Source organism: Mesorhizobium sp. M0491 (assembly GCF_040321265.1).
GTDB lineage: Bacteria > Pseudomonadota > Alphaproteobacteria > Rhizobiales > Rhizobiaceae > Mesorhizobium.
The window spans coordinates 1-56,719 of the sequence record NZ_JAMYRE010000006.1 but is presented as its reverse complement, the minus strand read 5'-3'; the positions used below and the strand labels follow the sequence as shown (position 1 = coordinate 56,719).

The following is a 56,719-nucleotide window of genomic DNA, read 5'->3' as shown; positions in this document are numbered from 1 at the left end:
TGCCGGCGGTGATCGACTTGGCATAGTAACTCACCCGCATGCCATCCTCATCGGCAGCCACCTTGACCGGGTCGTCATAGAAAGCGTTGATCTTGTCAGCCGCCATGCCTGGTGTTTCGAGCCATCGTGGAATGTGAACCGAATGGAGTTGATCGACATCGGTCATCACGCGCCCGATGCCGACGCCCGGCGTCGGACACGTCGTGCAGAAGGCATCGCCGATGAAGATGACCCCGTCGCGGCGATGGCCTTGCGTGGTGCTCAGGCTGATCTGCCTGACCTCGACAGGACTTGCGACTTCGAAGTTGCCACATCGCGCTGCTATTTCGGGCATCAGCTCGCAGAGCATCTTTTGCGGCTCCTGGCGAAAGGCCCGCGTCCACGCTTCGGCCACATTGCGATAGAGGAACATGTTCGCCCGCATCTTGTCGCCGAGGGGAAAGATGCTGATGTAGGCGATACGGTCGGCAGCCCGCCTGCTGTAGCAGGTGACGGACTGATGACCGAAATCGCGCGGCGAGATGGCGAGGTCGAATCCCATCGACAGTGAATGCGCCTTCGATTGCTCAATACGCTCGACCCCGACGGCGCGCCGCACCGCCTCGCCGTGGCCGGTTGCCACCACCAGCAGGCGGGCATCGATGACGGCGCCGTCGGCCAGCACAAGCCGCTGCCGGTCCGGTCCAGTCGAGACTTCGGTTACCTTGCCGACCGTCAGCGGCACTTGCGCAGGCAAGGCATCGCGCAGGCCATTGATCAGCGCGCCGTAGGAGAATGTGAATTCAGCCTTCTTCTCATGCGCGAAAAACTGGCCGAGGCGAAAGACATGCGTGTCGGTCGTCGAGGTGACGAGACGCTTGAGTGTTGCATCGAGGCCGAGCTTTTCGAACAGCAGCATCTGATCCATGCCGATCTTCTCGGCCCGGAACTCCTCGTGGTGGACGCGGTGCGGGTCGATCAGCGCCACCTTGCGCCCGGCTTTTCCCAACAGCATGGCTAAGGTGGTCCCAGCCATTCCGGCACCGACGATCGCCACATCGACTTCGGCCGGGCAGGCCTCTGAGATACTCATTCTGCTGCCCTTTCTGGTGGCAACTGCACGTTCACAATCTCCGGTAGAAAATATCTTCCGGACCTGAATCAACCGCAAGCAACCGGAGCGCGTGCCTGGTAGTAACCAATGTTTAGGTTAATCGCGGGCCCGCTGCTTCCAGCGCGGTGCGATCGCCGAGCCATCGATGAACTCAAAGCCGCCAGCCTCGTTGAGCGTGTGAAGTTTACGCCCACTCCATAGCGCACCTGGATGCAAGATGGTTTCAACGACCTGCTCCATGCCGATCAAATCAAGGTGAGAAATGCGTGCGATGCCAAGCGCCGCGCCATAGCTCCTGCGGCAGTCCTGAACCGGGCGCAGCAGGTCGTTGCCGCGCCTGACCATGCGGCCGGCCGGCCGCGCCGAGGCGATGTCGATCAGCACGGGATTTTTGGGGTGCGGCGTCCAGGGGCCGCGAAAATCCGGCGCCGACCACAGATGCAGCGTGTCGGAGAAGGCGCCGCCGCCGTCGCGGACGGTGGCGAACAGCCACCAGGCGCCGCCATGCTCGACAAGCGTGGCGTCGCTGGCGACGACACCGGACAGAAGCGTCGCCTCCTTGACCCATCCGCCGGGAAAGGCGGTGGCCCGGTAGAGATCGACCGTGCCGTTGGCGCAGCTTTCCGGCACCATCCAGACCTCGCCGTCGCGCTCGAAGACGAAGGGGTAGGAGAGATGGTAGGGCAGATCCAGCACCGGTTCAGGTCGTCCGAGCGGGCCTGCCGGGCCGAAGGGCACGGCGGAGATGATGGCCTTGCCGAGCCGGTGAATATAGTCCTCGACGAACAGGGTCAGCTGGCCCTGGTAGAGGATGGGAAACGGATCGGCGTAGAAGCGGCTGCCATCGTCCGGCAGCTCTTGCCATCCCGACGCCGGATGCGCACGCAGGTCGAAAAGATCGCGGCCCCCGGTTTGCCGCCAGCCGACCTTCCAATGCGGCGCGTTGTAGCAAAGGTGATAGATCTTCTGGACGATCCGCCGCGCCAGCGTCTTGCCGGCTCTGACCCCAAGCTTGCCGGCCGAGGGCATTGGCGGCGGGCTGCCTGCCTGCGCCGGCTCTGGCAGATCGGGCACCGACTTTGCCGCGCCTGACATGGCAGCGACGATCAGGCTTGCTGTGCGCGCGAGCATATCCTGGAAGGACGCCAGCGCGATGCCGCCATATTCTGTGCCCAGACGCCCGGCGGCGATCGCAACGCCGTTCTCATCGATGCGGGCAAGCGGCGTGCGGCCGGCGAGGATCAGGGCCAGCAAGGCCGCTTCCCCGCTGGCGCCGTCATAGGTGACGCGCCAGACCCGTGTGCTTTCCAGCCTGACATCGCCGCAGAGGTCGATCACAAGGTCGGGCGAAGCAGGGGACCGCCGATAGGGCGCGAGCGCCGAAAGCGGCACACGCTTGGCTAGTCCATCATGGGCCAGTCCATCATGGGCCAGTCCGTGTATCGCCGTTTCGAGTTGAAACAGGGCCGCGGCGCTGCGCGGAATGCCGCCGCCCGCCGGTCTGACATCGACGGACAGTTCGACGTCGCCGAGCGCGGCAAGGCGCTCCAGCAGCGTGAGATGAAAGGCGCGGACGCAGTCGCCGTCCAGGCGTAGACTTATCTGCATGGTGGAGGTCCGAAAAGGCGGTGCCCGGCCTTGCCGGCCAGGCCGGTCCGGTCAAATTGTAACCCCATCTGCATCCGTCTCCGCTCGCTGCGTAGCCAACACCTCGATATGTATATTTTTAAGCAAACCGCGTGCCAAAATTCACGTCACCTCTCAACATAATTAACAATGTTTTAACAGTTGGAGGAATAGCTAGGTTATCGCCGCAAACTGATCTTGCCGGCATATGGAGTATTGTCGGAGGCAGCCATGCAATCATCCCTGCCCATGGTTCCTCAGCAACACTCTCCGGATGCGGCACGCGCGGGATCATACGCAGCTTCGACTGTCGAACTGGGCGACCTGAAGCGCATCCTGGTGCGCCGCCGGTTCTGGATCTTCGGTACCGTTGCACTGCTGACGCTGGTCGCCCTGCTCTACGGCCTTTTCACACCTGCGCTCTACAGCTCGGCGGCGGAAATCCTGATCGATCCGCAGGATCTGCAGGTGGTCACCAACGACGTCAATCCCAGCCGTATCTCACCCGATGGCGGCATCACGCAGGTCGAGAGCCAGGTCAGCGTGGTCCAGTCGACAGGCGTGCTGATGCGGGCGATCGCGGCGACAAACCTGACGCAGGATCCGGAATTCAACGGGCAGGGCTTGCTGTCGCGCCTGCTCGGTTCGGCATCGGCCGAAGGCGACAGGTCGGTGCAGACACTCGACGCGCTGCGCCGGCGCCTGGCGGTGAAGCGGGCCGACAAGGTCCTGGTCCTCGACGTCATCGTCACCGCCAAGAGCGCCGACAAGGCCGCCCTCCTGGCCAACGCCATCGCGCAGGCCTACCTGGTCGACCAGGCGAGCGCGCGCGCGAAAATGGCCAGGGACGCCTCCGAGTCGATCACCGCCCGGCTGGACGAGCAGCGCAAACGCGTCCAGCAGGCCGAGAATGCCGTCGAGGCCTACAAGTCCGCCAACAACATGGTGATGGCGGCAGGCAACCTGGTCAGCGACCAGGAACTGACCGAGATCAATACGCAGCTTGCGGCGGCGCAGAGCCGCACCGCGGCGCTGAAGGCGCAGGTCGACCAGATGCGCCGCCAGAGCGGCACGGCGGACGCGACCTCGGAAGCAATGCGCTCGGCGGTGATCTCGAGCCTGCGGGCGCAAGAGGCGACGCTGGTCGACCAGGTCTCGCAGCTCGGCACGGAGTTGGGGCCGCGTCATCCCTCGCTGATCGCAGCCCAGCAGCAGCTGCGCGACACGCGCCAGCTGATCGCGCGCGAACTCGGCCGCATCGCCACCGCCACCGAGACCGACTACGAACGGGCGCTGGCCAACCAGCAGGCGCTGGAAGCCAAGGTGGCGGGCATGAAGAGCAAATCGCTCGACACCGACCAGGCCTCGGTGCGGCTGCGCGAATTGCAGCGCGATCTCGAGGCGCTGCGTTCCGTCTACTCGAACTATCTCCAGCGTGCCCAGGAGACGCGCGAGCAGATCAATGTCGACAGCACCAATGCGCGCATCATCTCCAACGCCATGCCCGCCTTGAAGAAGAGCTGGCCGCCTTTGCCGTTGCTGTTGCTGGGCGCGATATTCGGCGGCCTCGGGCTCGGCACCGGTCTGGCGTTGATCGCCGAATATTCCTCGCCGACGGTGCTTTCCAGCGCCCAGATGCAGTCGGCCATCGACGCGCCGGTGCTGGGCGTGGTGCCGGCAAAGTCGGGCACTGGCCGGCGCTGGTGGCCTTTCGGCGGGGCGCGCGCCGTCGCCTCCAGCCAGAAGACCGACGCCGTCGTCGGCCTTGCACTGAGGCGCATGTTCAGTTCGGGCCAGCGTCCGGCGGACTGGCCGCTGGTGCCTTCCATCCTGGTGACATCGTCGCCGGGCGAGGGCGCGCAGCGCAGCCGGGTGGCGCGGCTGCTGGCCGATGCCGCGGCATCCAGGGGCAGCCGTGTGCTGTTCATCGATGCCAATGCCGGCGGCGACCAGAAGGATCCGCAGCCGGGAGTCCTCGATGTGCTGCGCGGCGAGTACGCCTTCGAGGCCGTCAGCCATTACGCAGCCGGCAGCAACGTTGCCGTGCTGGGCAGGGGCCGCTCAAAGGCGGTCTTCCAGGAAGCGCATGGCATCTATTTTGCGCAGCAGATGCTGGCGCGGGCCAGCCGGAGCTTCGAACTCGTCGTCATCGACGGCGGCGCGCTGGCCGACAATCTCAATGCCTCGCCGCTGGTCGCCATGGCCGACGAGATCGTGCTCGTCGCCACGCTGAACGCCACCCCGATGCGCGACGTCACGACGACCGCGCAGGCGGTTTCCGTCATGGGGCGGTTGCCAACGGCCGCCTTGCTGGTCGACGAGGCCGCCTGATATGGCTGCCAGTTGGAGCGCAAGCGCTTCGAACCATGGTGTTGCCGCACCCCGCGCCGGCACGTCGCTCGATGCGCTGACGCGCTTCGGACTGATCGCGGCGGTAGCGGTGCTGTTCAGCATCTCGGGCGGCATGCTGTGGCTGGTCGGCTACAATTATGATGGCCTGTTCGGCAACCCGGCGACCAAGATCCACCCGTCCACCTATCTCATCGTCCTCCTGTTTGCCTGGCGTTCCTGCGCATCAGGCAATCCGGTGGGCCATATCGTCCATCTCGCCGACAGGCGGCCGGCCAGCGCGCTGATGGCCGCCATATCGATCGTGCTTCTGTTCGTCGTCATCGCAAGGCAGCGGCCCGGCATGGCCGGCATGATCGATACGTTCGTGGCCGCGGCACTTCTGGTCCTGATGCTCAGCGAGGACGACGAACGGACCTTCGCCGGGCTGCAGACCGTCGTTCACGTGGTCATGACGGCGAATGCGCTGCTTGCCCTTTTCGAGTTCGCCACCAAGACGCTTATCTTCCCCTATCGCCTGGACGGCGTGGCGTTTACCACCGATCTGCGCTCGAGCGCGCTGCAGGGGCATCCGCTTGCCAATGCCATGGTGACGTCGATCTATGTGCTTGCGCTGCTCTCCGGTGCCAGATCCCTGTCGATGCCTGTGCGGATAGGGTTGATCGGCCTGCAATGCGCGGCACTCGTCGCCTTCGGCGGCCGCACGGCGATGGTGACGACGGTGGTGCTCGGCGGCTGCTACCTGCTTTTTCAGGGCACCACCAAATTGCGCCAGGGCCGCGTCAATCTCTTGGGTGCGGCACTCGGCTTCATGCTTGCCGCACTGCTGCCGGTCGTCATCATAGTGGCGGCATATCTGGGCTTTTTCGACGCGCTGCTGGAGCGCTTCGTGTCGGACAGCGGAAGCGCCAATGCCCGCGTCGAGATGTTCGAGCTTTTCAAGCACCTGGAATTGCGCGATCTGATCGTGGGGCCGGATGTCGAGCTGATCGACAGCCTGCGCCGCATCAACGGTCTCGAACAGGGCATCGAGAACCCGATCATCCGCACGGTCCTCTATCAGGGCGCCTTCTTCACCCTTTTGCTGACGTTCGGCTTCGTGCTGTTCCTGTTCGAGGTGGCGCGCCGCTGCCATGCCGGCATCTGGCTGCCGATGCTGGGCTGGGTCATCCTGATCAACACTTCGGAAAGCGTCGCGTCGAAGACGACGCTGCTGACCAAGTTCGTGGTGCTGGCATTGGTGCTTTACCGGCCGGCGCGGGCAGCTTTCAAACCGGTCAGTCCACCGGCATGGTCAGACCAAGCGCCGCGATGATATCAGGGTCCACCGCCCGGGTGGTATCGTCCATCATGCCCATGCCGTCGAAGAGATCCCACAGTGCCCAGGCGAAGCCGAGTTCCTCGGCGCTCCGCCTGACATCGGCGATGTAGCGCCCGCGATCCGGGTTGGGCGCGGCGACATAGCGGGCGTCGGTGCGCAGCGCGCCGAACTCGCCCATGATGATGCGTTCCGGCGCAAGGCCGTGGCCGTCGGCCCAGTCGCGAACCTGGCGAAGATATTTGTCGACAAACCAGCGGTCGGGCCGGGCGTCGAAATAGACTTTCAGCACACGCTCGGTCTCGGCATAGGCTGCCTGCTTGGCGTCTTCAGGGGTTTCGGTGTCCTGCGCCATGCGCGCCCTGACCGATGCCAGCGTCTGCTCCAGCGAGCCGGCGGATGCCGGCCACGGCACATTGTTGAGCGACCGGTAGACGGGCTCGCGCATCCAGGGTGCCCCCTGATGGCTGAACAGATAGGGCTCATAGAAGTGGAAGGTGAACAGGATCGGCTCGAACGGGGACAGCGGTGCCGGATCGAGCGCGTTCAGTCCGCTCACCATCGAGCCGCAGCCGCCGGTGACGACCAGCGGCAGGGTCGCGGCCAAGGCTCTTGCCGCCGTCAGAAGTGAAAGCTGGATCTGCGACCAGACGTTCGACGCGCAGGCCTGCGCCGGCTCGTTGACCGGCTCGAGCGCCACCCTGCCGGGCTGGAACCGCGCCAGCCTGCCGGCAAGCTCGCCGACCAGCCCGCGGTAGAGATCGAAGGCGGGCGCCGCGGTGCTGGAGACCATGCGGTCGGGGTTCCAATAATGGGTGGCGGCATTGGCCTGGATGTTGACGATGATGCCGAGACCGGCGTGGAGGGTGGCCGTGACAGCCGCGTCCAGCATGTCCAGCAACCGGCCGCGCGTGGTGGCGTCGGCGGCCAGGAAAGGGCCGGGATCAACAGGCAGACGGATGAAATCGAGCCCGGTCCTGCGCAGCCGACGCAGGTCGTCCGGGGTCGGCACCGGCCGTTGCGACTGGAAGGGCGGCCAGTCATAGTCGGTGCGCGGAGCGGGAAATTCGCGCGTCAGCGAGAACCAGGGCCAGGCGTTGACGCCGCGCCGAAATCGCGGCCCGGCGGCTGCGCGAGCGATTGGTGCGATCGGGAGCGAGCCGAGAGCCGCCGCGGTGGACAGCGCCGTCCGCAGCACCCGCCGGCGCGACCAGCCTGTCATACGGTTCCTGGCGATGCGTGATCCATCGCGGTGGTCTTGGCGGCGGTCATGCCGAGCAAATGATAGGCCTCATTTTCATAGGCAAGCAGGACATCGTCCCAGCGAAAGGCTTCGCGGGCGCGCGCCCTGGCGGCAACGCCGCAGGCCTTGACCAGGGCATCATCGTCCAGCGCCTGCTGCATCCGCTTGGCGCAACTGTCCTTGTCGGTGAAGTAGATCGCCGCAGCCCCGGCGGTCCATCTGTTGTAGGGATTGTCGTGGGCGATCACCATGTTGCCGGCCGCCAGCGCCTCGACCAGCGAGGGGTTGGTGCCGCCGACCGTGTGGCCATGCAGATAGGCGCGGGCGTGGTATCTGAGCGCCTTGACCGTCGCCTGGTCGTAGATGGCGCCCGGCAGGACCACCGAGCCATTCGCCGCCTTGCGGATGGCGGCATGATAGGGGATGTCGTCGGACAGCGTTCCCAGCACCACCAGCTTCATGTCGCGCTTGGCGGAGCAAAAAGCTTCGACGATCGGCAGGATGTTGTTGTCGGGTTCGATGCGGGCGATCGAGACCAGATAGCGCCCGGGCTCGAGGCCGAGCGCCCGGACCGGCGCCTCGGGCGCTGATGTCACCGGATCGGCGCCATAGGCGATGGTGGCGATGGCGCTGCGCGGCCGGCGTGTCGCCAGGTGATCTGCGATGGCGGGATGATCGGCGACCAGCCGATGCGAGGCCCATGCGCCGATCCATTCGTTGAGCCAGAACCAGGTTCGCGCCGCCATTCCCCATTTTGGGCGGCGCCACTCGATGCCGTCCATGTTGGTGAAGATCTTGCGTCGTTTCAGCCTGAGCCAGGTCAGGAAGACCGCGCCATTGTAGCCGAGCACCAGGCAAACACCCGGTTGCCGGGCGGCGTTGCGGGCGCATTGCCAGTCGAATTCCAGCGTCGCGCGCGGTCCCTTGGAGGCGACCTGGATGTGAATGAGCTCGATGCCGCGCCAGGTTTCGCTGCGCACCCTCTGGTCGATCCGCTCGACCTCATCTTGGCAATAGACGCCAACTTTCCAACCGCGCCCGACAAGAAACAGCGCCAGTTTTTCGGCAAAGGTTTCAAAGCCGCCATGGGCCGCGGGTATGCCGCGGGTCCCCAGGATCAGAATGGCGGGCGTTTCTGGTTTCATGGCCGGCGGCACTTTCACATGTCTCATATATTAGATATTGCTTAATTTATAATGAGCAGATGGCAACTTCCGTGCCACCTCCCGATTTCAGTATCTTGCGAGGGATCATCGCGCGGGGTTGTAAAAAAACGGTGTTGAAGCCGATGGTTGTTTCATTCTCGGTCAACCCTTCTGTGCGTAGCTGTATCGAAACGAAGCAATGCCTGGGGCGTACGGCCGGCAGTCGGGCGTATCGAACCGATAGTCGGACATATCAACCGATAGTCGGACGTATCGAACCAGGCATGATTCTTGCGGACGGGCTTCTGCCACAATCGCCCAGCGCGATGGTTGTAGCACCTGGCGGGATATAAAGATGCGGATTGCCTGCGTTCATCAGGGTTATGAACTCTATGGTTCTGACCGCAGCTTCGCGGAGAGCGTTGCCGCGTTGCGCGCCGCGTTTCCGTCGGCCGACATCGAAGTGGTTTTGCCGCGTAGCGGGCCGATCGTGCGGATTCTGGAAGCGCATGCCAGCCGGATCGTCTTCGAACCGCTCTGGGTGCTGAGGCGCCAGGCCATTGCGCGCCTTGCTACCGTCGAGATGGCGCGATTGCCGGTTGCCGTGTTCAGGGCGTGGCGGCGCCTCAAGGATTGCGACCTCGTCTATGTCAACACCTCGATCGTGGCCGACTACGCGCTGGCCGCACGCCTTCTTCCCCATAAGGCCGTCCTGCACATCCACGAAATCCCCGAAGGCGCCATGCGCAGGGTACTTGTCGGCCTGATGCGCTGGAGCCACGCGGATCTGATCTTCAATTCACACGCGACACGCGCCGCGTTTGGTGATCCCAAGGCGGCGCGTGCGTATGTCGTCTACAACGGTGTTGCCGGGCCGGCGGCGGTCGAACCGATGACATATGACGGCAAGCGTCCATTGCGGGTGCTGCTGCTTGGCCGTATCAACCGGATCAAGGGGCAGGAAATCCTGCTGGAGGCGATCGCCTCGATGCCGGCGGAACTCCAGGCGAGGATCGAGGTGCGGCTGGTCGGCGGCGCCTTCGAAAGCACTGAGCGCGAGCATGCGCTTGCCGAACTGGTCGAAACCATGGGGCTTACCGGGCGCGTCAGAGTCCTGCCTTTCATTCCCGACCCCTCTGAGCATTATCGATGGGCCGATATCGTCACCGTGCCGTCGCGGCGTCCGGAATCGCTGGGCCGCGTCGCCATCGAGGCGATGGCTCATGGCCGGCCGCCGCTTGTGTCGGCGATCGGCGGGCTGGTGGAAGTGGTCAGCGACGGGGAGACCGGCTGGCATGTCCCGCCCGGCGACGCAGCAGCTCTTGGCGCGAAATTGCAGGAGATCATCCTCGCCCCTGAGGCCTGGCGCGGGTTTGTCGCTGCCGGGCGCGCGCGCTACGAGGCAATCTTCAGCGAGCCGGTCGCGGCCGCGGCGATCACCGCGATCGCCGCCGACAAGCTGAAGACGACCATCGCGCGGCCGGGCAGGGTGCCTGCCGCCCGCGAAGCGGAGACGCGGCCGTGAAGCTAGCGTTTCCGAGCCATCTGGTTCGACGCCTCGTGCTGATGATCGGCGGCGAGGCGATGCAGAGCGGCTTTCATTTTGCCCTCAACATCATGCTGTTGCACATGCTGTCGGCGCAGGGCTACGGCCTCTTCGCCATCGGCATGGTGATGGGCGGTGTCGGCCTGTCCTATATCAGGTCGCTCACCGCCGTTCCCGCCAGCATCTGGATGAGCAAGAGCACCAACAGCGCCGGCGTCGATACCTATGACGTGGCGTTCGGAACGGCGGCGCTGATCGTGGCGTTGCTGATGGCCGTCGGCACGGCAGTCCTGATGCATGTTCTTGGCGATCCAAGCGGAATTGCCGCCGGCTGCTTCGTCGGTGCCTGGTCGTTGCGCAGCCATATGCGCACGGCTTTCTTCGCACGGCGCCAGCAGGTTGTCGTCTCCGTCAGCGATGGCGCTTTTACAGTCGCCGGCTGTGTCCTGACCGGGCTGTCGATCTGGTTGGTCCAAGACCCGCTGCAGACCGTGTTCTATGCACTAGCCGCGGCAAATGTGTTCGGCATTTTCGTCCTGGTCCGGCTGGCTCGGCGCTCGCTTCGCATCAGCTTCCGCATGCCGACGCGGCGACGCTATGTCAGGCTCTGGCCCCAGCTGCGCTGGTCGGCATTCAGCGCGACCACCACCAACATCCAGGGTCAATGTCTGGCGCTGCTGGTCGCCGGCATTGCCGGTCCTGCCGCCTACGCACCTCTGGCGGCGGTTCTGGTGCTGTTTGCCCCGCTGCGCATCATCAGCCTTGCTTTCGTCAACATGACGCAGCCGGATCTCGCCAGGCTGATGCGGAACAATGAAACAGGCCGTGTCTGGACGCAGGCCAAGATCTGGGCGCTCGTCATGGGGTTTGGCGGCCTTGCCTATGGATGCGCCATCATGTTCGTCCTGCCGATGATAGAATCCCAAGCTCTCCAGGACGCTTCGACCTGGTTCATCGGACTTTTCGTGATCGCGAATTTTGTCCCGATCATGCTCTACATCATGCCCCGCATCGTGCTTGAGATACTCGGCGATTTTCGGATCGTCGCGTTCACCACGACGGGCGGCGCGGTCGTCGGGCTGGCGCTGATCGCGGCCCTGCTGGCAATCGCGTCTCCGCCGTGGGCGTTGTTGGGTTCCGCCGTCTCGGAGATGTTCGTGCTCGTGGCATCATGGTATTTCGCGCATCACCGCATGTGGAATATCGAGCATCCCGACGAGGCGCGCGACAGCCGGTTGGGCGCGTGGCGGCGCACGCTGTCGTTCGCTACGGCAAAGCGATAGGAAAAAATATGGCAGTCCAGGCGGTGCAAATTGCTGCGGTGACCGGCTCGCCCGATGGCCAGTCCTCCCATCCGGCCATCGTCGTCGCCAACGATGCATACACGGCGCGGCTCCACACCAGCCTGGAAGCGGCCAGGCCGCTCTGGCTGCGCCTCCAGGCGGACGGTGTGTGCACCGCCCACCAGAATTATGCCTGGGCCGAGGGGATCGTCGCGCGGCTGATGCCGGAAGGTGCGGAACTGCTCATCGTGGAGGTAAACGACGCCGTGACGGGCGTGCCGCGAATGCTGGTGCCGTTGATACGGCGACCGGCTTTCCGCCATCGGGTGATCGAGTGGCTGAGCTGTGGCGTTTGCGACTATTCGGCACCGTTGCTGGCCGATGCGAGCCCGTGGACGACGCAGTCGGCGCAGGCCGCGTGGGCCGCGGTGCGTTCCGTGCTGCCGCCGGCGGACCGTATCCAGATCAGGGGAATTCCGCAATTGATCAGCGGTGTCGCCAATCCGCTGGCCCTGCTGGCGGCCACGCGCGATTCCCTGCATACCAGCTTCGGCCTCGCCATCGACGGCGATCCGGAAACCGTCCTCAAGCGCCTATGCCGGCCATCCTTCGTCAAGGCTTTCAACAAGGACTGGCGTCGCCTCGAACGGCTTGGCGGCGTGGAACTGGTCGAAGCCAACACGCCGGCCCTGGTGGAGGTCATCTTCGGCGGCCTGGTCCGGATGCGGCTCAGCCGCTTTCGCGAACTGGGCCGCTTCGACCTGCTGACGCAGGCGGCGGTTGTCGATTTCTATCGAAACGCCGCTCTCGAGGGCCTGTCGGATGGGTCGGTGCGGCTCTTCGGGTTGCGTGTGGGTGAAGCTCTTATCGCGGTCCAATACCTGCTGATCCATCAAGTCACCGTTCATGCTCTGCTGATCTCAATCGATCAGGGCGCGGTGCCCAATGTCTCGCCGGGACTTCTGATCATGGGCAAGTTGATGAGCTGGGCGCGCGGGCGCGATTTCAATTATTTCGACCTGTCGGTAGGCAACCAGAGTTATAAGGAACATATGGGTGCCGCGGGTTCGGGCCTGCGCGAGCTTTGCCACGGGATTACGGTGCGAGGCAGCGCCGTGAGCGCAGCCATCGAGATCCGCAACCGGGCCGAGGTGTTCGTGCGCTCCAAACCTCGGCTGCTGAAGAGGCTCCAGGGACTGATGCGGGGTTTGCGGCGCCTGCGTGGGGGATCAGAATGACGGGAGAAGCATGTGGCAAGCTACGCGGCGGGAACGACTCCGATAAGGGATTTGCCCGGTGGGCCGTTTTCCCCGACTGTCGCCAACGTTGATGCAACCGCGCACTTCACGGCTCGGCTGCACACCAGCTTCGACACCGTAAGGCTGCTATGGCTGCTCCTTGAAGCTCACGGCGTCTGCACTGCCCACCAGCATTATGCCTGGGTCGAAGGAATCGCCGCACGGCTGATGCCCAAAGACGCGGATCTGGTCCTCGTCGAGGTCAGTGACGCCGTGACCGGCGCGCCGGCCATGCTGCTGCCGCTGATGCGGCGCCGGGCTCTCGGCCACCACGTGATCGAATGGCTGAGCTGCCGTGTGTGCGACTACGCGGTGCCGCTGCTGGCGGATGGGATAGAGTGGACCAGGCAGAGTGCCGACGCTATGTGGGCAGCGGTCCGTGCCGTGCTGCCACCGGCGGATCGCATCCATATCGCGGGAATTCCGCAGCAGGTCCACGGCGTGGCCAATCCGCTGGCATTGCTTTCGGTGGCGCGCGACTCAATCCAGGTCAGCTCCGGCCTCGTCCTGCATGGCGATCCGGAGACGCTCATCAAGCGAATCTGCAAGCCGTCCTTTGCCAAGGCCTTCCGCAAGCATTGCCGCGGCTTCGAACAGCTTGGTGGCCTCGCTTTGGTCGAGGCCGATACGCCTGACCTGACCGATGAGCTCCTGGATGCGCTGTTGGAATTGCGGCTCAAGCGTTTTCGTGAGCTCGGGCGTTTCGACCTCCTGACGCAGGCGCCGGTCGTCGATTTTTACCGCGCCGCGGCGCTGCAAGGCCTGTCCAATGGATCGGTGCGACTCTTCGGGCTACGCGTCGGTGAAGCCTGGCTCGCCTCCATCTATGTGCTGGTCAGAAAAGGCACACTTCACGCCCTCCTGCTCGGCATCGACCAAAATGCGGTCGCCAATGTCTCACCCGGCCTGACGACGATGGGTAAGCTGATGATGTGGGGATGCGAGCGGGGCTTCGACTATTTCGACCTGTCGGTCGGCGGCCAGGGCTACAAGCAACATATCGGCGCCTCGAGCTCGGTTCTGGCCGAGATCTGCGAACCGGTGACGGTGCGGGGCAGGGCTGCGAACGCAGCCATTCTGCTGCGCAGCCGGGTCGAAGGCATGACGCGGTCGCGTCCCCGGCTGCTCAAGGCCGTCCAGGGCCTGACGCGCCGCTTGCGGCGACTGAAGGACTGAGGACGAGCGTTTGCCGACGACCGATGTAAAGAGGCACCAAGGCCGGCAAGCTTGTTGACTGGGTTGGTTGGCTCTATATCTGAAAGCGCCGCTTGCCGTTCAGAAATGAGTGTCCTCGGCAGATTTTTTAAGTTGGCGTTTTCGGCAGATCATATCGATGGATGCAAGTTTAGGAGATGGGATTCGTTCCATCCTCATTATTCAAACGAAGTACATTGGAGATGTCGTTCTGACATCTGCTTTGGTTCGCAATCTGCGTCTTGCTTATCCACAAGCATCGGTAACCATGCTTTGTGCGCCGGGTCTCAAGGAGTTCATTGTCGCGCAAGGGATCGCCGATTCTGCTGTTGGCTTTGAATCCCGTGGCAGAGGAAGGACTCTGCTCAAGCGTTTGAGCGACTATCGTGGCGTCATCTCTGATCTTCGGCGTCGAAAATTCGATCTTAGCATCGACCTTACCGATTCGAAAACCTCGCGGATCATGCATCGCTTGATCGGCGCTCCACTTCGCGTCGGCTTCGATCCTTCCGAGCATCCGATGAAGTTCTGGGAAATCCAGCTTGCAAACGTGCTCGCCGCGACCTTCGGACATGGCGGACCGCATTATCTCTACAGGAACCTGTCTCCACTCAGCGCCCTCGGATTGGATTATCAGGACCCAACGCCTCGGCTGCAGCCGACCAGGACTGCCCAGGAAGAGTGTGCCAGGCTTCTTGCGGAAAACGCTTTGGCGAAGAAGTCCTATGTGGCCGTGCATGCCGGCGCGAGGTTTGAAGGCCGTTGCTGGCCGCCGCAACATTTTGCTGCGGTCATCGATGAGGTATACGCCAAAACCGGGCTGCGATCCCTCCTCGTTGGTGGGCCGGATGAAGGGCTTGCCGCGCAAAGGATCCTTGAAATGGCAGCATCGCCGGTCGCAAGTGCCGTCGGAAAAGCCTCGCTTGAGGTCTTGACAGCATTGTTGGCCGAAGCGTCGATCTTTCTTGGCAATGAGAGCGGCCCGATGCACATCGCGGCCTCTGTCGGAACTCCAGCGGTGGGGCTGTACGGTCTGACGTCGCCTGAGCAATGGGGCCCATTCGGTGTCCCCAACCGGACGCTCCAGCCGCCCATGCCTTGCCCATGCATCGCTCCAGGTTTGTGTAAAGAAAACAACGCCGGTGGGGTCTATTGCGTCCAGCGGCTCCAGGTTGCCGATGTTGCGGCGGCGACACTCGATCTCATCGGCACGGAAGTTCAAAAATCTGCTCATTCGGGCACGCCGGCCGCGTAGCAGAGCGGCAGCGACGGACGCTAGTTTTGGCGGCGTGGTGGTGCACAGTTCATCTTCGTGTGCTTCACGTCTTGATTCAGGCCAAGGCCCAAGCATATTCAAAAGATTGGTAAATTTAACCGGGCCGCATCCTGCGCTGTCCGCGAAATTGACAGGACGGCGCGTCTCCGCCATCCTTGACCCCAGTCGTCAGGCTGCCGGCAGCGGCCGCGTTTTGTGTCTGGGGCGACCGAGGGCAGTGTCATGTTCAGTCCCGTCACAGGTCAGAATTCCAAGCGCGCCGCGGTGCGCAAGGCGCTCGATCGTCACAAGGTCTACATCACCGCGCAGCGTTTTTCGGCAGGCACCTACCAGGCCCGGGTTCTGGTCGATGGCGAGGCCTATTGGGTCGACGAATTCCGGCTGAGCCAGCTGCAGCAAGGACTGTCGCCGGCAGAGCTCGAGTTGACGCCGGCCGCTGACGATTGAGAGCGTGACTGGCTTGTTCCTGGCCGCCGTGCTTCGATCCTGGCGATGACGACTCCACCAAAGCTCAAAGCCTATCGCGCCAAACGCGAATTCGCCAAGACGCCGGAACCGGTTGGCGGGCTCGTCAGCAGCAACGGCAACCGCTTCGTCGTCCACAAGCACCACGCCACCGCTGACCATTATGATCTGCGCCTGCAGGTCGGCGATGTTTTGAAGAGCTGGGCGGTGCCGCGCGGGCCTTCGCTCAATCCGGCCGACAAGAGGCTGGCGGTCGAGACCGAGGATCATCCGCTCGAATATATCGACTTTGAGGGTGTCATTCCCGAGGGCGAGTATGGCGGCGGGCCGATGATCGTCTGGGATACCGGCACATGGGCGCCGATGGACGACGTCGAAAAGAGCTTGCGAACCGGCGCCTTCAAGTTCCGGCTGGCCGGCGACAAGCTCAATGGCGGCTGGATGCTGACCCGGCTGAAGCCGAAACCCGGCGAAGATGAGAACAAGAAGAACTGGCTGCTGTTCAAGGAACGCGACCTCGCCGCCGACACCGCGCTTGACATCCTCACGGCCCGGCCGGAAAGCGTCAAATCCGGATTGCGCATCGAGGAACTGGCGGCGCCGGCGAAGCCCGCCACCAAACCCGCGCCCAGACAGGGATCGCTGAAGCCCGGCACGCTGCCGGGCGTGTTCAAGGCTCCCATGCTTGCCCGTATCGAGCCGCAACTGGCGACGCAGGTGCCAAAACCACCCGATGGCGACGACACCCAACAAGTCTGGCTGCACGAGATCAAATTCGACGGCTACCGCACCATGGCGCATCTCAGTGGCGGCGTCGTCAAGCTGATCACCCGTGGCGGCATCGACTGGACGAAGCGCTATGGCGACCTGCCGCATGCGTTCGCGAAGCTGCCCTGCCGCGATGCCATCATCGACGGCGAGATCGTGGTGCTCGACGCCCGGGGCATCAGCCGCTTCGCGCTGCTGCAGGATGCGCTGGCCGAGGGCGCCGACAGCAATCTCCATTTTTACGCCTTCGATCTTCTCCACCTCGACGGCTGGGACCTGACCAAGGCGCCGCTGGTCCGGCGCAAGGCGCTGCTGGCGCAGATGCTGTCGGGCCTCGGCGCCAATTCCGCCATCCAGTTCTCCGACCATGTCGAAGGTTCAGGGCAGGGGCTCTACGACCAGGTGTCGGAACTTGGGCTGGAGGGTGTCGTCTCAAAGCGCGCCACGGCCATCTATCAGAGCGGCCGAACCAAAAGCTGGACCAAGACCAAGGCACTGCTGTCGGACGACTTCGTCATCGCCGGCTTCACCATCTCCGATGCGGCCGAAGGGCTGGCGGCGCTCGGCATGGCAGAGTTCGAGGGTGGTGAATTGCATTATCGCGGCAAGGTCGGCACCGGTTTCGATGCCGCCACCGCCGGTGAGTTGCTCGCCAGGCTGGAGCCGCTGCGGGAAGGCGCCACCCCGCCCGAGGGTGTCCCGCGCGAAATCATGCGCGAGATGAACTGGGTGCGGCCGCTGCTGTCGGCGCGCATTCATTACGCCAACCGCACCTCAGACAATGCGCTACGCCACGGCGTCTTCCGTGGTTTGAGGGATGTCGACCTGTCGACGCCGGTCTCGTCCAAACGCAAGCGGCTGATCGCCGAGGCCGACCTTGCCACAATCTGGGTGACCAACCCGACGCGCCGGCTGTTCGGCAAGACCGGCCCGACCAAGCTCGACATCGCGGTCTATTACGCGCTGGTCGGCGACTTCATGCTGCCGCACATTATCGGCCGGCCGGTGTCGCTGGTGCGCTGCCCGACCGGCCTGCCGAAGGATTGCTTCTTCCAGCGCCACGCCTTCACCGGCATGCCGCCCTCAGTGGTGACATTCGACGCGACGAATTCCGAGGGCGAGACCAAATCCTATCTCTCGGTCGAAGGCGCGAAAGGGTATCTGGCGCTGGCGCAGTTCGGCGTCGTCGAGTTCCACACCTGGGGCACCCACCGCACCAGCCTCGACAGGCCCGACCAGATCGTCCTCGACCTCGATCCGGGCGAGGGGATTTCATGGCGCGAGGTGGTCGAGGCCGCCGTGCACATCAAGGGCGAATTGGAGCGCCTGGGGCTGGTACCGTTCGCCAAGACCTCCGGCGGCAGCGGCATCCACATCACGGTGCCGGTGACGGGCGCGCAGAACTGGAAGAAGCTCCACCAGGCGACCAGCGCGATCGCCACGCATCTGGCGGCAACGGCGCCTGACACCTTCACCACCACCATGGGCAAGGACAACCGCAAGAAGCGCATCTTCATCGATTATCACCGCAATGCGCGCGGCCACACCTCGGCAGCACCTTACTCGCTGCGCGCCCGCACCAATCTGCCGGCCTCGACGCCGGTCAGTTGGAGCGACCTCGAATCCATCGATGCGCCGCAGGATCTGAACTATTCCTCCCTGCCGGGGCTGCTGGCGACGTCGGGCGATCCGTGGGCCGAGATCGACGAGTTCGCGCGGGATTTGCCGACCTTGAAGAACTAGGTTCCTCGGCCCCCATGAAATGGGGGAGAGCGTTGCGGGGCGAGGAACCCAACGCCATCGACGCTTCCGACAATTTGAATTATTCTCTCCGCCACGACCTCAAAGACGTGGCGGAAGATTTCGTCAGGGATTTGCCTGTATTGTGCGGGGTCGGTGTAGGATTTGCGCAGCCTCGTTCGTCCTTCGGACGAAAAGCGCTGCAGTGAATGTCAGTGCATGGCCGCGTAGGAGTGTTTCATGGCGCCCAGGGCAAGTTGGAAAGGTTACCTTAAACTCAGTCTGGTCAGCTGTCCGGTGCGGTTATATCCCGCCACCAGCGCCAGCGAGCGCATCTCGTTCAACCAGTTGCATAAGAAGACCCACAACCGCATCAACATGAAACCGGTCGACCCCGAATTGGGGCTCGTCGAGCGTGCTGATCTGGTCAAGGGCTATGAATACGAGGACAAGCAGTACATCATCATAGATGATGCCGACCTCGATGCGGTGCGCATCGAATCCAATCACACGATGAACATCGAGGCCTTCGTCGACGAGGACGAGGTCGACGTCATCTATCAGGACGCGCCCTACTACATGGCGCCTGACGGCGCGATGGCGGAGGAGACCTTCGCCGTGCTGCGCGAAGCCATGCGCAAATCCGGCAAGCTGGCGATCGCACGCCTGGTGCTGTCGAGCCGCGAGCGGGTGGTGACGATCGGCGCGCGCGAGAACGGCATGTTCGTGTGCACCTTGAGGAATCCGAACGAAGTGCGTGGCACAGCTGAATATTTCGGCAACATCCCAGCCGGCAAGCCCGATCCCGAAATGCTGCAGCTCGCCGAAGCACTGATCAAGCAGAAGGAAACCACCTTCGATCCGAAGAACTATGAGGACCGCTACGAGGCGGCACTCATGACGATGATCCGCGAGAAGCTGAAAGGCCACAAGCCGATCATCGCGGCGGCACCCGAGCGCGGTAATGTCATCAATCTGATGGATGCGCTCAAAGCGAGCCTGTCGCAATCGAAGCCGCCGGCCAAGTCGAAAAGCAAGGCCGACGAGGTTGCCAAGCCCGCCGCGAAGAAGGCGGCAGCGGGTGGTGCTGCTGAAAATCCGTTGAAGGCCAATCTGCTGAAGGCGGTCGGCAAGAGCAAGAAATGACGGCACCGACCGGCGCTGTTTTTGGCACGATAGGCGCGCTGGCGGCTTTTCCGCTCAGGCTGGCTGCGCGGGAAGTGGAACGCCGACACGGCCAGCTGCGGCGCGGTATCACCAGGCGCACCACGCATGTCGTCTTCGGCCGGACACTTCTCGCCAGGGCAGGCCTCGTCAAAAACGGCGATGCCGAGATCGAACGCCGTGTCGCCGCCGAGCGCGCGGCCGGACGAACGCTGATCAGCGAGAACGGATTTCTGCGCCTTCTCGGACTGATGAAGACACCGGAAGCGTCTTCGCTGTCGCGGCAATCGCTGATCGATCAGTCGCGGCTATCAGGCTCCGACCTCGATTTTTTGTCGCTGTTCGATGCGTTCGAGCATGACTCAGAACCTTATTCCTTCCGCGACCTGATCCTGGCGCGCAAATATGCCGGGCTCATCGCCGGCGGCGCGACATGGGGGGCGATCGCGCGCTCCGTCCACCGCTCCGGCCCGGTGGCGTCGCTGACCGCCAAGTCGCTCAATGTCGGTTCGCAGCATGGGCGCGCCGATGCCATCTATCTCGAAGGCGGCCAGAGCGAACTCGATGGGCAGTTGCTGTTCGATCTCGGAACAGCCGGGGCAGAGGGTGACGACACGCTAGAGGAGTTGTTCGCGGAGGCGGAAGCGGCGGAGGAGCAGGGCGACCATGATGGGGCCGCCGCGCTCTACCAGCGCTGCCTGGCCATCGATCCGAGCGATGCGATTGCCGCCTTCAACCGCGCCAACTGCCTGCGCGCCGGCGGCCACGCGGCGGACGCCGCGCACGACTATATCAATGCGATAAAACTCGACCCGGCCTTCGTCGAGGCGTGGTTCAACCTGGCCGGACTGATGAGCGAGCAAGGTCGCGAAGCCTCGGCGCGAAGGCACCTGCAGAAAGCGATCGCGCTCGACAAGACCTATGCCGATCCGGTGTTCAACCTCGCCCGACTGGAATTCGACGCCGGCAATCTGCCGGAGGCGCGGCGGCTGTGGGTGCGCTATCTCGAACTCGACGCGGATTCGGAATGGTCGCGGGTGGCGGCCAAGGGCGTGCAGTTCGTGGATCTGCAGTTGGCGCGGACGGCGGGGTGAGTGATGCTGGCGCTTGAACACCCCCCTCTGGCCTACCGGCCATCTCCCCCGCAAGGGGGGAGATCGGAAGCTTGGGCGTCCCGCTCCTTCTTGCAAAGTGGGAGATTGGCGAAAGCGGTTGAGCGCGCAATCTCCCCCCTTGCGGGGGAGATGTCCGGCAGGACAGAGGGGGGTGTGACGGAACTCGACCTCTCCAGCGAGACCGCCCCATGACCACCTTCCTCTTCGACGGCCACGACATCGCCACCGTCACCATCCTGCTCGCCCACGGCGCCGGTGCATCGATGGATTCGCCCTCGATGACCGCCACCGCCAAGGCGCTGGCCGCGGCCGGCTTTCAGGTTGCGCGCTTTGAATTCCGCTACATGGCCGCGCGCCGCTACGGCCACCGCAAGCCACCGCCGCGGGCCGAGACGGTGAACCCGGAATACATCAAGGCGATAGCCGACCTCAGGGCTAGGGGCGTGACCGGCCCGCTTATCATCGGCGGCAAGTCGATGGGCGGGCGCGTCGCCTCCATGATCGCCGACGAGATGTTTGCCAAGGGCGAGATTTCAGGGCTGGTCTGCCTCGGCTATCCCTTCCATCCGCCGGCCAAGCCCGAGCAATTGCGGACAAAACACCTCGCCGACCTTAAGACGCCAACGCTGATCTTCCAGGGTACGCGCGACGAGTTCGGCACCAGGGACGAGGTTGCGACTTATGGCCTTTCCGACCGCATCGAGATTATCTGGCTGGAGGATGGCGACCATGATCTCAAGCCACGCAAGAGCATCTCGGGATTTTCGGCGGCCGACCATCTGAAGACGCTGGCCGAGACGGTGAAGGCGTGGTCGGGTCGGATCGCTTCCTGAAGCGATGAAGATCGCCTCCTTCAACATCAACAACATCAACAGCCGGCTGGAAAATTTGCTGGCTTGGCTGGCTGCGGCAAAACCCGATGTCGTCTGCCTGCAGGAGCTGAAGGCGCGCGACATGCAGTTTCCGCGCTCGGCATTGGCGGCGGCCGGCTATGGCGCGGTATGGAAGGGCGAGCCGACCTGGAACGGCGTCGCCATTCTGGCGCGGGGTGCCGAGCCAGTGCTGACCCGCGATGCCTTGCCCGGCGACGATGCCGACAGGCAGAGCCGCTATATCGAGGCGGCGGTGAACGGCATCATCGTCGCTTGTCTCTATGCGCCGAACGGCAATCCTCAGCCCGGCCCGAAATTCGCCTACAAACTCGCTTGGCACGCGCGGCTGGAGGTGCATGCCGAACAGTTGCTCGACACCGGCCTGCCGGTGGTGCTGGCCGGTGACTACAACATCGTGCCCGAGCCGCGCGATATCTACGCCACCCGCTCCTATGACGACAACGCGCTGGTGCAGCCGGAAAGCCGGGCGTCGTTCCAGCGCCTGCTCGACCAGGGTTGGCTTGATGCCCTGCGCAAGAAGCATCCGAAGGAAACGCTTTACACATTCTGGGACTATCGCCGCAACCGCTGGCCGCGCGATGCCGGCCTCCGGCTCGATCACATCCTGCTGTCGAAGAAACTGGCACGCCGCCTGACCGCTGCCGGCATCGACCGCGACGTGCGCGGCGAGGACGGCGCCAGCGACCATGCGCCGGTGTGGGTGAAATTGAAGTAAGGCGACTGCTTTCATGCGTCGCGCTTGAACGGATTCCTGCAACGCGCTTTAAGTCTTTGTCTCGATGCATGTCGCTGTCCCAAATCCGGGTTCGCTTTTGGCCGACATGCAATAACCTGTCGGCAAGTAGCCCAACGCAGCCGGATCGCCCGTGAACGCAATCCCCCATGAGATTTGTGAAGCGAGGCTCCATGCCTGACTTGGGCGCTGTCCAGATACTGGCCGCCGCCATTGTGGTGCTTGCGGCTGCTGTCGCGTCCTGGCTGCTGTGGCGGAAGCGCAGCCGTCGCAAGGGACGGCGGCTAACCAATCCGGCTGCCGACTATGCCGTCCGTACCGATTGGAACGCCCGCGGGGGTATGCTCAATTACTCGTCCTTCGTCTATTTCGATGTCGATCGCGACGGCAAATACGGCGCCGGAGACCGGCCGATGGCCGGGATCATGGTGCGGCTGTATGACGAAGCCGGCAAGCTCGCCGCGTCCGCGCGCACCAACAATGCCGGCTTTGCCAACTTTCCCATGTCGGTGAAAAGCAGAAAGGCAGTGATCCGCAAGCCGGGCAACTGGCGCTTTGTGGTTTCGGTGCCGCCCGGCTGGCAGGCGAAAAGCGAAAATGACATTCAGTCCCGACACTTCCTGCCGCTGCCGGGTTCGCCGGCCGGGATGGTATCGCAGGAGATGCTGCTGCCTGTCGGTCTGGCACCGCCGCGCCGCGTCAGCGGGCGCGTCGCCGGCGATGGACCAGCGACCCTCTCCGTGTCGGGGAATGGGTACGTCCTGGAGACGCGGGCACTGGCGCCGGGTGCCGTCTTCAGCTTCGACCTGGCTGAAGAAGCCGACACGGTCAGCGTCAGCGGCGGCGGCTTGGCGCGGCGGCTGACGCTATCGCCCTACTCGGCGGATCTCGGCCTGCTGTCGCCGCAACGCGCCGGCATCGACACTGATGCCGCCCTCGAAACGATCGATTTCGACGATGTGACGTCGCGCAGCCTCAGGAAAATTCCGGCTGGCCATGCCGGATTGGCGTGGCGCAACCTGAATGCGATGGCCCGCGACTTCACCAAGGACAGCCAGGGCTATGTCAATGGTAATGTTTCCGGCGACCATGTGCTCTACACCAGCAGCGGGCTGCCGGCCGAATTCAGCTGCGAACGGCCGTTCGGCTTTCACTCGGTCATGCTGAGCGCCGCCTGGCTGGCGTCGGAAGGGGAGGTGGCGCTGATCGAAAGCTGGCTTGGCGAGCAGCTGATTGCAAGCGACGAGGTCACGCTGTCGGCGCTAACGCCGCTGCACTACGCTCCAATGCTCAAAGCTGTAACGCGTGTTCGCCTGTCGACGAAGCACTATTGGCAAATGGTGTTGGACGACCTGATCCTGGTGCGTTGAGGTTTGGACGCGCCAGGAGCAGGTGGCGCTGAAATTATTGCGGTGTCGGCAACGAGGAGCCGTTGGCCGCAGTGACCGCCGACAACCGGCCTTTTTTCAAGAACGATGGCTTCACATAGATTTTTTTCATATCAGACTCTCCTAAAATCCCGATCCGATGATGCCAGACTGCGGCCATCTGTCAACCATGCGGGCTGAAATCGGCAAACTGCAATAAATCCAAGGAGGCGCGGCAAGGCGCCCGCCCTCCAATAGCGGCAACCGGATCGCAATGTTGGACAGCCAGACCGGCCCGATTTATGCGGTGGCCTTCGCCGCCGACGGCGCGGTGCTGACCGGCGGCAACGACCGCACCATCCGCGACTGCCGGCCACCGGCGGCGACGGCGTGGTGCTGTTTGCCGGCGCGCCGGAATGAGCGAAATCTTGATCACCCTGTCCGCCGTGCTATGTAAAACCCATGCCAGCACCCAGCCTCCCAGACAATGCGCCGCTCATCGTCATCGATCTCCAGACCGGCATGTTCGACGGTGTGCACGAGCAGCCGATCCATGATGCGCCTGATATTGTCGAGCGCACCAAGGCGGTGATCGATTGGGCGCGGCGCGGCGGGCGCAAGGTCGCTTTTATCAGGCATGACGGACCCGATGGCGACCCGTTGGCACCGGATGAGCTGGGCTGGCCGGTTTGGCCCGCGCTCGGCCAAGCGGCGGACGAGCCGACCTTTGCCAAATCCGTTCGCGATGCTTTCAGCAATCCTGCCTTCGGCGACTGGCTTGCCGGTCAGGGTGCGAGTGCTGTCGTGCTCTTGGGCGCACAGACCGATTTTTGCGTGGCCGCGACGGTCAAGGGCGCCATCGCCAGAGGGCTCGGCGTGACCGTGGTCTCCGATGTGCACAGCACGCTGGACAATGCCAGCGAGAGTGCCGAGCAGGTCATCCTCAGGCACAATGGCGAATTCGCCGAGGCCGGCGTCAATCTGGTGACCACAAAGGCGCTTGTCGGCGGCTGAAGCCCGACCGTCGCCGCAGCGCGCATTATCAGGCGGGCCGGCTTGAGGACTTCGCGAGAGAAGACAGGCGGCTGCCGTGGTCGACGCGGACGGGGGGGCGCATTGTTGGGATGGCTCGGGCGCCCGCGTCAACCAGGGCGGCTCGTACCGCCGCATTAGCAACATTGCACATTGCGGGCCGCTCGAAACTTCCGCGAAAGCGGAATAGGCCGGAGCAAAAGTGCGGATTCGGCTGAGACTTTCGGCGCGCTTTCCCGGTCAGGGAGTCAAAAAGTCTGCTGGCTTGTCGGGATGTCGCTCAGGGCGTTTGCCGGGTCCTGCACCGGATCGGCGAGGAACGATGCCGCAATCAGGTCGTCGGCATCGATCCGACCATGACGATCTTCCATGATGGCCGCGACCTTTTGAAAGGTTTTCATTTCGGCATCCGTCACCCGCGCATCACGCATCCTGGCTTGGAGATCGGCCAGGCGAACGCCCAAAGCAGGGGATGTCACAGCTTTGCTTGTCATCTTCACTCGTCCTGATTGGAAGCTGGGCAACCCGCCGCCATGGCTGGCGGCGGGTTGGACAGTTCGAAATTCAATCGTAGACCTTGATGATCTTGCGGGTGCCCGGATCCACCAGGACGGTGCGGTTGTCGACCACCACGTAGCGGTATTTGACATCGGGGATCTCATGAAGTTCGACCGTGTCCGGCAACGCGCTACCAATATTCAGTTCCACACCGGGAACCTTGACCGAAGCGAGAGGCTGCTTCTTCACATACTCGCGGATGACCGTGTCCTGTTCAGGCTGAATGACAACGTCCTGAGCGGCAACGGCGCCGACACCAGCCAACAGCAATAGCGCCGCTGCGGCGCCCGTTAGGTGCATTTTCATACCGTTTCTCCTTGCGAGTCAGCATGACAGGATCGTTCAACGCTGACGGCAACTGAACTTGAGCCAAATGAAAATGTTCCTCCGCTGGGGCTTCGGTCGGGTGAGACGTGCGACTTAAGTCTGGTCTGCGAGCGCATTGGTCTTACCGACGGGAACGGCTCTCTGTTCATGGCTGTTTGTCTCCCGGAATTCGGAGAGACAGATGGACAAAAGTGTTGGCCAAGCGCGCTGGTTGCTCGCACCGATTTTCGCGACAGCTGTCACCTTTCTGGTGATGGGGATAGTCCTTGGCTGACATGTCGTCGATCGGCGCAGCAACGTCCCTTCCTGCGCTGATAGGATTCGCAAGCCGCTTCGGCGGCTGGCGAATCCTCTATTTTCACCATGCGCCGGCCTGCTCATTCGGCAGCCGAGCGCTTCGTTCAGCTTATGCAACGTTGGGAGGTTACTATGGATCGGCGATCCTTCTTGACGGCGATGTTTGGCATTGCCGGGGCCGCGGCCCTTGCAGGGGCAATTCGCCCGATCGAGGCAGCGGCCGGTGTTCCAAGCGCTGGAAACGGCATTCTCGATGAAATTGAGGCAGAGGCCCTCGACGACGAAGGTGCACATGCGGAGGTGCAGCCGGTCGACCATCGACGCTGGGATCGGGGCTGGGATCGGGACTGGGATCGGGATCGGGGCTGGCGCCGGCGCCGGCACGGGCGGCGTTGGAGACGGGTCTGCCGCAGTTACTGGCGGCATGGTCGCCGTCGCGTCCGGTGCTATCGCAGACGTGGCCCTTCGGTCGTCCTTCGATTTTAGCAGCTAGCCTGCACGTCCTAGCGATTTGATCAGTGCGATGGGCTCGGCGTCCGCATCTTTCCTGCGGCTGCCGAGCCGGAGGCTGTTTGTCGAGGCTGAAGCTATACGTGGCGAAACGGCGCGAAGATGAATCCGCGCCACACAAAGGCGAAGACGGCAAGGCGAGGACAAGAAATGGCCCGGCAGCCAGGTGCAAAGGGAGGACGCCGGGCCAGCCGACTTCTGGCGGTCGTCGGCCATCGCTACATTAGATATATCTAATGTTAATGCAAGCAACCCAAAACTTCTCCGATGGACAAAACACCGTCCGAAGCTGTCCGTTTCGCTGCATGATCACCAGCACGGCCGCCGCACTGCAGACAGCGGCAATGGCGGATCTTCCTGGCCTAAGTCTGGAGGACTTGCGCGGCGGCAATCTCGCTATGGCTCAGCAGTAGCTCGTTCAGTTTGCCGCTTTGCTATCGGCCGCGTGTATCGATCGAGCGGGCGGGGAAGACAGGGCACGTTGGTCCGCAGGCTGCTCACTGAAGTAAAGTGAACTGCCGAGTAGAAGGAACACGATGCCCACCGCCGTTAATCCAACCATGAGCACGGCGATCGCCGTTCCTGGGCCATGGCCCGTCTTGATGATGGTGGATCGGTGGGGCATCGCGCTGTTCTCCAGGCATGGCACCCGGCGGGGCCGCTTTCGACAAACGACGAACACGGCCCCGATGTTCCCTCGTTGGAAGCTTCAATCGGTCACGTCGGGCTTTTGCTTTTTCCTGTAGGACCAAGGTCTTATCCGTCGTGCGCAAAAGTCCAAGGGGCCTTGTTCAGTTCCGATAATGTCCCTTGGATGTTCCGCTATTTTAGGTAAATCTGATATAATGCCTAGGCGGAAAACTTAGCCGGCCAAGCACATTTTCCCGCGAACCGGGCATGGAAAATGTGGCTTTGGCAAGTTCAACAACAGGCAGTCACGTCTCGGGCGACGAATGGCTCACGTCTCGTCGAATCGGCCCTCGCGGGTCTGATCGCGCGTGATCGCGGCTTCTTCCTCATCATCGGGAAGGGCATCGTCGCTGTCCTGGTACGCGTTATCGTCGTCCTCGTCGGGCAGATCGCCGTCTTTTTCGACGCCGTAACGCATGTCGCCGTTTTCCGGCACGGACTCTGGCAGGATCTCGCCGCCCTTGATCGCATCCCAATCCTGCTGCTCGATGGTAGGCCCATCCGCCTGCGGTGCGTCATCTTCGATGTCGGCGCTTGGTTTGTTGCGCGGTGCCATGCCGGCCTCCTTCCTTGAAAAAACTGGAGGCGAAACTCGGCGTGCCGGCATTTGTTCCCCTGCTCGAAGTGCAAAGAGCGGGCGTGCTTCTGGATTTTCGACGGCTGGCGCGTCAGCCCAGCCCCGCCGGCACCGCCGCCGCGCGCCGGATCGCCACCGTTGCCAAGTCGCCGCGCAATGGAAAGCGCGCAGTGGCGATCGGCCGCTTACTTGCGAAGTTGCTAAAATAATGAAATGTTGTTCGCGGGAAATGGGATGAGCAGGGACTGGTTGGAACCGGCGCGGTTTCGGCGGTTTGGGGAAACCATGTATTTTGGGCAGTTTCTCGTAGGAATGTCAGCCACGGCTCTCATTGTCGCGGTGTGGACCTATATGGTCACCGGCTCTTTCTGGGAGGCATTTGCCTGGACGATAGCGACGCTGCTTGTCCTGCAGGTCGGCTACTTCGTGCTCATCATGAGGCTGATCTTCAGGCGCTCGCACGATATCGTGCCGAGCCAGGATCCGGTAGACGCCTTCCCGCCATTGCATCGCGACGGTGTCCAGCTTTGAGACCGGCTGGCCAGGATCACTCGCGCGTGTGCGCCCGGGCAAATTCGGGGAACCTCGCCCACAGCGCGATCACGGTGTTTGGTCACTGAGAGACAGCGTTGTCTGGGCATAGCCCTGCTGGAGGTTTCGGCACAGCGTATCGTGGGAACATTTCGGCGTCGTCGTGGGAACATGATGCATGCGCGACCGGCTTCGCATGGCTCAGGCCGTCAGGTGGAACAAGTGATCATGCTTCGCGTCCTCTAGCAGTACCGGTGAGGTTGCCACCTCTATCGGCACTGCCATGGCTCGCTCTGCTCCCGGCGGGGCGAGTCTTTTTCGTGCTCCCATCGTCGAGATAGAGGACGCGAGGCTGATTTGACGCGGCGACAACAGGTGCTTCGCCAATTCGGCTGCAGAAGGGATTTTTCGTCTTCTAATGTCCGTACACATTTGTGCAAGTTTTCAAGCATTTCCGCGCTGTCTGCCGCATGCTTGATCAGCAACAAATTAATATCCGGGCTGCAAACGTAACATCTTCAATTCTGAAGTTGGATGGAACCACATGGCAGCGGTGGAGTTTTTATGGAGGGCGGAATTCAATTGTCACTAGGAGACGGTCATGAAACTTTATCTTACAAGCGCGGCGGCTGCCATCGTCCTGACGGGCGGCATTGGTGCGGCGCTGGCGGAGAGCGTCGTCGTCGTCCAGCCGCAGCAGGAGACGGTCGTTCGCGAATACATCAAGAGGGAACCGCTTGCCTCGGTGAACCTTCTGGGGGTCGAACTCAAGCTCGGCTCGTCGGTACCGGACACTGTCGAACTGCGTGAAGTGCCCGACGTCAAATACCGCGTCGCGGTGATCAATGACCAGACGGTCCTCGTCGACCCGGAGACCCGCCAGATCGTTGAAGTGCTGCACTAAGGGGTTCCCGCAGCACTGGACCTTGGGAAAAACCCGCCCCGACGTCGCGTCGGTGGCGGGTTTCCTTTTGTCGCGATCCGCGATGGCCTATTCGGCGGCCAGTCTATCCTGCGTCTTGGTCTCGAAATCGCTGGCGTCGTGGCGCTCATGCAGTTGCATGGCAGGCTCGCCGAAAGCGCGGTTGACCATGCGGCCGCGCTTGACCGCCGGTCGGGCGTCGATCGCCTTGGCCCAGCGTTGCACATGTGCGTATTCCTGCACGGATAGGAACTCGGCGGAATCATTGTACATGCGTCCGAGCGCCAGCCCGCCATACCAGGGCCACACGGCCATATCGGCGATGGAATAGTCCTTGCCGCCGAGATATTCAGTCTCGGCCAGCCGGCGGTCGAGCACATCCATCTGGCGTTTCACCTCCATCGAGAAGCGGTCGATGGCATATTCGAACTTTTCCGGCGCATAGGCGTAGAAATGGCCGAAGCCGCCGCCCAGATACGGCGCCGAGCCCATCTGCCAGAACAGCCAGGACAGCACTTCGGCGCGCGCCGGCTGTTCGGTAGGCAGGAATTCGCCGAACTTTTCGGCGAGATAGACCAGGATCGAACCGGATTCGAAGATGCGCACCGGCGTCTTGCCGCTGCGGTCCATCAGGGCCGGGATCTTGGAGTTGGGATTGACCTCGACGAAGCCGCTGCCGAACTGGTCGCCATCGTTGATCCGGATCAGCCAGGCATCGTATTCAGCGCCCTTGTGGCCGCGCGCCAGAAGCTCTTCCAGCATGACGGTGACCTTGACGCCGTTCGGCGTCGCCAGCGAATAGAGCTGCAACGGATGCTTGCCGACGGGCAGTTCCTTGTCTTGCGTCGGCCCGGCGATCGGCCGGTTGATGCTGGCAAAGGCTCCGCCGCTCGGCTTGTTCCAGGTCCATACTTTCGGCGGTGTGTAGTCGGTCATTTCGTGGCCTCGTGTCGGGGAAGGATGGCAGGTCGCCATAAACTAGGGCTGCGGATGTGTAAGTTCAACTTGCGTTGAACTATTATCGATGCCCGCATTGCCAACATCGGCAATTGGGCACTTCCTCACCCTTGCGCCTTCTCCTGCGTGGCATACCTATAGAAGATGTCACCAAAGCCCACCCAGGACAGAAGCATGACCATCAATCCCAATCCGCGCTCGGTCGTCGCCGTGCGGGCCACTGTCCCCGAAGATGCCTTTACGGCCCGGGCGCTCGGCACGCTCAGGGAAGGCAGCGGCGTCGTCATTCGCAACGACGGGCTGGTGCTGACCATCGGCTATCTCATCACGGAGGCGGAAGAAGTCTGGCTGACCAGTCATGACGGCCGCGTCATCCCCGCGCACGCGCTGGCCTACGACCAGGAATCGGGCTTCGGCCTGGTGCAGGCGCTGGCGCCGCTCGGCCTGCCGGCGGTGGCGCTGGGCGATGCCGGCAAGGCCAGGATCGGTGACGCCGTCGTGCTGGCCGACGGTATCGGTCAGTCTGTGCAGGCCAGGATCGTGACCAAGCAGGAATTCGCCGGCTATTGGGAATATCTGCTCGACGAGGCGATCTTCATTGCACCGGCGCACCCGTCCTGGGGCGGTGCCGGGCTGTTCGGCGCTGACGGCTCGCTGCTCGGCATCGGTTCGCTGCGCCTGCAGATGAGCCGCAACGGCGAGGTCGCCGATATCAACATGGTGGTGCCGATCGATCTTTTGCCGCCCATTCTCGACGACCTCCTGACACGCGGCCAGGTGGCCAAGCCGCCGCGCCCGTGGCTCGGCGCCCTGTCGGCCGAAAGCGACGGCAGAGTGGTGGTGATGAGCGTGACCGAGGGCGGCCCGGCGGCCAAGGCCGGCCTGCGCCAAGGCGACATCATCTCCGACATCCGGGACGGCGCGGTCGACGGGCTGGCCGATTTCTATCGCAAGCTGTGGGAGAGCGGCTCGGCGGGGGCCGAGATTCCAATGCGGGTGTTGCGCGACGGCCGCGAAACCTGGCTGCGCGTCAAATCGGCCGACCGCGGCAGTTTTCTGAAAAAGCCGCAACTGCAGTAGACGCGTCGATGGCGTCGGCGATGTCATCGGGTTGCCAATTCGCCCGACGGGCAGCCGCTCGGCCATCGCGGCCAGGGCCTCGGCGGGATTGCCAAGCGCCTGGCGCGCCTGCCGCAGCCGGTTCTCGCCGCGTCCGGCGATGATCACCTCGGCGCCGGCCTCGACGCAGCGCCGGGCCAGCGCCAGACCCATGCCAGAGCCGCCACCGACGATCAGGATTTTCTCATTTGAAATGCTCATTCGCTCTGCCTTTGCTTGGATGGAGAAGGGCAGGGAATTGGCAGTTCGGTACGGCAAGTGAAAACGGAAGAAACCGATAGCGCTATCGGAAGCGCCGATGATGCAGGGCGATCAGTTGCCGCAAGCGGTGAAGGCGGTGCCCGGGTTCCAGTCCTTGAAGGCGATGGTCTGGCCTTCGACCGAGACGGTCTTGTGCTTGGTGCTGCCGTCCGGCTGCTTTTCGCTGCCGGTGCCTTTGCCGGTCAGGACATTGTACTCGCAGGCGCTTTCGGCATTCTCCTTCAAATAGTCATCATGGTCATAGGCGAAGCCGGCGACGATGAAGGCAGCGTCGCGCCAGGCGATGGTCAGCGTCATGTCGGTCCGTTCGCTGCCGACCGGCATCGCCGGCAGGTAGAATTTGATCGAACCGTTGGGCAGCATCGTCAGTTCCGGCTCGGTGTCGGAGTTCTCGTAACCCGGCCGGTCGTAGCCGTTCCATTCCCCGTGGATCTGCTCGTGCACGGTTTCGACGGGCTTGAGGTAATTGTGCTCCTTGTCCCTGAGGAAGAAGTGGACATCCATCGGGTGGCCGGGCTCGGTCTCCACCACCATGGCGAGATCGACGGCGCCGTCGCCGTTGAAGTCCCCGGTCACCGCTGTGATGATCTTCCGGGTTTCGATTGGCTCGGCGAGGGCGGCCGTGGGGAGAGACAACACAAAGGCGAGCAACAGAGATTTCATGGCATATTCCCCCGGGAGCGAGATGGCGTGCCCGAGCACGAGCATGGCAGGTATTCCGAAATTTCATACAGCGGGGCCGGGAGAAAAATGTTCAGGTCGAGGGGCGCGAAGGAACGCCGTAGGCGCCCGCCAAGTTTGCTGCCGGAAACTGACAGCGACTCGTGCCATTCTGGTCGATGACGGGCAATGCCAGGGACGACAGAGAGGGAACTGATGGCGCGAGCGACACCGAAAGGACAGGCCGGCTAATGGCGCCGGTCAAGGTTGATCCCGACAAGGTCCATGAATTCCCGGATCCGGGCAGCTTCTACGCATGGCTCGGCAAGCACCACGCCACGGAAACCGAAGTGTGGATCAAGGTTCACAAGGTGGGGTCGGGACTGAAGTCGATCACCCCCAAGCAAGCCATCGACGTGGTGCTGTGCTTCGGCTGGATCGATGCGGTGCGCAAGGGGTTGGACGACAAGAGTTTCCTGCAGCGCTACACGCCGCGCGGTCGGAAGAGCATCTGGAGCCTGATCAACATCGACAATGTCGCGCGGCTGGTCGAGGAGGGCCGCATGACCGAGCATGGGCTCAAACAGGTCGAGGCGGCCAAGGCGGACGGGCGCTGGGCGCGCGCCTATGGCAGCGGCAAGGAGATGAAGATCCCCGATGATCTGCAAGCGGCAATCGACGCCGAACCCGCTGCGAAGGCGATGCTGGCAAAACTCAGTGCGCAGAACCGTTTCGCGCTCGCCTTCCGCACCCACAACATGAAGACCGAGGCCGGGCGCAAGAAGAAGATCGAGACGTTTGTGGCAATGCTGAAGCGCGGCGAGACGATCTACCCGCAAGGCAGGAAGTAAGGTTTGGGGTGGGCTGGTTTGGGCGCCAGTTCGTCTTCGGCACGGCAAGCCTGTCCGCACGGGATCCGGCGTTGCGCGAAGCGCTTCAGGATCTGAATCGTGAAATTGTTCCAACTGCTTGTTTTTGCGCAATTCGATGGTCGGCGCGTCGCGCGGCTGCTTCAGCAACGACATCGCCGGTGGACGAAGGACGGCACGGCGGCTACCCTTCGAAAGCCGCGACGATCGAGCGGCGGACGCTGGGAGTCGTTGCCGTTGAGAAGAGTTGCTTCGTGGACGATGGCGCTGGGTCTCATTGTCATCGTCGCGTGTGTGGGAGCCGGCGCCACGCTTGCCCAGACCTCGCCCGACCAGACGTCTCCCGACCTGGCTTCTCCCTCGGCCTCGCCGGCAAAAGAGATCTCGGTCGGGATCAAGGAGGCGCCGCCTTTTGCGTTCAAGCTGCAGGACGGCAGCTGGTCGGGATTGAGCATCGACCTCTGGCAGAAAATAGCCGGGCGGCTCAACCTTCGCTTCCGCTATGTCGAAGTGCCTGCCGTGCAGGACCAGATCGATGGCGTCGTCAACGGCAGGTTCGATGCGGCGATGGCCGCGATCACGGTCACGGCCGACCGCGAAAAGGCCGTCGACTTCACGCAGCCCTTCTTCACGACCGGGCTCGGCATTGCGACACCGCTCAACAACCAGCCGTCATGGCGGCCGGTGCTGCATGCCCTGACGTCGTTCGGCTTCCTGCAGGCGGTGCTGGGGCTGGTCATCATATCGGTGGTGGTCGGCGTCCTGATCTGGATGTTCGAACGTCGGCACAATGACGATTTCGGCGGCGGCGTCGCCAAGGGACTGTTTTCCAGCATGTGGTGGTCGACCATCGCCGCGACGCAAGCCAGCACCGGCGACTTCGGTCCGCGAACCGTGCCGGGGCGCGTGCTGGCCGCGCTCTGGATGATGGGATCGATCATTGCCATCGCGGTGTTCACCGCGGGCGTCACATCGGTGCTGACGGTGACGCAGATGGAAGGAATGGTGCAGGGCGAAAGCGATCTCGCCCAGGTCACGGTCGGCGCGGTGCAGAGCTCGTCGACGGCGTCCTATCTGGATTCGACCCAGATCCGTCATCAGGACTTTGCCTCGATCCAGCAGGGCCTCAACGCGCTTCGCGCCGGCAAGATCGATGCGCTGGTGCACGACAAGCCGCTGCTTGGCTGGCTGGTCGGGCAGAATTACGCGACGAGCCTGCAGGTTCTCGATGCGACCTTCGACCAGCAGCAATATGCCATTGCGCTGCCGCTCGGCAGCCCGTTGCGCAAGTCTCTCGATGTCGCCCTCCTGCAGACCATCGAAAGCGATTGGTGGAAACAGGCCGTCTTCCAGTATCTGGGCGAGAAGTAGTCGACAGGAACTTCCGCGGTGCGATGCGCTGGAAAAACCGCCCTCACTCTGCGAGAGAGGCGGCCCTTTCTTCAAGGATTGATGGTTGCTGTCACTGGTTCAGGTCGACCGGCGTCACGCCAAGAAGCTTCAGGGCGTTGGCGTAGGTCCTGATGCCTTGGGCCTGTTTGCGCTCGGCACAAAACCGGTTCGCCTTGTCCTGGAGCGCGGTTGCTTCGGCGATCTGGCTTGCGCTGGTGCCTGGGGTGGCCTTCGTTTGGATGGCTCCGTCGAGTTGAAGGCCGAGCTGGCTGCAATATTCGCTCCGGGTGACCGCAGCGTCCGCACCCGATTGTGCGACCGCCAGCATGGCGAGCGAAATGCCTGTCAGGGCACCGATCCATCCGGTCGAACGTCGTTGCATGTTTCGGGACCATTTCTTCGCGTTGTACAGCAGCCCGCTTGACCGCCGCGAAGGTGGTTATGACAGGCGATGTTTTCGCGAGTTTTTCCCGGATGTTGAATGTTGTTTCCGAAGTGTGTCTGGTGGAGCGTCTTCACCCTCCCCCTTGTGGGGAGGGTCGCTCCGCGCAGCGGAGCGGGGTGGGGGTCTTTTGCAGCGCCGCGCCCCCACCCCGTCCCACCGACCTTGCTTCGCAACCCCGGTGCGCCGACCCTCCCCACAAGGGGAGGTGAAGCGCTGCGGCGCTTGCGCCTCTTCCTTTGCGGCCCTCCTTCGCGTAAGGCGCCGGGCAAATCCTTTCACGCAAGCATATAGCCCGGACACCGCATGATCAGACTTGAAAGCATCAGCAAGCAGAACGGCCGTCAGCTTGTCTTCATCGAAGCGTCGGCGTCGCTGCAGAAGGGCGAGAAGGTCGGCCTCGTCGGGCCGAACGGCGCCGGCAAGACGACGCTGTTTCGCATGATCACCGGCCAGGAGCAGCCCGACGAAGGCCAGGTGCAGGTCGATCGCGGCGTCACCATCGGCTATTTCAGCCAGGATGTCGGCGACATGGAAGGCCACAGCGCTGTGGCCGAAGTGATGAACGGCGCCGGGCCGGTGTCCGAAGTCGCGGCCGAGATGGCAGCCCTCGAGGCGGCCATGGCCGATCCCGAGCAGGCCGACCGGATGGACGAGATCATCGAAAAATATGGCGAGGCGCAGCACCGCTTCGAGGAACTCGACGGTTATGCGCTGGATGGCCGCGCCCGCGAAGTGCTGGACGGTCTCGGCTTTTCGCAGGAGATGATGGACGGCGATGTCGGAAAGCTGTCCGGCGGCTGGAAGATGCGCGTGGCGCTGGCCCGCATCCTGTTGATGCGGCCCGACGCCATGCTGCTCGATGAGCCAAGCAACCATCTCGATCTGGAGAGCCTGATCTGGCTGGAGTCCTTCCTGAAAAATTATGACGGCGCGCTGCTGATGACCTCGCACGACCGCGAGTTCATGAACCGCATCGTCAACAAGGTGGTCGAGATCGATGGCGGTTCGCTGACCGGCTATTCCGGCAATTATGAATTCTACCAGCAGCAGCGGGCGATCGCCGACAAGCAGCAGCAGGCGCAGTTCGAACGCCAGCAGGCGATGCTGGCCAAGGAGATCGCCTTCATCGAGCGCTTCAAGGCGCGCGCCTCGCATGCCGCGCAGGTGCAGAGCCGGGTGAAGAAGCTGGACAAGATCGACCGCGTCGAGCCGCCCAAGCGCCGCCAGACGGTTTCGTTCGATTTCCTGCCGGCGCCGCGCTGCGGCGAGGATGTCGTGACGCTGAAGAACGTCCACAAGGGCTATGGCAGCCGCTCCATCTATGAGGGGCTCGACTTCCAGGTCCGCCGCCGCGAGCGCTGGTGCATCATGGGCGTCAACGGCGCCGGCAAGTCGACGCTCCTGAAGCTGGTCGCCGGCGCTTCCGAGCCCGACACCGGCACGGTGGCGCGCGGGCCAAGTGTCAAAATGGGTTATTTCGCCCAGCACGCGATGGAAGTGCTGGAAGGCGAGCGCACTGTGTTTCAGACACTGGAGGACGCGTTTCCGCAAGCTGGCCAGGCGCCGCTGCGGGCACTCGCCGGCTGCTTCGGTTTTTCCGGCGACGAGATCGAGAAGAAATGCCGTGTGCTGTCAGGCGGTGAGAAGGCGCGGTTGGTGATGGCGCTGATGCTGTTCGACCCGCCCAACCTTCTGGTGCTGGACGAGCCGACCAACCATCTCGACATCGCCACCAAGGAGATGCTGATCACCGCACTTTCGCAGTACGAGGGCACCATGCTGTTCGTCTCGCACGACCGACATTTTCTGGCGGCGCTTTCCAACCGCGTGCTGGAATTGACGCCCGAAGGCATCCACACCTATGGCGGTGGCTATACGGAATATGTCGAGCGGACGGGGCAGGAAGCGCCGGGATTGAGGAGCTAGGCCCTTACCGCAGCGAGATGCTCATGCCGCTGAGGTCGGCGTTGACCTGCAGGCCGACCTGCCTGCCCGTCAATTCGAGCCGGGCGCCCTTGTCGTTGCTCATGACGATCACCTGAGCCCCTTTGCCAAGCGCGCCGCCACCGCCTGCCGCACCATAGACCCCGGTCACATCCCGTGCGCGTTTGATGTGGCGCACGGTACCTTGAAAATAGGTTTTGGAGACGCCGAAGGCGAGACCGCCCGAGACGCCGCCGACCGAGATGGGATAGCGGCGGCCATGGAAGGTCAGCGTTCCTTCGCCTCCGGAGCCACCGACAAAGAAGGCAGCCTTGTAGACGGCGAAGCGGATCGTGCCGCTGTCGGCATGCGCGGCGCTGGCAAAGCCGATGCTCGCGGTGGCGATGGCGGCAACCGCGATGGAACGAAATCCGGATGAAATCTTCATGGTGAGAACTCCTCAATGTAGCCGCTTTGCCGGCCGCAGCGTCGGATCAAAGTTACAACTGAACAGTCTCGCCCGTGATTTGGTTCCAGGCCCCGCGATTTGGTTCCAGGCATGGGTTCGAATCCGGCGGCTGGAGGGCCGGGGAGAGGGCGGCGGGTTGCGAAGGGTGGGGAAGGCGCCCGACCGCAGCTATCGCCTTGCGGGATGAAGAGGTCTATGCAGGCCCTTCACAAGGCTCAGGAGAGGCTTCGGATGAGAATCGCAATCTGCCTCGCATTGACCGCGGCAGTGGCCGGATGCGCGACCTCCCCGGTCGACTATGAGGCGTCGCTTTCGCAGCAGGACCAGAAATGGGCTTCGCCGGCATGCCAGCAGGCCCGCAGGGCGGCTTCGGATTACGAGGCTCGCGAGAAAGAGCATCCGGGGTGGGGTTTCGGCGTCTTGCTTGGTCCATACTCGATGGGGCTCGTCGCAGCCATCAAGGAGCATGAGCAGAAGCAACGAAAGCTGTTCGCCCGCGAAGTGCACCTGCAATGTTCAAGCTTGCCGCTGCCGAAGGAACTGCAGGGCGATTTGAACCCTGGCGTGCCGCCGACGAAGTATCCATAGCCCTGCCGCGCCTTCCCGGCCCCAAAGGCACCGGGGCTGCGAAGCGGCGCGAGTGGAGAGCCGCCGTTGGACCTAAGCAGTCATGGCGCGATCAACATCAGCCAGTAAGTGCCAAGCAAGTCACCACTTGACCCGCAAGCCCAGTGAACCGGTCAGCGCATGACTGTCACCGAAGTCTTTGAGGCCCGTCCGGGCGGCGGCTTCGCCGAACACCGAGAACCTGTCGTCGGCCCAGTTGATCGTGCCGCCAATACCGAGGCCGCCCCAGAGTTGCTCGTTGCGGTTCGAAAGGGTGCTGCCGGCGAGGTCGACAGATGAGCCATCCTCAAAGTCGTAATAGAGGTTGGCGATGCCGTAGAGATTCGTGTGGCCGGCGCGGCCCGTGCGGTCCTGCCACTGCGTCTGATGGCCGAGCGAGAGGCCGAGGCGGCCAAGCAGGCTGTCGTTGGTGCCTGGGGTGACCCTCGCGCCAAAGGCGTCGGTGAAGGCGTCGAGGTCGACCGACGACCAAGCCAACTGGGCTTGCGGCGTCAGCGACCAATTGGGATCGAGCATGATGCGTTTGCCCGCTTCGACGCCGAGCGCGTAGCCGACACCGTTGTTGCCGTCGACGAGCCGCTGTCCGGCGGTCGCCGAATCGAGATTGCTGTCGTACCAGATCACCTGCGCCTGGCCGTCGAGGTAGAAGCCTTCCGCGCCGTACCAGGTCAGCGAGCCGGAAACCCCGGTGCCGGTGCTGTCGATCGACCCGCTGCCGAAGACCGACGAGACGTCGGCGGACACGGTGCCATACTGGAAGGCGACGCCGCCGATGAGCTGGCCGGCCGCGCTATCGGACAAAAGCATGTCGGCGCCGGTCTGCAGCCTCCAGGTCGATGTGTCATATGTCGTTGCGGTGGTGGAGCTTTCCGGATCGTAGGAGCCGCTGGTGCCCTCGATCCTGCCCCACAGCCCGATACCGGCCTCGGCCTTCACCTCGTCGGAGATTCCGTCGGCGCCTTGCGCTTCGATGGTCCAGGACCGGTTGCCGAGCCGCTGCTGCAGCGTGCCCAGCTGGTTGAAGGTCTGCAATACGCCCGCATAGGCCTCATAGAGCGGTGCGCCTGCCTGATAGAGCGGAGTTCCGGGTCCACCGCCATCGATCAAGGCAGAACGCAGATACCAGTCGCCGTCGCCGGTCGTGCTCGTGCCGTCCTGGTAGAGCCTGTAGGCATAGGCGCCGCCGACCACCGCCTGATCGCCTTCGAAAGTATAGTTGCCCTTTAGCGAGAAGCTGCCATTCGAGACGCCGCCGACATCGACGATCTTGATGCCTTCGACCGTCTGCGCCCCGCCGCCGCCGAGATTGACAACCTGGAGCGTACCCGTGCCTGACGTATCCCCGGCGATAACCAGCATGTTGGTCTGCGAGTTGTCTGCACCCAGGGCGGTGCCGATGAGAATGTTGCCGCCATTGCCGACATAGTCGCCGCTGACGGTCAGCTTGCTTCCAAGGCTGCCGGCAATGCCCACGGTCCCGGCATTGGTCAGGCCAGCAATGGTCTGCGAAGTGCCGGCGAGATCGAGCGTGGCGCCTGAGGCGACCGAGAACTGCGAGGAGGAACTGAATGCGTTTTCTGCGCCTGCGGCAAGCGTGCCGCCGCTGACCGATGTGGCGCCGGTAAAGCCTGAGTTGCCGGACGCGAGCACCAGGGTGCCCTGGCCGTCCTTGATGAACGTGCCGGCACCCGAGAGCACGCCGGCATAGCTGGAGTTGGCGACCTGGTCGAAGGTGAAGGAGTTGCCCGCGCCGATAGAGACATCGCCACCGAAGCGCTCGGCCGCCGAGACGAGGCCACCCTGGTCGACGGTCCAGTCGAGCAGCGAGGTGCCGGCTAGCTTCAGCGTGCCGGCACCGTCCTTCACCATCGTGCCGGTGCCGGAGATATCGCCGGCAAAGCTGGCATCCGCCACCTGGTCGAACACGACAGTGCCGGAATTGCCGATGTCGCCACGGATCGAAGCCGCGTTGCCGACCAGCGTGCCGGCACTCACCAGCGTGTTGCCGCCATAGCTGTTCGTTTCGGTCAGCGTCAGCGTGCCGGCGCCGGTCTTGGCAAGATTGCCGGCACCCGAGATCGCGCCGGACAAAGTGAGGTCGGCCAAGGTGTCGAAGGTACCGCCGGGCGCCGCAAGCGTGATGTCTCGCGCCGAGGAGAAGACGGCGGTGTTGCGCAGCGTACCGCCGGAGAGGGTCAGGTCGCCGGCGGCGTCGCCGAGATTGTTGTCGGCCGCAACCGAAAGCACGCCGCCCGAGACGGCCGTTCCGCCTGTGTAGGTGTTGGCGCCCGACAGCACCAGCGTGCCGGCATCGGTCTTGGTCAGGCTGCTCGCCCCGGTCAGCACGGAGGCGATGGTGGCGGTATAGCCTGCTCCGGCCAAGGTGCCGTCGCCGACCCGAATGATGCTCTCGCCGCCAGCGCCGGCAAGCGTGATGGCGTCTCCCTCGATGCGATAGCCGTCGGCGGCGAACTGCATTCCGGTGACCGCAAGCTCGCCAGCGCTGTCGTCGGCGCTGACGGTACCGCCAAGTGTCTGGAAGATGGCGAAACCGGGCTGCGGCTTCATCGCGCCTGTCACCAAGCCGGTGCTCGTCGTCCAGTTCGGGCTCGTCGCCGTCCAGGTGCCGTTGCCACCGTCGACCAGATTGTTGTTGGCATTCCCGGCCGCGTCACCGTCCCAGAACAACAGGTCATTGCCGGCGCTGCTGACCAGATTGACCTGGTTGGCGACCGAGGTCTGCACCGTCAGGTCGGCTGTCGTTACGCCGGCCGGCAGATTGCCCAACTCGAGGCCGTTGTCGGTCAGCGCGCCGCCATAATTGATCAGCCGGTAGACACCGGGGCCGAAGCCGCCGACATCGGTAATGTCGAGGCTGCCGTCCAGCGTCAGGTTTCCGGTCACCTCAATCAGGTCATTGACGCCGCCGCCGACAATGCCGGCTTGGCCAAGCTCATAATCAAGGATCGAGCCGGAGCTCAGGCTGAGCGATCCGACCGTGAGGGTGCCAGGGCTGGACCCCGGCGCCAGCATGCCGCCATCGGCGATGATGACCGCGCCGCCGATCGAGCCGGAGCCGCCCAGCGTCGCACCGCTGTTGACCGTCGTCTGCGAGCTGCCGAGCGAACCCTCGACGACAAGCTTGCCGGCCTCGACCGTCGTCGGGCCGCTGAGAGTGCTGGTTCCCGTAAGGCTCAGATTGCCAAGACCCTGCTTGGTAAGGGAGCCGCTGCCATCCATGGAGCCGGCAAAGGTGGCGTCGGTCGGCTGGTCGAAGACGAGCGCTCCGTCGTTGAGGATTCCGCCGGTGCCGAGGCTCGAGGCTTGACCGGTCAACGTGCCGCCGGTGATCACCGTGCCGCCGCTGTAGCTGTTCAGGCCGGTCAGTGTCGTGCCGCCCGAGCCCTGCTGAACCACCGCGCCGCTGCCTGAGATCGCACCACCGACGATCAATGCATCTGAGCGGTTGAATGCCACCGTGCTGTCGTTGAGGACATTGCCGACAATGCTGCCGCCCTCGCCGACTTGGAGCGTGCCGTTATTGATGACAGTGCCGCCGGTGTAAGTGTTGGCGCCCGACAAAACCATCGTGCCGCCGCCTGCTTTCGTGAGACCGCCTGCGCCGGAGATGACATTGCTGAGCGTGAGGATCGTGCCGACATCAGTCAGAAACGTTCCGCCTCCTGTCAGGGCGATTGTCCGGCCGCTGGTGATGTCGGCGGTCGTCTGCAGTGTGCCGCCACTGAAGGTCAACCCGCCGGAGGCGGCGCCCAGATTGTTGTCATTCGAAATTTGCAGGGCCCCGCTGCTCAAAGTCCAGGGCGTAAGGGCGGTCGTCGTCCCCGTCAGTGTCCAGGTGCTGCTTCCTGTCTTTTCATACAATCCGAAGCCGTCGTATTTGGCGCCAGCGCCGATCTTGGACACATCAAAACTGGCGCTGCTGTCGCCGCCCAGCTTGAAAGTGTCGGCAGTGCTGAATGCAACCACATTGCCGCCGATTACCGAGCTCGCTTGAAGCTCCAGAGAATTAACTCCGCCTGTGAACTCGATAGCCTTGCCGGTGATCGGAGTTCCACCACCGGCGCCGACGGCGCCGCCGCTGATCGTGCCCGCATTGATAACCGCGATGTTGGCGCCCTTGATCCCCGCTGCGCCATCGCCGCCTGCCAAGGAGCCCTGGCCGCCACTGCCGCCAATAATCGTCGCACCTTGATTGTTGATGACGGTTCCACCTGAGAGCAGCAGAACAGCGGCGCCACCGTCCCCACCGCCGCCGAGAAGGGCTCTTCCGCCGGCGCCCCCCAGCAGATTCCCGCTGTTCTGGATTGTCCCGCCGCCGATCAGGACGATGGCAGCCGCGCCGCCGCCGCCGCCTGCTTGGGCCCCAACTGTAGAGCCACTAGTGCCACCGGTAACGCTGCCGCCCGCCTCTACAACGACATTTGCGGACGAGAATATGCCGACGCCGCCACCACCGCTGCCGCTGTTGCCACTGTTCCCACCTCGGCCACCAGTGCCACCAACCACCGATCCTGTGCCAGTAACCGTAACGTCGGCCGTGGCACTGACGCCCACACCGCCACCACCGCCGCCGCCGCTCCTGACGACGCTGTTTGTGCCAGGTGAGCCCGAAGCGCCGGCTCCGCCGCTGATGCTGGTTGCAATGGTCCCGTCTGTGGAGATGACCAGACCCGTAGCACCAGTCGCACCGGCAACGCCGTTTGGGTTGTTGGCTGTCGAGCTTCCCGATCCCGACCCTCCGGGCGCACCATTGCCCGTCGTGAGATCAACGCCGCCACCACCGCCGCCGGCGGTAGCGCCATTGGGGACATTCTGACCCGTGGCACCCGCTAGTGCACCGTCCACACCCCCTTGTCCGGCGCCTACGCCGCTTCCATTGCCGCCATCGGCCCAAGCGGGCGCGACATTCAGCGCGAGTGTGACAGCAAGGATCGCAAGGGCGGAAGCGCTGCAGCGAAGCGACACGTCCTGCTGCAAGCGCGCGAGGCGCAAAACCCAAATCCCGTCGCGCGCCAAAATCCGCTCCGCCATGCCTAAGCTCCCTGATTCCTGAGTGCGCCGAAGGCAGCATGAAAGCTATTCGCCCGCAAGACGTTTATAGTCACGAGAGCTACCAAGAAGCTAACAGTGACCAGTAAAATCAAGTCTGCGACGTTTGAGTGACAGATAATACGTCGATATTAGATCTAGCTTATCAAAGAGACCTTACGGAATCGCGAGAACAATCTCGCCGCATGGGTCTGCAGGGAAATTTTCGGAGCTCCTGGCCCTCAGCGATCCCATCGAGTGAGCTCGAAGGCTGCCCAGCGCAAGCCGGGTGGACAGAGCGTCATCACTGGACCGGGATTTCCCTCTCACGCCATACCCCTGTCGCCGCGGGGGCCTCAGCGATGTCAGCTACTGGGATGCGGCTACAGTCTGTTCGATGACCGACATGAGGCGCGAAGCAGACTTCCTCCCGGTCGGACGCAATAGCGCTTCGTAGAATTACGGTGACAGTGTAAATTACGGCGGCAGTGCACTTTTTACCCTGTCAGTTGTCGCCTTACCCCCCGGCCAGCCTCGGCAGCAAAAAAATCTCCGCCCCCTCCGGCAGCTTCTTCGACCACGTATCGCGATAGATCGTCCCGTCGATCGCAACCGCGATGCCTTTCTCGATCCAGGGCTCGAGGCCGGGATACTGTTCAGCCAGCTTCCTGAACAGCTCCCTTATGTCCTTGGCCTCGATCTCGACCTTGCTGTTGCCTCCGGCGGTCGCGGCGAGCGAGCCCCAGAGCGTTACTTCGACCATTCGCGAGACCCCTATTCGGGATGGAGCATGATGTTATCCGAAAACCGCTTCGCACTTTTCGGCATCATGCTCTAGCCGCCTCGATCGCCGCCAGGATGCGCGGCGGCGACATCGGGATGTGCGTCATGCGCACGCCCGCGGCGTTCGACACCGCATTGGCGATGGCCGCCAGCGGCGGCACGATCGACGTCTCGCCGACGCCGCGCACCCCGTAGGGGTGGTTGGGGTTGGGGATTTCGAGGATCTGCGTGTCGATCATCGGTAGGTCCGAGCAGACCGGGATGCGGTAGTCGAGGAAGCCGGCGTTCTGCAGCCGCCCGTCCTTGCCGTAGATATACTCCTCGTTGAGCGCCCAGCCGATGCCTTGCGCCGCACCGCCCTGGTACTGTCCCTCGACATAGGTCGGGTGCACCGCCTTGCCGGCGTCCTGCACGACCGTGTAGCGAATGACCCTGGCGGCGCCGGTCTCGGGATCGACCTCGATATCGCAGATATGGGTGGCGAAGGAGACGCCGGCGCCATCGGCGACGAGCTCGCTGTGGCCGGCGATCGGTCCGCCGGTCTTGCCCGATTCGACCGCGATCTCCTTCAGCGACAGCTTGCCGAGATTGCCGTGCTTCTCGCCCTTGGCGATCGCGTGGCCCTTTTCCCAGACCACGTCGTCGACGGCAATGTCCCACATCTGCGCGGCGCGTTCGCGCAGGATCTTGATCGCATTGCGGGCGGCCGAGATCGTCGCCATGGAGGACGAGAAGGTGCCGCGGCTGCCGTCCGTCATGTCGTTGTAGCCGAGGCTGGAAGTGTCGGCGACGATCGCCTTGACCTGGGAATAGTCGATGCCGAGTTCCTCCGCCGCCACCAGCGACAGCGATGCGCGCGAACCACCGACATCGACCGTGCCGACGGCCAGCGAGACCGAGCCGTCCATGCCGATGTTGAGGTCGGTGCAGGTCTGGCCGCCGAAATTGAACCAGAAGCCGCAAGCCATGCCGCGGCCCTGGTTCGGGCCGAGCGGCGCCTTCATGTGCGGATGGCTCTTCACCGCCTCGAGCGTCGGGCCGATGCCGATCGGGCCGTAGACCGGGCCGTAGGAGGATCTTGTGCCTTCCTGCGCGGCGTTTTTGATGCGGAAGTCGACCGGGTCCATGCCGATCTTCTTGGCCAGCTCGTCGACCGCGCTTTCCACCGCGAACGCCGCCATCGGCGCCGAAGGCGCGCGATAGGCCGCGGTCTTCGGCCGGTTGACCAGCACTTCGTAGCCCACCGTCTTGACGTTATCGAGCTTGTAGCAGGCGAACGCGGTCATGGCGCCGATCTCGGCCCAGGAGCCGGCATACGGGCCGCAGCTGTAGCGCAGCGTCGCTTCGGCGGCGGTGATCGTGCCGTCCTTGCGGGCGCCGATCTTCACGTCGATCGAGGTGGCGCTGGTCGGGCCCGAGGCGCGGAACACCTCGTCGCGGGTCATCACCAGCTTCACCGGCCGGCCGGCCTTGCGCGACAGCGCCAGCGCCACCGGCTCAGCCCAGACATGGGTCTTGCCGCCAAAACCGCCGCCGATCTCCGAGGAGGTGACGCGCAGTTTCGAGGCTTCCATGCCGAGCAGCTGGGCGCAATGCTGGCGGTAGACGAAATGGCCCTGCGTGCAGACCCAGAGGTCGGCGGTGCCGTCGGAACTGAAATTCGCCACGCAGGCATGCGGCTCGATATAGCCCTGGTGCGTCTGCTCGGTCTTGAAGGAGCGCTCGACGATGAAGTCGGCGTGGCCGAAACCCTGATGGACATCGCCATGGCCAAACTGGCTGCGCTTGGTGACGTTGGAGGGTTTTACCGGCTTCTCCTCGAGACCCTCGGTGAAGATGGCATCATTGATCAAGGGCGCCGTGTGCTTCGCCGCCTCGTCGACATCGGTGACATGCGGCAGCAGCTCGTATTCGATCTCGATGAGCTTCAGCGCCTGCCTGGCGGTGCGGGCGTCGATCGCAGCGACCGCGGCCACCGCGTGGCCGTCATAGAGCGCTTTCGTGCGCGCCATGCAATTGTCGAGGACGTCGTACATGGCGGCATCGCCATCGGTGAGATCGGGCAGGTCGGCCGCGGTGATCACCGCCTTGACGCCGGCGAGCTTTTCCGCCTTCGAAATGTCGATCTTGGCGATCCTGGCGTGGGCGTGCGGGCTTCTGAGAACACGCCCGATCAGCTGGCCGGCCATGTTGAAGTCGGCGCCATAGCGCGCGCGGCCCGTCACCTTGTCGATGCCGTCGGGACGGATCGGACGCGTGCCGACGGATGTGAATTTACGTCCGGAAAAACGTGGATCGAAATTCATCTCAGGCTCCCTTCATCACGATGGCCGCGTCCTGGACGGCGCGCACGATCTTGTCGTAGCCGGTGCAGCGGCAGAGGTTCCCGGCGAGGCCGAAGCGGATTTCTTCCTCGGTCGGGTCGGGGTTCTTGGCCAGGAGGTCTTTGGCCGCGATCAGGAAGCCCGGCGTGCAGATGCCGCATTGCAGCGCCGCATGCTCGAGGAACTTCTGCTGCAGCGGGTGCAGCGTATCGCCATGGGCCATGCCCTCGATGGTCTCGACGCGGCGGCCTTCAGCCTCGGCGCCTAACACCAGGCATGAACACACCAGCCGGTCGTCGAGGATGATGCTGCAGGCGCCGCAGTCGCCGGTGCCGCAGCCTTCCTTGGCGCCCGTCAGCCCCAGCCGATCGCGCAGGACGTCGAGCAGCGTCTCGTCGGGCTGGCAAAGATATTCGACAGCGTCGCCGTTGATTGTCGTTGAAACTGCTACACCAGCCATCATTTGCCTCCCGCACGTGCATAGGCGGTCGTTGCGGCCCGCTTGGCCAGCACGCCCGCAACTTTCCTCCGGAATTCAATAGTGCCGCGCTTGTCGTCGATGGGCCGACAGGCCCCCGCGCAGACCTTGGCGAGCCGCTCCAGCGTCGCCTCGTCCAGCTTGGAGCCGATGAGCACCTCCGCCGCCTCTTCGACCAGAAGCACCGTCGCCGCCACGGCGCCCAGCGCCACGCGGGCCGATTTGACCACACCGTGCTCATCGAGCGTCAGGTTCACGCCGGCGCTGACCACCGCGATGTCCATTTCGGTGCGTGGAATGAAACGCAGATAGGCATCGCCCGAGCGTGGCGCGCGCTTGTCGAGCAGGATCGCCTCGATGATCTCGCCTTTGGCGAGTGACGTCTTGCCCGGCGCGGTCGGCACGCTCTGCACGGGGATCGTGCGCCGGCCCGCCGGCCCGACGACCACTGCCTTGGCGCCGGCGGCAACCAGCGCCGGCACGCTGTCGGCGGCCGGCGATGCGTTGCAGAGATTGCCCACGATGGTGCAGCGTCCCTGCACCTGCTTCGAGCCGATCAGCTTGGCCGCCTCGACGACACCGGGCCATGCCTTCTTGAGGGCGGTGTTCTCTCCCAGGACGGCGCAGGGAACCGCGGCACCTATGCTGAAGCCTTCAGCCGTTTCCCGGATCTCGCTCAAGCCATCGATCGCCTTGATGTCGACGATCAGCTCTGGTTCGGCAAAGCCGCCCTTCATTCTGACCAGGAGGTCGCTGCCTCCCGCAAGAATGGCGGCCGTGCCAGCCGACCCGGCCAACTGGCCAACGGCATCTTCTATTGAAAGCGGACGTATGTAGCGCATCGTCTCCCCTTGGTCATCGCGATTTCAGCGACCGTTATAAACAGTCTCCTCATAATGGCTATCCGGTTCCTCATCTGCGGCGATTAGGCCAGGCGCCGCAATATCCAGTCCAACAGACCGAAAGTGGCGCACTGAATGGCAGCAACCGGCTTTGAGACGAGTTTCGTGAAACTTCGGTTGTGGATCAAGTGCGCTCATTCGCTTTTGTCCGCCATTGGACCCGGAACGGCCTTTAGGCCGGGCAGAGCCGCTGCCTGGCCGCCCCGGCTGAAGCCCCTGTGTTCGGCAGCCGCCCGAAACGCCTGCGGCGGCTGGCCAAGGGTACGCAGGAAGGCGCGCCGCATGCGTCCGGGATCGCCAAAACCGGCGGTTTCGGCGATCCGCTCAAGCGGGAGATGGCTGGTCTCGATCGCCGTGCGGGCCGTCTCAAGGCGCATGCGCTCTACGGCTTTTGCCGGCGTGACGCCGGTCTCGGCGGTGAAGGCGCGGGCGAAGTTGCGGGGACTCATGGCCGCGTGATCGGCCAGGCATTCGACGGTCAGCGGTTCGGCCAGGTTTGCCCGCACCCATTCGATCAGCGCGGCAAAGCGCCCGGTTCGCCCGCCCAGCTCGACGAAGGCCGAGAATTGCGACTGGCCGCCCGGCCGGCGCTGGTGCACGACGATCTGCTGCGCGGTGCGGCGCGCCACCTCAGCGCCAAGGTCATCTTCGACGAGGGCGAGCGCCAGGTCTATTCCGGCCGAGATGCCGGCCGACGTCCAGATGTCGCCATCCCTGATGAAAATACGCTCGGCATCCAGCCTGACCTTCGGGTAGCGGCGGTGGAAGTCGTCGCTGCTGGCCCAGTGCGTGGTCGCGCGGCGGCCGTCGAGCAATCCCGCCTTTGCCAGCAGGTACGCGCCCGTGCAGACGCTGCTGATGCGCCGCGCCGAGACGCGCCTCAACCAGGCGACGATCTCGTCCATCGCCTCCATGGAGCGGATGATTTCGCCGCCCGATACGATAACGGTGTCGAAAGGGCCGTCGCGCAGAGGCCTGGTGAGGAGCTTCAGACCCGAAGAGCTTTCAACGTCGCCGCCGCCGGGCGCCAGCAAAACCAGCTCATAGTTGTCCGGGCGGCAGCGCTCCGCAATCTCGAAGACTGTAGTCGGCCCGGCCGCATCCAGAAGCTGGAAACCGGGGTGAACGACGACGGCAACTTGCCTGCGCATGGCAGTATTCGCCCGATTTATGTCATTTCGGACGAAACGTAACGCCGATACCCTCGTCGTCAAGCCATCTGGAGATCGGACCCCATGAGTTGGCGACTTGCGTTGTGGAGCAGTGCCGGTGCCGCCGGCCTTGTCGTGGCGGAGCACGGATTGCTACGCCAACTGGCCCACAGGGCGCTTGCTAGCGCCAGCCACGGTGCCCGCACGGCCGACTTCGTCGCCATGCAACTCGAATATCCCGGGTCGGGCGCATCGCGGTGACGATGCCGTGCTGAAGCGACGGCGGGTGTGTGGCCGTCTTCCGAGCACCGATTTTTCACAGCAAGGGAGTGACTGATGAAAGCATTGATCGCCGGGGCCGGCATCGGCGGCCTCACCACTGCTCTGTTCCTGCATGAGGCAGGCATCGAGGTCGAACTGTTCGAGCGGGCCGACGACATCCGCGAACTTGGCGTCGGCATCAACATGCTCCCGCACGCTGTCAAGGAGTTGGCCGGGCTTGGGCTGATGCCGGCGCTCGACGCGGAGGGGGTGAGGACACGCGAGCTTGTCTACACCAACCGCTTCGGCCAGATCGTATGGCAGGAATTGCGCGGCATCGATGCCGGCTATGAGGTTCCGCAAATCAGCATTCATCGCGGCAGACTGCTGGGGCTGATCCACAGGGCCGTGGTGAACAGGCTTGGCGGCGACATCATCAATACGGCAAGCCTTGTCGATGCCTTCGAGCAGAGCGAAGGCGGGGTCGTGGCGCATTTCCGCAGGCATGACGGCTCGCGAGGCGAGGCGCATGGCGACCTGCTCATAGGCGCTGACGGGGTCCATTCCGCCGTCCGGGCCGTGCTCTATCCCGAAGAAGGGCGGCCGATCTGGAACGGCACGATGCTGTGGCGCGGCGCCACGCCATGGCCGGTCTGGCGCGACGGGCGCACCATGGCGGTTGCCGGCGGCAATTTCGCCAAGTTCGTGTATTATCCGATCGAACCGGATCGCGAAGAGCCGGAGACCAGGCTGACAAACTGGGCGGTGATGGCCAATACCGGTGATAGCGGCACATCACCGCTGCGTCCCGGCGACTGGAGCCGCCCGGGCGTGATCGACGATGTGCTGCCCTTCGTGCGCGACCGGTTTCAGCTTGATTTTGTCGACCCTGCCTCGATCATCCAGGCAACGGATGGCTTCTACGAATATCCGAACTGCGACCGCGACCCGCTGCCGCGATGGTCGTTCGGGCGGGTGACGCTGCTCGGCGATGCGGCGCATCCCATGTATCCGGTCGGGTCGAACGGAGCCAGCCAGGCAATACTCGACGCCGGCTGCCTCGCGATGCATCTGGCCGCGGGACCAACCGTCGAAGCCGCGCTCGCGCGATATGATGGGGAGCGGCGGCCGGCCACATCGGCCATCGTGCTGGCCAATCGGCAAGGCGGGCCGGAAGCGGTCATAGACTTGGTCGAGGCCCGGGCGCCGCATGGCTTTGATGACATCGACGCCGTCGCTTCGCGCGAAGAACGCAAGAGCGTGGTACGCGGCTATGCGTCCCTGGCCGGGTTTGCAAAACCGAATTGACCGGGAGCGGGCGTTTTTGCGCCCTAGAGATCGGCCTCGGCGAAGATGCGCGAGGCCCAGTCGAGGAAGACGCGCAGGCGTGGCGAGAGCTGACGGTTCTGCGGGTAGAGCGCCGACAGCGGCGTTGGCGAGGGCGGATAGTCGGCCAGCACCTCGACGAGTGTCCCATCCGCCAGATCCTTTTCGAAGCGATAGCGCGGCGCCTGGATGAGGCCGAGGCCAAGCCGCGCCAGGTCGGCGGCGGTGTCGGAATTGTTGGCGGCGACGCGGCCGGGCAGCCGCACCTCACGGATATTGCCGGCGACGGTGAATTCGAACGGAAGGGTCTCGCCAGTGCGCGACGAAACAAAGCCCACCGCCTGGTGACCGTCGAGCGCATCGGGGGAGGCGGGCGTGCCGTGGCGTTCGAGATAGCCAGGGCTGGCGCAGGTGATCTCGCGGATGACAGCCAGCCGCCGCATGATCATGCCGCTGTCGGGTAGCTCGCCGACGCGGATGACACAGTCGACGCCTTCACGCACGAGATCGACCAGCCGGTCGCTTTGGCCGATCTGCAGGTCGATTCTGGCATAGCGGTCGAGGAACTCCGGCAGGCGCGGCAACAGGAATGTGCGGGTGAGCAGCGTGCTGGCATCGATGCGCAGCAGGCCGAAAGGCTCGGCATTGCGAAAGGCGGCCTCCGCATCCTCGATTTCGGCCAGGATCGACAGGCAGCGCCGATAGTAGGCTTCGCCGTCCTGGGTGGCGTTCACCTGCCGCGTCGTTCGTTCCAGAAGCCGCGCGCCGAGATGCTCTTCCAGTCGCCGGATGGCTTCCGTCGCCGTTGAACGCGGCAGGCCGAGATCGGCTGCGGCAGCGGTGAAGCTGCGCCGCTCCAGAACGCGAACGAAGAGCCGCATCGTGTCCAGTCGATCCATGGCCTTTGTTCGCAGTTTCCGAATAGTGATGTCAATAGGTGGCTGATTATCCGGAAAGCGGGCCGGCCTATATCCGTGTCACCAACACGGAGAGACTTCCATGACATCCAATCAAACAGATACGGGTGGCCAAACCAGAACCGCGATCGTGACCGGCGCCTCCAAAGGCATCGGCGCCGCCATCGCACAGCGGCTCGCCCGCGACGGCGTCGCCGTCGTCGTCAACTATGCACGGGGCCGCGCCGAGGCCGAAGAGCTTGTGCGCAGCATCGAAGCCGGCGGCGGCAAGGCGATCGCCGTTCAGGCCGATATCGCCGATCCGAATGGGATCCCGGCGCTGTTCGACGCCGGCGAGAAGGCGTTCGGCGGCATCGACATCCTCGTCAACAATGCCGGCGTCATGAAGACGTCGCCGATGGCGCAGACCGACGATGCTTCGTTCGACACGCAGATCGCGATCAATCTCGGCGGCGTGTTCCGCGGCATGCGGGAAGGCGCGCGCCGGCTTCGCGACGGCGGCCGCATCGTCAACTTCTCCAGCAGCGTCGTTGGCCTCTACCAGCCGGGCTATGGCGTCTATGCCGCCACCAAGGCCGGCGTCGAGGCGATGACCCACATCCTGGCCAAGGAGCTTGGCGCGCGCCGTGTCACCGTCAACGCGGTGGCGCCCGGACCGATCGAAACCGCGCTGTTCACGGACGGCAAGAGCGAGGCGCAGATCGAGGCCATCGGCAAGATGGTCCCGCTCGGCCGGCTTGGCCAGCCCGACGACATTGCCGGGCTGGTCTCGTTCCTGGCCGGTCCGGACAGCTTCTGGGTCAACGGACAAATCATACGAGCCAATGGCGGCGTGGTCTGAGGCAACCATGCCGGCTTGGCTCTCCCGACTGCCTGAATCCCGCACTCGAAAAAATTAAGGAAACATCATGCCATTCGCCAACATCAAGTTACCGCAAGCGGCGCTCTCCAGGGCGCAGAAGGAAGACCTCATCCATCGAACGACAGCCATGTTCGTCGACTTTTTCGGCGAGGGTGCGCGCCCCTTCACGATGGTGCTGGTGGAGGAGGTTGCCGACGGCGGCTATGGCCGGGCCGACGAAGTGTTCGTCGTGCCGGACGCTTATCGTACGAAGGAGTAGCGCAAAGGCCAGCGACAACTCTGGCAAAACGGGGACCTGAATCCAGATTCTTCAAGATTTGCGCCAGCACCCCCACCCGGACCTTCGGTCCGACCTCCCCACAAGGGGGAGGTAGGGAGCCCAGCTTTTCCGCATTTCCAAAAAAAGGCAGGCGGGCAGGGCGCCTTCCTCACCCTCCCCCTTGTGGGGAGGGTCGATGCGAAGCAGCGGGGTGGGGGGTCTGCGCGGCGCTGCAGCGCTTGGGTTTGCAAGCGTAGACCTCCGCTTCAATCGCCCTTCGTCGCACCAATCCAGTCAGCCGCCATTTCGGCAAACAGCCAGTCGCGGAACGCCCTGATCTTCTTCTGACGCAGCGCGCCGTCGCGGTAGACGACGTAGTAGCGCGAGGCGGATTTCAGCGCGCGGTCGAAGGGACGAACCAGCCGCCCGGCGGCGAGGTCGGCCGAGACCAGCGCGCTTCGGCCCAGCAGCACGCCTTCGCCATGCACCGCGGCCTCGACGGCGAAGGTGGCGGAATCGAAGCGCACGCCGCGCTTCGGATCGACATCTGCCACGCCGGCATGTTGCAGCCATGTCGCCCAGTCGATGCGAAAGGCATCATGGATCAATTTGTGATGCCTGAGATCCGCCGGCAAGCGCAGCGGATGTTCGCCTTGCAGCAGTTCCGGGCTGCAGACGGGGAAGACCTCTTCATCGGCGAGAAATTCCGCTGTCACTCCGGCATAGCCGCCCTTGCCGTAGCGGATGGCGATGTCGATGCCGTCGCTGACGAAATCGGAAAGCACGCCCGAGGTCGACAGCCGCACGTCGATATCGGCGTTGGCGCGGTGGAAACGATGCAGCCTCGGCACCAGCCAGCGGCCGGCAAAACCGTCCGATGTGCTGACATTCAGGATGCCTGTCGTGCGGTCGGGCGTGGCGGCGATGGTGGCGGCGGCGATTTGGTCCAGCGCCGTCCTGACTTCCGATGCATAGGCCGCGCCCACCGGCGTCAGGCGCACGGACCTCGTCCCCCGATCGAAAAGCTGGATGCCCAGCCTGTCCTCAATGTTGCGGATGGCGCGGCTGACCGCACCATGGGTGACGTTGAGTTCGCCCGCAGCCTTGGAGAAACTCAGATGCCTGGCGGCGGCCTCGAAGGCGGGCAGGGCAGTGAGCGGCGGCAGTCTGCGCGGCATGGTCCACCTGTGAGCGTTGCTCACAAATCCTGCACAAAGAGTCGTTTGTCGTCCAGCCCGGAAATGTCCAGTCTACTGACGTAGCAGCGCATCCAGATCGGTTTTTCCATCTCACCGCTGCGCTGAACGACCAGAACAGTGTGAGCAATCGTCATGCTCGTCCTCCGCGGACGGCTTTGGCACGCTTGCGCCCCGGGTAAAATACAGGAGACGAACAATGAACCCGACCTTCGAATCCATCGGCGCCGCGATGAGCGGTCTTGCACTCAGAACCGCTGCAGTCGTCGAGCGCCGGCGCATGCTGCGCCGAGTTTCACGCTTCTCGAACCATCGCTTGCACGACATCGGCTTCGAGCGCGACTGGGACGGTTCCATCCTGCGCAATGGGAGGGCGATATGACCAGCACCCTGATCATCGGCGCGACGGGGCTGCTGGGTGGCGAGATGGCGAAGGCCAGCGCAGGCAATGGCGATCGCCTGCACGTTCTGGTTCGTCCGACAACAGCCGGTAATGAAGAACGGCTGCATTCGCTGAAGGAGCTCGGCGCCAAAATCCATGTCGGCGATCTCGACGACTATGGCAGCCTTGTCCGCGCCGCCGGTGCGGTGGATCGAGTCATCAGCTCGGTGCATGTGGATTCGGCCAGCGAGATGACGTTGGTGCGGGCGCTCAGGGATGCCGGCGTCTCCCGCTATGTACCTTCCGCCGGCTTCGGCCTCGACTTTGCCGCCGCTGCACCGGGCTCGGTTCCGCCGCTCGACCTCAAGCGAGCCGTGTTCGACGCGATCAGGCAAGCGGATCTGCCCTATACGGTGATCTACACCAACGGCTTCTTCTCGACCTGGGTGACGACGCTGGGCGACCTGATGCGCTTCGGCTCGTCGCCCTTGCCGCCCGAAGAGGTGACGCTTTATGGCGACGGCCATGTGCCGGCGACGTTTGTCAGCGAGAAGGACATCGCCGCCGTCACCTTGCGCGCGTTGAACGACCCCAGTGCCATCCGCAGCGAGATCCGCATCGCCCAGAACGAGATCACCCAGCACGAAATGATCGATCTGTGGCGCCGGGTCAGCGGCCGCTCGCCGCGCATCGTGCCCCAGAGTGCGGCGGAGCTTGAGGCGATGATCGCATCAGCCCCCTGGCTCGGACTGCTGCGGGCGTTTTGGATACGCGGTGAGACGGCGCTCGAAACGGCCACGCCGGAAGCCGGCGCGCTCTATCCGGAGCTGACGTTCGAGACCATCGAGAGCGCCTTTGTGGCGATGGCGGGCACCGCTGGGCGGTAGTAGCAGAAGCGCGGCGTTGCAACTGCCGATCTCCCCCACTTGTGGCAGGGCTATCGCATATGGAATTCCTGAGATGTCTGCCCGGCACGGACCCCCACCCCTAACCCCTCCCCCAAAGGGGAAGGGAGACTTCCGTTGGCGCTGACCCAGAAGCATCGCCTGTCTTTTCGGCGCCAACAAGAATTAAAGGCACGCGGCAGCATTCCCTCTCCCTTGTGGGGAGGGTTAGGGTGGGGGTTCTTCTTCGCAAGAATCCGTATGCGATAGCCCTGCCCTTGTGGGGAGATTGGCCGTGTCACTCCTTCCGCTTCTCCACCTCGGCCTTCCTCAGCAGGAACCGCTGGATCTTGCCGCTCGGCGTCTTCGGCAACTCGCTGACGAACTCGACTTCGCGCGGATAGGCGTGGGCCGAGAGGCGCTTGCGGACATGCTGCGCCAGTTCCTCGGCCAGCGCCTCGCTGCCTCGAAAGGCGGGCGCCAGAACGACGAAGGCCTTGACGATTTCGGTGCGCTGCGGATCGGGCACGCCGACGACCGTTGCCTCGTTGACCGCCGGATGCTCGAGCAGCGCGCTTTCGACGTCGAACGGGCCGATGCGGTAGCCGGCCGAGGTGATGACGTCGTCGGCGCGGCCGATGAAGGAGATCGAACCGTCGGGCTCGAACTCGACCGTGTCGCCGGTGCGGTAATAGCCACCCGCTATGGCAGGGGTTTCGGCCTGATGATAGCCGCCGAACCAGCGCAGCGGCGAATTGGCGATGTCGATGGCGAGAATGCCGGGCTGGTTGGGGCCAAGCTCGTTGCCGGCCTCGTCGAGCACGACGACGCGGTAGCCCGGCATGGCAAAGCCGGCCGAGCCGTGGCGTACGGGGTGCGACAGGCCGTGATGGTTGTTGACCATCATGCCGTTCTCGGTCTGGCCGTAATGGTCGTGGATGGGGGCGGCGAGATGGGCGTCGAACCAGCGGATCACCTCCGGGTTAAGCGGCTCGCCGGCGCTGCTCACCACGCGCAGCCGGCCCTTGACGCGGGCGGCGGCCTCGGGTCCTTCGGCCAGCAGCAGGCGGAAGGCGGTGGGCGAGCCGGCAAGGCTGGTGACGCCGAGGCGCTCGATGATGTCGTAGGTGCTTTTGGCGGTGAAGGTGCCCTCGTTTAAGGTCGTGGCGATGCCAAGCAGCAGCGGGCCTGTTATGGCGTAATAGAGGCCGTAGGCCCAGCCGGGATCGGCGATGTTCCAGAAGACGTCGGCGGGCCGCAGCCCGATGGCATCGCGCATATAGGCGCCGAAGGCCAGCAGCGCGCTGAGCGGCACCGGAACGCCCTTGGGGAAACCTGTCGTGCCCGAGGTCGACATCATCATGAACAAATCGTCGCCCTTGCGCATCACCGGCTGGCAGTCAGGCGAGGCGGCGGCGAAGTCGGCGCGGAAATCGATGTCGCCGGCCGGCAGGGCTTCGCCTGGGGCAAGGATGGTTGCAACCCGAGGGCAATCCTCCACCTGGTCGAGTTTGCCGCGATTGGCAATGTTGGTGACGACGAGCTTCGCGCCGCTGGTCTTCAGCCGGTGGTCGATGGCCTTGGGGCCAAAGGCGGCGAACAGCGGCTGGTAGACCGCGCCGATACGCCAGGTGCCGAGGATGAGTGCCACCAGTTCGGGAATGCGCGGCAGCATGCCGGCGACGATGTCGCCGGAGCCGACACCAGCCGCTTTCAGCATGTTGCCGACGCGCGCCGACATCTCCTTGAGATCGTCGAAGCTGAACTCCCGCAGCTCGCCACCGACGGAGATGGCGCGCAGCGCCAGCCGGTTCTGGCCGGTATGGCGATCGCAGCATTCGATGCAGGCGTTGATGCCCGTCGCGGGATCGCCGTGAAGTCTTGCGATCTCATCGTCGATGCGAAAGTGAGCAACGGCATCGACATAGCGCGACAGCGCCGGTGTGTTGGTCATGGCAGTCCTCCCTGGCTGCGCCGCATCTCCCCATGCGGCGCTGTCGCGTGTGAACTTGCCCGAAATTGTGGGCGTGGTCGATGCGGCGAAAGTTGGTGGGTGGGAAGGTTGGCGCTTGAACACCCCCCTCTGCCCTGCCGGGCATCTCCCCCGCAAGGGGGAGATCGGCGCCTCAACGACATCCAATCTCCCCCCTTGCGGGGGAGATG

51 protein-coding genes and 1 pseudogene (1 of these 52 cut by a window edge) are annotated in these 56,719 nt (G+C 63.8%); 30 read left to right on the top strand and 22 right to left on the bottom strand.

Annotated elements, in window-relative coordinates:
• A protein-coding gene (locus tag NKI69_RS09160; protein ID WP_352441848.1) for an FAD-dependent oxidoreductase crosses the window boundary here: on the bottom strand, positions 1–1,072 show its 5' portion. Its footprint begins 119 nt before the window's first position; the window shows 1,072 of its 1,191 coding nt (coding positions 1–1,072); its start codon is at positions 1,070–1,072; its stop codon lies beyond the left edge, outside the window.
• 117 nt (positions 1,073–1,189) lie between these two features.
• Positions 1,190–2,701: a glucosamine inositolphosphorylceramide transferase family protein gene (locus NKI69_RS09155; RefSeq protein WP_352721064.1), complete on the bottom strand. Its 1,512-nt coding sequence runs from the start codon at positions 2,699–2,701 to the stop codon at positions 1,190–1,192.
• Positions 2,702–2,950: 249 nt separating this feature from the next.
• On the opposite strand from NKI69_RS09155, the gene NKI69_RS09150 reads away from it, so the two are divergent.
• Positions 2,951–5,050: a GumC family protein gene (locus NKI69_RS09150; RefSeq protein ID WP_031213619.1), complete on the top strand. Its 2,100-nt coding sequence runs from the start codon at positions 2,951–2,953 to the stop codon at positions 5,048–5,050.
• 1 nt (position 5,051) lies between these two features.
• Positions 5,052–6,383, top strand: a complete 1,332-nt coding sequence (locus NKI69_RS09145; RefSeq protein ID WP_023813308.1) for a VpsF family polysaccharide biosynthesis protein — start codon at positions 5,052–5,054, stop codon at positions 6,381–6,383.
• Here the strand turns inward: NKI69_RS09145 and NKI69_RS09140 are convergent.
• Positions 6,346–7,608 carry a glycoside hydrolase family 5 protein gene (locus NKI69_RS09140; RefSeq protein WP_352721061.1) on the bottom strand — a complete coding sequence of 421 codons (1,263 nt, stop codon included), beginning with the start codon at positions 7,606–7,608 and terminating at the stop codon, positions 6,346–6,348. The genes NKI69_RS09145 and NKI69_RS09140 overlap by 38 nt on opposite strands.
• On the bottom strand, positions 7,605–8,774 hold the full coding sequence (locus NKI69_RS09135; RefSeq protein WP_164893068.1) for a DUF1972 domain-containing protein: 1,170 nt from the start codon (positions 8,772–8,774) through the stop codon (positions 7,605–7,607). Before NKI69_RS09135 ends, NKI69_RS09140 begins: the two co-directional genes overlap by 4 nt.
• Positions 8,775–9,129: 355 nt before the next feature.
• On the opposite strand from NKI69_RS09135, the gene NKI69_RS09130 reads away from it, so the two are divergent.
• The 14 genes from NKI69_RS09130 to NKI69_RS09065 all read left to right on the top strand — a co-directional run bounded on the left by NKI69_RS09130 (position 9,130) and on the right by NKI69_RS09065 (position 24,630).
• Positions 9,130–10,299, top strand: coding sequence for a glycosyltransferase (locus NKI69_RS09130; RefSeq protein WP_352721059.1), 1,170 nt, complete (start codon positions 9,130–9,132; stop codon positions 10,297–10,299).
• Positions 10,296–11,603, top strand: a complete 1,308-nt coding sequence (locus NKI69_RS09125; protein WP_352721057.1) for an MATE family efflux transporter — start codon at positions 10,296–10,298, stop codon at positions 11,601–11,603. Before NKI69_RS09130 ends, NKI69_RS09125 begins: the two co-directional genes overlap by 4 nt.
• An 8-nt stretch (positions 11,604–11,611) precedes the next feature.
• On the top strand, positions 11,612–12,841 hold the full coding sequence (locus NKI69_RS09120; RefSeq protein ID WP_352721055.1) for a GNAT family N-acetyltransferase: 1,230 nt from the start codon (positions 11,612–11,614) through the stop codon (positions 12,839–12,841).
• Positions 12,842–12,853: 12 nt separating this feature from the next.
• Positions 12,854–14,077, top strand: coding sequence for a GNAT family N-acetyltransferase (locus NKI69_RS09115; RefSeq protein ID WP_352721053.1), 1,224 nt, complete (start codon positions 12,854–12,856; stop codon positions 14,075–14,077).
• A gap of 157 nt (positions 14,078–14,234) precedes the next feature.
• Positions 14,235–15,350, top strand: a complete 1,116-nt coding sequence (locus NKI69_RS09110; protein ID WP_352721051.1) for a glycosyltransferase family 9 protein — start codon at positions 14,235–14,237, stop codon at positions 15,348–15,350.
• Between the two features lie 243 nt (positions 15,351–15,593).
• Positions 15,594–15,818: a hypothetical protein gene (locus NKI69_RS09105; RefSeq protein WP_023813316.1), complete on the top strand. Its 225-nt coding sequence runs from the start codon at positions 15,594–15,596 to the stop codon at positions 15,816–15,818.
• Between the two features lie 45 nt (positions 15,819–15,863).
• Entirely contained in the window at positions 15,864–18,347 is a 2,484-nt protein-coding gene (gene ligD / locus NKI69_RS09100; RefSeq protein WP_352721048.1) for a DNA ligase D, read from the top strand.
• Positions 18,348–18,584: 237 nt separating this feature from the next.
• Entirely contained in the window at positions 18,585–19,490 is a 906-nt protein-coding gene (gene ku / locus NKI69_RS09095) for a non-homologous end joining protein Ku (RefSeq protein ID WP_024501732.1), read from the top strand.
• Positions 19,487–20,602, top strand: a complete 1,116-nt coding sequence (locus NKI69_RS09090) for a tetratricopeptide repeat protein (protein ID WP_352721046.1) — start codon at positions 19,487–19,489, stop codon at positions 20,600–20,602. Before ku ends, NKI69_RS09090 begins: the two co-directional genes overlap by 4 nt.
• 209 nt (positions 20,603–20,811) lie before the next feature.
• Positions 20,812–21,456 (top strand): alpha/beta hydrolase family protein, encoded by a 645-nt coding sequence (locus NKI69_RS09085; RefSeq protein WP_352721044.1) that lies wholly within the window; start codon positions 20,812–20,814, stop codon positions 21,454–21,456.
• Between the two features lie 4 nt (positions 21,457–21,460).
• Positions 21,461–22,231, top strand: a complete 771-nt coding sequence (locus tag NKI69_RS09080; RefSeq protein WP_352721042.1) for an exodeoxyribonuclease III — start codon at positions 21,461–21,463, stop codon at positions 22,229–22,231.
• A 191-nt stretch (positions 22,232–22,422) separates the two neighbouring features.
• Complete coding sequence (locus NKI69_RS09075) at positions 22,423–23,619, top strand: hypothetical protein (RefSeq protein ID WP_023813323.1); 1,197 nt, start codon at positions 22,423–22,425, stop codon at positions 23,617–23,619.
• A gap of 274 nt (positions 23,620–23,893) precedes the next feature.
• On the top strand, positions 23,894–24,073 hold the full coding sequence (locus NKI69_RS09070) for a WD40 repeat domain-containing protein (protein ID WP_245486366.1): 180 nt from the start codon (positions 23,894–23,896) through the stop codon (positions 24,071–24,073).
• Between the two features lie 5 nt (positions 24,074–24,078).
• Positions 24,079–24,630: an isochorismatase family protein gene (locus NKI69_RS09065; RefSeq protein WP_023813326.1), complete on the top strand. Its 552-nt coding sequence runs from the start codon at positions 24,079–24,081 to the stop codon at positions 24,628–24,630.
• A gap of 266 nt (positions 24,631–24,896) precedes the next feature.
• Here NKI69_RS09065 and NKI69_RS09060 read toward each other — a convergent pair whose 3' ends face one another.
• The 3 genes from NKI69_RS09060 to NKI69_RS09050 all read right to left on the bottom strand — a co-directional run bounded on the left by NKI69_RS09060 (position 24,897) and on the right by NKI69_RS09050 (position 27,586).
• Positions 24,897–25,142 carry a hypothetical protein gene (locus NKI69_RS09060; protein WP_031213628.1) on the bottom strand — a complete coding sequence of 82 codons (246 nt, stop codon included), beginning with the start codon at positions 25,140–25,142 and terminating at the stop codon, positions 24,897–24,899.
• 70 nt (positions 25,143–25,212) lie between these two features.
• Positions 25,213–25,512 (bottom strand): DUF1236 domain-containing protein, encoded by a 300-nt coding sequence (locus NKI69_RS09055; protein WP_031213630.1) that lies wholly within the window; start codon positions 25,510–25,512, stop codon positions 25,213–25,215.
• Positions 25,513–27,298: 1,786 nt separating this feature from the next.
• Positions 27,299–27,586: a hypothetical protein gene (locus NKI69_RS09050; RefSeq protein WP_023813332.1), complete on the bottom strand. Its 288-nt coding sequence runs from the start codon at positions 27,584–27,586 to the stop codon at positions 27,299–27,301.
• A 14-nt stretch (positions 27,587–27,600) separates the two neighbouring features.
• Here NKI69_RS09050 and NKI69_RS09045 point away from each other — a divergent pair, with 14 nt between their 5' ends.
• The 3 genes from NKI69_RS09045 to NKI69_RS09035 all read left to right on the top strand — a co-directional run bounded on the left by NKI69_RS09045 (position 27,601) and on the right by NKI69_RS09035 (position 29,042).
• Entirely contained in the window at positions 27,601–27,816 is a 216-nt protein-coding gene (locus tag NKI69_RS09045) for a hypothetical protein (RefSeq protein WP_023813333.1), read from the top strand.
• A 103-nt stretch (positions 27,817–27,919) separates the two neighbouring features.
• Complete coding sequence (locus NKI69_RS09040) at positions 27,920–28,138, top strand: exopolysaccharide production repressor protein (protein WP_245273286.1); 219 nt, start codon at positions 27,920–27,922, stop codon at positions 28,136–28,138.
• A gap of 601 nt (positions 28,139–28,739) precedes the next feature.
• The gene (locus NKI69_RS09035; RefSeq protein WP_023813335.1) at positions 28,740–29,042 is read left to right on the top strand and encodes a DUF1236 domain-containing protein; all 303 of its coding nucleotides are present in this window, start codon (positions 28,740–28,742) and stop codon (positions 29,040–29,042) included.
• Positions 29,043–29,129: 87 nt separating this feature from the next.
• Here the strand turns inward: NKI69_RS09035 and yghU are convergent, their stop codons facing one another.
• On the bottom strand, positions 29,130–29,996 hold the full coding sequence (yghU, locus tag NKI69_RS09030) for a glutathione-dependent disulfide-bond oxidoreductase (protein ID WP_023813336.1): 867 nt from the start codon (positions 29,994–29,996) through the stop codon (positions 29,130–29,132).
• A 195-nt stretch (positions 29,997–30,191) separates the two neighbouring features.
• Here yghU and NKI69_RS09025 point away from each other — a divergent pair, with 195 nt between their 5' ends.
• Positions 30,192–31,097 carry a S1C family serine protease gene (locus NKI69_RS09025; RefSeq protein WP_352721038.1) on the top strand — a complete coding sequence of 302 codons (906 nt, stop codon included), beginning with the start codon at positions 30,192–30,194 and terminating at the stop codon, positions 31,095–31,097.
• Between the two features lie 87 nt (positions 31,098–31,184).
• On the opposite strand, the pseudogene NKI69_RS09020 reads toward NKI69_RS09025, so the two are convergent.
• A pseudogene (locus tag NKI69_RS09020) lies at positions 31,185–31,337 on the bottom strand (SDR family NAD(P)-dependent oxidoreductase); the annotation flags it as partial.
• Between the two features lie 111 nt (positions 31,338–31,448).
• On the bottom strand, positions 31,449–32,060 hold the full coding sequence (locus NKI69_RS09015; RefSeq protein ID WP_164893069.1) for a hypothetical protein: 612 nt from the start codon (positions 32,058–32,060) through the stop codon (positions 31,449–31,451).
• A 248-nt stretch (positions 32,061–32,308) separates the two neighbouring features.
• On the opposite strand from NKI69_RS09015, the gene NKI69_RS09010 reads away from it, so the two are divergent.
• Both NKI69_RS09010 and NKI69_RS09005 read left to right on the top strand, forming a co-directional pair.
• On the top strand, positions 32,309–32,908 hold the full coding sequence (locus tag NKI69_RS09010; RefSeq protein WP_023813338.1) for a YdeI/OmpD-associated family protein: 600 nt from the start codon (positions 32,309–32,311) through the stop codon (positions 32,906–32,908).
• A 255-nt stretch (positions 32,909–33,163) separates the two neighbouring features.
• Positions 33,164–34,297: a transporter substrate-binding domain-containing protein gene (locus tag NKI69_RS09005; protein WP_245273287.1), complete on the top strand. Its 1,134-nt coding sequence runs from the start codon at positions 33,164–33,166 to the stop codon at positions 34,295–34,297.
• A 91-nt stretch (positions 34,298–34,388) separates the two neighbouring features.
• Here the strand turns inward: NKI69_RS09005 and NKI69_RS09000 are convergent, their stop codons facing one another.
• On the bottom strand, positions 34,389–34,700 hold the full coding sequence (locus tag NKI69_RS09000; protein ID WP_023813340.1) for a hypothetical protein: 312 nt from the start codon (positions 34,698–34,700) through the stop codon (positions 34,389–34,391).
• A 366-nt stretch (positions 34,701–35,066) separates the two neighbouring features.
• Here NKI69_RS09000 and abc-f point away from each other — a divergent pair, with 366 nt between their 5' ends.
• A complete protein-coding gene (abc-f, locus tag NKI69_RS08995) occupies positions 35,067–36,689 on the top strand; it encodes a ribosomal protection-like ABC-F family protein (RefSeq protein WP_352721035.1) in 1,623 nt (540 codons plus the stop codon).
• A gap of 4 nt (positions 36,690–36,693) precedes the next feature.
• Here abc-f and NKI69_RS08990 read toward each other — a convergent pair whose 3' ends face one another.
• Complete coding sequence (locus NKI69_RS08990) at positions 36,694–37,134, bottom strand: lipid-binding SYLF domain-containing protein (RefSeq protein WP_023813342.1); 441 nt, start codon at positions 37,132–37,134, stop codon at positions 36,694–36,696.
• Between the two features lie 252 nt (positions 37,135–37,386).
• On the opposite strand from NKI69_RS08990, the gene NKI69_RS08985 reads away from it, so the two are divergent.
• The gene (locus NKI69_RS08985) at positions 37,387–37,743 is read left to right on the top strand and encodes a hypothetical protein (protein ID WP_031213633.1); all 357 of its coding nucleotides are present in this window, start codon (positions 37,387–37,389) and stop codon (positions 37,741–37,743) included.
• Positions 37,744–37,863: 120 nt separating this feature from the next.
• Here NKI69_RS08985 and NKI69_RS08980 read toward each other — a convergent pair whose 3' ends face one another.
• The 6 genes from NKI69_RS08980 to NKI69_RS08955 form a co-directional block, all read right to left on the bottom strand.
• On the bottom strand, positions 37,864–42,648 hold the full coding sequence (locus NKI69_RS08980) for an autotransporter outer membrane beta-barrel domain-containing protein (RefSeq protein ID WP_352721032.1): 4,785 nt from the start codon (positions 42,646–42,648) through the stop codon (positions 37,864–37,866).
• Between the two features lie 700 nt (positions 42,649–43,348).
• On the bottom strand, positions 43,349–43,594 hold the full coding sequence (locus NKI69_RS08975; RefSeq protein ID WP_127398960.1) for a MoaD/ThiS family protein: 246 nt from the start codon (positions 43,592–43,594) through the stop codon (positions 43,349–43,351).
• A gap of 64 nt (positions 43,595–43,658) precedes the next feature.
• The gene (locus NKI69_RS08970; RefSeq protein WP_352721030.1) at positions 43,659–45,920 is read right to left on the bottom strand and encodes a xanthine dehydrogenase family protein molybdopterin-binding subunit; all 2,262 of its coding nucleotides are present in this window, start codon (positions 45,918–45,920) and stop codon (positions 43,659–43,661) included.
• A 1-nt stretch (position 45,921) separates the two neighbouring features.
• Positions 45,922–46,398, bottom strand: coding sequence for a (2Fe-2S)-binding protein (locus NKI69_RS08965; protein WP_023813348.1), 477 nt, complete (start codon positions 46,396–46,398; stop codon positions 45,922–45,924).
• Positions 46,398–47,258, bottom strand: coding sequence for an FAD binding domain-containing protein (locus NKI69_RS08960; protein WP_352721028.1), 861 nt, complete (start codon positions 47,256–47,258; stop codon positions 46,398–46,400). The genes NKI69_RS08965 and NKI69_RS08960 overlap by 1 nt, the downstream gene beginning before the upstream one ends.
• A gap of 194 nt (positions 47,259–47,452) precedes the next feature.
• Positions 47,453–48,469, bottom strand: a complete 1,017-nt coding sequence (locus NKI69_RS08955; RefSeq protein WP_352721026.1) for a GlxA family transcriptional regulator — start codon at positions 48,467–48,469, stop codon at positions 47,453–47,455.
• Between the two features lie 84 nt (positions 48,470–48,553).
• On the opposite strand from NKI69_RS08955, the gene NKI69_RS08950 reads away from it, so the two are divergent.
• On the top strand, positions 48,554–48,730 hold the full coding sequence (locus tag NKI69_RS08950) for a hypothetical protein (RefSeq protein WP_023813351.1): 177 nt from the start codon (positions 48,554–48,556) through the stop codon (positions 48,728–48,730).
• A 75-nt stretch (positions 48,731–48,805) separates the two neighbouring features.
• Positions 48,806–50,038 (top strand): flavin-dependent oxidoreductase, encoded by a 1,233-nt coding sequence (locus NKI69_RS08945; RefSeq protein ID WP_352721024.1) that lies wholly within the window; start codon positions 48,806–48,808, stop codon positions 50,036–50,038.
• Positions 50,039–50,061: 23 nt separating this feature from the next.
• Here the strand turns inward: NKI69_RS08945 and NKI69_RS08940 are convergent, their stop codons facing one another.
• Complete coding sequence (locus tag NKI69_RS08940; RefSeq protein ID WP_352441830.1) at positions 50,062–50,955, bottom strand: LysR family transcriptional regulator; 894 nt, start codon at positions 50,953–50,955, stop codon at positions 50,062–50,064.
• A 100-nt stretch (positions 50,956–51,055) separates the two neighbouring features.
• Here NKI69_RS08940 and NKI69_RS08935 point away from each other — a divergent pair, with 100 nt between their 5' ends.
• Both NKI69_RS08935 and NKI69_RS08930 read left to right on the top strand, forming a co-directional pair.
• Positions 51,056–51,814, top strand: coding sequence for an SDR family oxidoreductase (locus NKI69_RS08935; RefSeq protein WP_352721022.1), 759 nt, complete (start codon positions 51,056–51,058; stop codon positions 51,812–51,814).
• 67 nt (positions 51,815–51,881) lie between these two features.
• Positions 51,882–52,094 carry a tautomerase family protein gene (locus tag NKI69_RS08930; protein WP_352721020.1) on the top strand — a complete coding sequence of 71 codons (213 nt, stop codon included), beginning with the start codon at positions 51,882–51,884 and terminating at the stop codon, positions 52,092–52,094.
• A 266-nt stretch (positions 52,095–52,360) separates the two neighbouring features.
• On the opposite strand, the gene NKI69_RS08925 is transcribed toward NKI69_RS08930, so the two are convergent.
• Positions 52,361–53,272, bottom strand: a complete 912-nt coding sequence (locus NKI69_RS08925) for a transcriptional regulator GcvA (RefSeq protein WP_352721018.1) — start codon at positions 53,270–53,272, stop codon at positions 52,361–52,363.
• A gap of 20 nt (positions 53,273–53,292) precedes the next feature.
• Complete coding sequence (locus tag NKI69_RS08920; RefSeq protein WP_352721016.1) at positions 53,293–53,427, bottom strand: hypothetical protein; 135 nt, start codon at positions 53,425–53,427, stop codon at positions 53,293–53,295.
• Positions 53,428–53,489: 62 nt separating this feature from the next.
• On the opposite strand from NKI69_RS08920, the gene NKI69_RS08915 reads away from it, so the two are divergent.
• Positions 53,490–53,672: a YjiS-like domain-containing protein gene (locus NKI69_RS08915; protein ID WP_352556332.1), complete on the top strand. Its 183-nt coding sequence runs from the start codon at positions 53,490–53,492 to the stop codon at positions 53,670–53,672.
• Positions 53,669–54,559 (top strand): NmrA family NAD(P)-binding protein, encoded by an 891-nt coding sequence (locus NKI69_RS08910; RefSeq protein ID WP_352721014.1) that lies wholly within the window; start codon positions 53,669–53,671, stop codon positions 54,557–54,559. Before NKI69_RS08915 ends, NKI69_RS08910 begins: the two co-directional genes overlap by 4 nt.
• A gap of 295 nt (positions 54,560–54,854) precedes the next feature.
• Here NKI69_RS08910 and NKI69_RS08905 read toward each other — a convergent pair whose 3' ends face one another.
• Positions 54,855–56,510 carry an acyl-CoA synthetase gene (locus tag NKI69_RS08905; RefSeq protein ID WP_352721012.1) on the bottom strand — a complete coding sequence of 552 codons (1,656 nt, stop codon included), beginning with the start codon at positions 56,508–56,510 and terminating at the stop codon, positions 54,855–54,857.
• Between the last annotated feature and the right edge of the window lie 209 nt (positions 56,511–56,719).

Coding starts and splice junctions, on each gene's coding strand:
- ku (WP_024501732.1), top strand. CDS start 18,585: ATGGCGCCCAGGGCAAGTTGGAAAGGTTACCTTAAACTCAGTCTGGTC.
- NKI69_RS08910 (WP_352721014.1), top strand. CDS start 53,669: ATGACCAGCACCCTGATCATCGGCGCGACGGGGCTGCTGGGTGGCGAG.
- NKI69_RS08950 (WP_023813351.1), top strand. CDS start 48,554: ATGAGTTGGCGACTTGCGTTGTGGAGCAGTGCCGGTGCCGCCGGCCTT.
- NKI69_RS09065 (WP_023813326.1), top strand. CDS start 24,079: ATGCCAGCACCCAGCCTCCCAGACAATGCGCCGCTCATCGTCATCGAT.
- NKI69_RS08990 (WP_023813342.1), bottom strand. CDS start 37,134: ATGAAGATTTCATCCGGATTTCGTTCCATCGCGGTTGCCGCCATCGCC.
- NKI69_RS08945 (WP_352721024.1), top strand. CDS start 48,806: ATGAAAGCATTGATCGCCGGGGCCGGCATCGGCGGCCTCACCACTGCT.
- NKI69_RS09085 (WP_352721044.1), top strand. CDS start 20,812: ATGACCACCTTCCTCTTCGACGGCCACGACATCGCCACCGTCACCATC.
- ligD (WP_352721048.1), top strand. CDS start 15,864: ATGACGACTCCACCAAAGCTCAAAGCCTATCGCGCCAAACGCGAATTC.
- NKI69_RS08935 (WP_352721022.1), top strand. CDS start 51,056: ATGACATCCAATCAAACAGATACGGGTGGCCAAACCAGAACCGCGATC.
- NKI69_RS08985 (WP_031213633.1), top strand. CDS start 37,387: ATGAGAATCGCAATCTGCCTCGCATTGACCGCGGCAGTGGCCGGATGC.
- NKI69_RS08940 (WP_352441830.1), bottom strand. CDS start 50,955: ATGGATCGACTGGACACGATGCGGCTCTTCGTTCGCGTTCTGGAGCGG.
- NKI69_RS09105 (WP_023813316.1), top strand. CDS start 15,594: ATGTTCAGTCCCGTCACAGGTCAGAATTCCAAGCGCGCCGCGGTGCGC.
- NKI69_RS09050 (WP_023813332.1), bottom strand. CDS start 27,586: ATGGCACCGCGCAACAAACCAAGCGCCGACATCGAAGATGACGCACCG.
- NKI69_RS08930 (WP_352721020.1), top strand. CDS start 51,882: ATGCCATTCGCCAACATCAAGTTACCGCAAGCGGCGCTCTCCAGGGCG.
- NKI69_RS08920 (WP_352721016.1), bottom strand. CDS start 53,427: ATGACGATTGCTCACACTGTTCTGGTCGTTCAGCGCAGCGGTGAGATG.
- NKI69_RS09145 (WP_023813308.1), top strand. CDS start 5,052: ATGGCTGCCAGTTGGAGCGCAAGCGCTTCGAACCATGGTGTTGCCGCA.
- NKI69_RS09035 (WP_023813335.1), top strand. CDS start 28,740: ATGAAACTTTATCTTACAAGCGCGGCGGCTGCCATCGTCCTGACGGGC.
- NKI69_RS09060 (WP_031213628.1), bottom strand. CDS start 25,142: ATGACAAGCAAAGCTGTGACATCCCCTGCTTTGGGCGTTCGCCTGGCC.
- NKI69_RS09120 (WP_352721055.1), top strand. CDS start 11,612: ATGGCAGTCCAGGCGGTGCAAATTGCTGCGGTGACCGGCTCGCCCGAT.
- NKI69_RS09135 (WP_164893068.1), bottom strand. CDS start 8,774: ATGAAACCAGAAACGCCCGCCATTCTGATCCTGGGGACCCGCGGCATA.
- NKI69_RS09015 (WP_164893069.1), bottom strand. CDS start 32,060: ATGAAATCTCTGTTGCTCGCCTTTGTGTTGTCTCTCCCCACGGCCGCC.
- NKI69_RS08915 (WP_352556332.1), top strand. CDS start 53,490: ATGAACCCGACCTTCGAATCCATCGGCGCCGCGATGAGCGGTCTTGCA.
- NKI69_RS08970 (WP_352721030.1), bottom strand. CDS start 45,920: ATGAATTTCGATCCACGTTTTTCCGGACGTAAATTCACATCCGTCGGC.
- NKI69_RS08955 (WP_352721026.1), bottom strand. CDS start 48,469: ATGCGCAGGCAAGTTGCCGTCGTCGTTCACCCCGGTTTCCAGCTTCTG.
- NKI69_RS08925 (WP_352721018.1), bottom strand. CDS start 53,272: ATGCCGCGCAGACTGCCGCCGCTCACTGCCCTGCCCGCCTTCGAGGCC.
- NKI69_RS09110 (WP_352721051.1), top strand. CDS start 14,235: ATGGATGCAAGTTTAGGAGATGGGATTCGTTCCATCCTCATTATTCAA.
- NKI69_RS09140 (WP_352721061.1), bottom strand. CDS start 7,608: ATGACAGGCTGGTCGCGCCGGCGGGTGCTGCGGACGGCGCTGTCCACC.
- yghU (WP_023813336.1), bottom strand. CDS start 29,996: ATGACCGACTACACACCGCCGAAAGTATGGACCTGGAACAAGCCGAGC.
- NKI69_RS09040 (WP_245273286.1), top strand. CDS start 27,920: ATGTCAGCCACGGCTCTCATTGTCGCGGTGTGGACCTATATGGTCACC.
- NKI69_RS09075 (WP_023813323.1), top strand. CDS start 22,423: ATGCCTGACTTGGGCGCTGTCCAGATACTGGCCGCCGCCATTGTGGTG.
- NKI69_RS08965 (WP_023813348.1), bottom strand. CDS start 46,398: ATGGCTGGTGTAGCAGTTTCAACGACAATCAACGGCGACGCTGTCGAA.
- NKI69_RS09080 (WP_352721042.1), top strand. CDS start 21,461: ATGAAGATCGCCTCCTTCAACATCAACAACATCAACAGCCGGCTGGAA.
- NKI69_RS09055 (WP_031213630.1), bottom strand. CDS start 25,512: ATGAAAATGCACCTAACGGGCGCCGCAGCGGCGCTATTGCTGTTGGCT.
- NKI69_RS09000 (WP_023813340.1), bottom strand. CDS start 34,700: ATGCAACGACGTTCGACCGGATGGATCGGTGCCCTGACAGGCATTTCG.
- NKI69_RS09025 (WP_352721038.1), top strand. CDS start 30,192: ATGACCATCAATCCCAATCCGCGCTCGGTCGTCGCCGTGCGGGCCACT.
- NKI69_RS08905 (WP_352721012.1), bottom strand. CDS start 56,510: ATGACCAACACACCGGCGCTGTCGCGCTATGTCGATGCCGTTGCTCAC.
- NKI69_RS09090 (WP_352721046.1), top strand. CDS start 19,487: ATGACGGCACCGACCGGCGCTGTTTTTGGCACGATAGGCGCGCTGGCG.
- NKI69_RS08975 (WP_127398960.1), bottom strand. CDS start 43,594: ATGGTCGAAGTAACGCTCTGGGGCTCGCTCGCCGCGACCGCCGGAGGC.
- NKI69_RS09130 (WP_352721059.1), top strand. CDS start 9,130: ATGCGGATTGCCTGCGTTCATCAGGGTTATGAACTCTATGGTTCTGAC.
- NKI69_RS08960 (WP_352721028.1), bottom strand. CDS start 47,258: ATGCGCTACATACGTCCGCTTTCAATAGAAGATGCCGTTGGCCAGTTG.
- NKI69_RS09155 (WP_352721064.1), bottom strand. CDS start 2,701: ATGCAGATAAGTCTACGCCTGGACGGCGACTGCGTCCGCGCCTTTCAT.
- NKI69_RS09150 (WP_031213619.1), top strand. CDS start 2,951: ATGCAATCATCCCTGCCCATGGTTCCTCAGCAACACTCTCCGGATGCG.
- NKI69_RS09010 (WP_023813338.1), top strand. CDS start 32,309: ATGGCGCCGGTCAAGGTTGATCCCGACAAGGTCCATGAATTCCCGGAT.
- abc-f (WP_352721035.1), top strand. CDS start 35,067: ATGATCAGACTTGAAAGCATCAGCAAGCAGAACGGCCGTCAGCTTGTC.